Raw genomic sequence first — 44155 nt, 5'->3', positions numbered from 1 at the left:
TTATGCCGACTGCAGGCACAAGCTCCCCTTACAAACGTTGATATAAAGGCATTTATAATTTTAATTGACCGTTATTTGACCGTTATTAGCTATTTTGTCCTCAAAAATGATAGTTAAATAACCAAAAACTAATATATGCATAATATTATCAAAAGCACAAAATAATATTAATTAATATATACCAATATATGTATTTTTCCCCCCATAATCATTCAAGGGGGATTCATCTCACATAAATTTCTCAATTAAATAAATAATCAACGGTACAATAATTCCCGCTGCCACTAAAGAAATTAATGCATAGTTAATATGTGTAAGATTATCAATTCGATGTTCATTTTCAATAGACTTAGCCAAAGCTTTATCTGTTTTAGCATTCAAATCAGCCTGATCATTTAGCTGTTGTTTAATGGAAGAAATATCTTCTTTAATGCCAATGAGCATTTTAGTCATATTGATTTCATCAGGAACTTCCACCATTATTTATCACCAGCCTTTACTGCAAAAATAAATTTAACTTTATCTTTGTTTGCTGTATAGTAACCGGTTGGTGTAGAAAGGCGATAAATTTCACCATATTTTATTGGGGTAGCATAGAATCGACTTCCTTTAATCAGACGAGTATGCCGTTTAGACTTGAATTCAGCATCGTTAAATTGGTGAATTACGCTTTGCGTTGCTTCGTATAGGCCTGGAGTTTGATAATATTCCGGTTTAGCAGGCTTAATAACTACCCCACTTCCGGACAGTGAACCATCAAAATCTAAGCTGGCGTCAACCTTTAATCCATCATAGTTATCGGTATATTGCCAGGCATTCGCATTATCAATTCCCGGTTGACTAACACCATACGCCGCTACCCAAATATGCTTATCAATAAGTTTCGCTCGATCAATTCGCTTTTCAGCAAACCATGAACCGGATCCATAAGTAATAACGTTGGTAAATCCGTTGGCTTTTAACTCCTTTAAAAAGGCATTTACTTCAGCTGTGGTCTTCCAAGGAAGGTCTTGTGCTTCCACATCTAGGGCCAAGACTGTGGATTTATCCAACCCAAAGCTTTTTACCCAAGCTAAGAAATACTTAGCTTCTGATGAACCATGACCATGAAAGAAATGATAAACACTAACACTACCAAATACTTTGAATCCGTTAGCCACTTGTTCTCTAGCTTTAGGGTTAATGTATCCAGTGCCTTCCGTCAATTTAACCACCGTGGTATCAATTCCGTGACTTTTTAAAAATTTCATGTAGGTCTCAGAACTGCCTTGGTAAACAGATAAATCAGCAACCTTTTTTGTCATTTTCGTCACTTCCTACTTTTGTTCAGATGATTGGGGTTCGTTAAATACTTCCGGATCGTCATCGACTGGAACGTCGGGTGTAACGTCATTTGTAGGCGCCGGAGTAACAGGTGCTTTGTGATTATCTCCCTTTAGAGTGTGTTTATAATACTGGTAAGCTTGTTCTGCTAATCCTTCAATTGTTTCTGCTTTAAAATTAAAGCCGGACTCTTTTAAGCCAGAATCAACAAATTGATTGACCACCTTTTTGCGATCTGAGTTACTTAAAGCAGGCATACTTGCCACCACAGGAACGAAAGCATTCGCTAATTTCAAGCCTAATTCCATCCCTTGCTTGATATGAGTATTCTTTTCAGTTTTAATTTTAGCTTCAATCAACGGTTTAACCAATTTGTAAGTTGCTGGAATTACAGCAATTAAAAAAGCAACCAGTCCGGTTGCTTTAAGAGAATTAAAAATATCGACAATTTGTGTGTACATAAAATTACCTCCATAAAATTTGTGTAAAAGAAAACGCCCCGCTTTAAAGGGCGTCCTCAATTCTTATCATATTGAAGAACATGAAATTCCTTCTTGGAGGAATGGAATTCCACAAACGCATTGTATCACGATTATTTAGTCGTAACAACTAATTATTGAAAACAAACACGCCCATCTTATGACGGGCGTGTATACATCACATACATTGAGGGGAATGTATGAGCATGGGGCATTCATAAATGCTCAGGTGAATATTCGAATGCGTAGGCACCAAAGGGGTTAATGCCTACGAAAATGATTATACCACTGTTCCAAAAAAGTGACGGACTTTAATTTAATTAAACTTGCATTCCGCCAAGAGATCACATGTGGGTTTACTAAACTGAGTAATCGTTATGATGAGCTTGTTACTTGGGCAACGCTACCAGTGTCATAATTCTTACCAGTAATATCAGTAAACTGATCTTTTGTTAATTCATTCCAACCAACGAACAGTTTCAATTTATCATAAGATAACCAACCGTTATCATATTCAATTTTAAGCATTCCGTGCCAATCAATATTAAACATTGTATTACCTCCTTTTATTAAGCTGGTGAATTAGTTGTATTTGCTGCTGGTACAGTAGTTGCTTTTTCAGAAGCATTTAATTGGGTTTGAATATTTTGTAGTTCTCCGAGGATTTGTCCTTGAACCACTGAAATATTACTTACCAAAGCTCCCAATTGTGAATCAGTTTGCGTACCTGTTGATTGCAAAGATTGTAACTGAGTTTGTAAGGTTGTTACATCTGTACTTACTTGGTTCAATGAAACACTCGGTAAGTTACCTGGATTAAGCAATTTTTGATTTGTTGCATCATATCGGAATTTATCTGGATATTGAGCGAACTGATTAATCCACGAATCTAAAACGAACACCTTTGTATAACCATCGGTCTCGACTTTCTTATAGTCAGTGACAAAACCATTTGAATCAAACGTAATATAAATAAACATTATTTATTATCTCCTTTTTATCGTTGTTCAATAACTATATTTTTTGTATATTACTTGAAAAATTAAAATTCCCAAACTATCAGACGCTAAATCCAATAAATAAAAAGTCTGATTTTAATAATTCGTTTAACATAAGTTTTTATCTTTCTTTATTTTATAAGCGATCCAATGGATAAACAATATTTACAGAAAGTGGTGTCGCGGTATTTTGAATACTTATTAATAGGCTACCCTCATTTCCCACCATCTGATTTCCCCAATCATTAAAAGCCCAAAAACCAGATGACGTTTGATAAATTAATTCCGGACTGCTACCAAGAGTTTTAAAAGTCTTTTTAAAATCTGGATAAGCGGTGTAAAGATTAAAAATAACAGTTTCTGGTACCGTAGCCCCATAAAAAGTACCGTAGTAATACAGTATGTCATTATAAATACGCCATCCGGTTGCTTCGTTACAGCCATGTGGACCCATCGTGTCCGTTGATTGATAATTAGTCACAACCCAAGGTGTTGTTAGTTTGTCGCCACCACCTGTGCCAACATCTTTACCATTAACTTGTAAGCCAGCTGTAAAGTTTGCTAACTTTGTAGTATTTGCCATGTTTGCTGTTGCAGTGTTCACTGCACTGCTTACATCATTAGTGGTTGCCACATCAATTCCAGACTTTTGAAGTTTTCCTGTAAAATTGGCATCCTTAGTCGTATCTGCAAGTGTTGATGAAACTGCCGGAACACTATCTTTAGTGATATACGGATGACCAGTTGTCTTGTCAATGGGTGCTGTATCAAACGTCTTTGTCCCAGCAATTTCTTCATCACCAGATAGGTGGGCAACTTTGCTATCGTCAGCAGGTGTGTAACCAATTTTATCTTGCTTATCTTCTGGAGCTGGTAAGTGTGTGACTGGGATTGAACCAACAACTATCATTAAATCCGTTATTTGATATGTTGCATGTGATTTGTCAATTGATGAACATATAGTTTGACCACTAACAATATCTTTGCCGGGAATGATAGCAGTTCCTTGAAAATGATGAATACCATCTGTTGTAATAGATTGATTTCCTGAAAAGGTATTCCAAGGTGAATTCCAGCTTAACCAATGTGAACCTCCATCAGCATTTGTAACTACTAAATCATATGAATAATAAATTTGTGTACCCGAAGGTAAGGACGAAAATCCACTGTATAGCGAAAAATATTGAATGACTTCTCCCATTCCACCTTTTGCAGTATAAGCTACAACATTATCTGTTTGCAGCGCAATGTTTCTTAAATTTGTTACATCACTTAACTTATTATATGGTTGTACTTGAACTCCATTAAGCTGTTCAGTACCATTTTTGTTATCAGTAACTTTAGTGTTTAAAGCATTGTTCATATCAGCCACTTTTACATAATCAGCTAAATCAGGCGTAATACTCCCCATATTTTGCCATGAACCATCTATCCAAATATATAAGTCCGTTCCAACTAAGTAACCATCACCCTGGTTGTTACCCGTTGTGGGTAAATTTTCCTCTTTATCAGCTTTCCCCCTAACAACCAAACCATTTCCTTGTTTTCCTTGTGGTCCCACTGGTCCCATTGGCCCCTGACTACCGGTGTCACCTCGGCTGGAAACAAAATTAGTTTCTTTAGTTGTTCCGTCATCGTAGGTAAAAATAATTTTAGTCCACAGATAAGGAAGTTGATCAGTTGTTGCCAAAATAGTATCTGACCAGCCCCCTGTGGGAACTGTAACTGGTGAATCACTTAACTGATACTGATTGTTGGCAGACTTAATACCATTGCCAGGGTTACCTTGGTCACCCTTCTGCACATTGTGGACTGCATTCTCCATTTGGCTACTTAGATCATCAAATTGTTGCTGAAAATCATTCAAAGTGATTGTCGGAATTACTTCACCAGTATCACTCATCAGATTCTCTTCAATTGAAAATCCTAACGTTCCATCGCTTGGAAAGATAGCCTGTGTACCATCATTCATAGTAACCCAAACTTCAATATCATAATCATCTGGAACCAATGTGTTCATGATATCCTGATTAATTGGAAAACTTAGTGTTCCACCAAGCGGACTAGTTACAGTGGTTAAATCAATAGCTTCTTGCATGATATATCCATCGTCATTAGCTATTTTTACCAGAATTGACTTAGCATTAGTTAAATCAAAGGCCACCCCGTCGGCCGTGAGTGCCAGATTAAAAGCAGTGGTTGTATCTAAATATTTAACCACATCATTATCATCCGTGAATGCGAGCTCCTTACTCATTAGTTTTCACCTTCTTTCTAAGCTGATTATTTTCAATTTTTAATAACGCAATTTGTTGATTTTTTGCTGCCATATCTTGACTGTACTCATTAACTAATTGGTTAATTAAATCTTGTGCGTTAATATCATTCATCAGATCACCTTACATCTTCAATTTCTTTTTAATCCCATTAATTTCATCAAGTAAATTAGTTCCATGTGAAATGACGTCACCAGCATGAATATCAATTGTCGATCCAGCTTCATTATGAAAATAGATATCAGTTCCTGAAACTGATGAAATATAACCTTGGGGACCACATTTAATTCCTTCTGCTAAATACGTCCAAGCATCTGCACTACCAATATGAGTATTATTACCGCCATATGCTTGAAAAGTCTGTCCTTCAATAACTGAAGCTCCAACATTAATTGAATCAACATCCAAGCCACCACGGATTTGAGTATATCCATTACTATTTCCAGATACAAATTGAAGATATTTACCATTACTAATGGCACAAAAACCGTTTGTGTCTAATGTGATCCTTCCATTATTACCATCTTCCTCAATTGATGCCCCTGTAATTGTTGAAGTTGCATCAATTTTCGCAGCTTTAATGATTGATGAGTCAACTTCCACAGAGTTCAAATATCCGGCTTCAATGGTTCCTAAATCAGCAGATAACGCTGAAAGCTGACCAACTGACAAGGCTGTTTGGGACATCTTAGTCTTAACCCAATCAGATCCATCATAGGTGTACATTTCACTAGTTATATGGTTACTGTCTTGGACGTACCAAATATCACCTTCATCATGACTTTTCCCATCATCAAAAGGCTCTTGCGATGAAACGGTAATTTTTCCATCGAGCGAAGTTTTTACTTTATCTGCTTCATCAGCCGCAGAATTAGCAGCATTTTTTGCATCGTCAGAGGCCTGTTGGGCAAGTTTAGCATTTTCATCAATATTTAACGTCCCCGTTGCAATAATCAATTGTTATCACCATCCTCAATTTTGGTTCCTTCGCCAGTTGACTCATCACCATCTTCATCACTATCCGAACTTGCATCCGAATCATCCGCATTATCATTTCCAGCAATTACTGGTTGTTCAGCTTCATCATTTTCACCCTCGTCTTGTTCAGGATATTCAACAACTAAGTCTTTAGAATCATCACGGATTCCAAGTGGAGCTGTATATAGGGCACTATGAGCAATAGAGACAGTATGTGCAGCATCCCTATATTCAGAAACGTTAAAGCCAACAATTAACCTAGAATTATTAACATCTTCATATATGCCCTCCGGCTCCAAATGACCGCCATTTTCCAACGGCACTGTTAACTTGATATCCTGCATTGGTTCCACCACATAATCAAATACCATTGACTGTGTAATTAAGTTAATACACATAACATGTTTGTCATCAGCATTGTTAGCACCACCCGCCGTAAAAAAAGCAAATGGATAACTAATCCCATTCGCTTGGAGAGTATTATAAGTGCCATTATTAATGGTTCCAGCTGGTAATGGTTTCCAGCCAAAGTCTTGCAGATTAAATTCAATGATAGGAGTAAAGTTTCCAGCTTGTAAATCGCTAATTTGACAAACATATACTTTCCCACTTGTCGTACTTCCTAGCCACAGATTGTTCTTCAAATCAACGTTAACTCGAAAATATTGTTTTACTTGGCACCACTTGGTTATATTACTAGCACTTGTATTGGCTTGATATGCCATTGTTACCAAATAATATTTCCCATCAATTGGATCTTTTATTTCTGTATAAATTGTGTTGGAACCTTCATCATAGCCAAACGATCCGCAATGGCCACCTCCAGTTACAAACATCATGCTTTGTAATGTTCCATCAGCGTTCCATTTAATAAATTCACAATCTGAATGGTTTTTGTCTTTAGAATAGTGATAACTAGACAACACCGAACCATCACTCAATAAATATGAAAATTGTAAGGCCCCAATATGCTGATCGCCATTAAAATCTTTGTTGGTGGCATCTTTCGTTTCCCAAAGCTTATTCCAGGAACCATCAGCTGAATTGCTGGTATCAATCCACATCTCTGCCTCATCTTTCACATAAGTATCATCAATGGTGACTAATAGTGTCCCGACAAATGGTGGTTCGATAGTAACCTGATAACCATCTTTTGCATGGTCAGCTTCCCAGCCAATATCACGGGTGCCATCCATATTAATTTTTTGCCAATTAAACGCTTGTGGTGCCAGATAAGAGGTTACATTCTCACCTTCAATAAATAGTCTTGCAATCACCCGTTTGGAAGTATCCGTGTTATACCAAGTTGAACCTAACGGCGTAATCAAACTGACTGTGGCTGCATTGGCATTCTCTCGGGCTTCTTCAAATAGTTTCTTAACGTGGTCATTCCAACGCTGTTCCATATTGCGAATAAACGCCGGCGTAATTACTTTAACTGTACTGAACTCACCTAATACAACTTTATTTTGACTTGGGTCACTTTCTGAGGTAGTTTGCTGAATGACTCTTGCCTCCGTGGTTAAAATCGGGTTCATAGATAAATCAATCACCTTAATAGTATCGCCCAAGTTAGCTTGAAAATCTTGAGTAACCTCCACAGCATAGTTAATTCGTGGGTGATTATACAATCTTAATTCCCGTAATCCCCAATCAAGCAATGCTTTAGGTTCAGTAATAGTGTCACTAGTAATTGTTCCTTCCAGCCAGGTGTTCTGATCAGTGTTATAAAGAGAATTTGCTGAAACGTCAGTAATATAATTCTTGCCGTTATTAACCGAGGCAATTGAAGCATTATTTGCGCCTACAATGTAAAGCTTAGTTACTAAATTAGTATCAACTGTTTCTCGTTGGACAGATAACATGTTTTGCCCATAGGTAATTGACTTGCCTTCATCTTCTCCCAATTGATCAGCTAATTCTAAAATCAGGTCAGTCACAATACCGTTGGCATCAATATGGCAATAAGCATCAGCTTCCGCATCGTAAGTTGATAGAACCGTCTGCAAGGCAGATTGACTAGAAGCCGTCCCGTCAAAGTTAATATCAGCAAACAATCCCGAAGAACAATTATTTTGTAAATCCCAACCGGTATCAGCCATGATCCACTGCATAGCTTGATCTAATTTACAATTTTTAATGTCTTTTTGTGGTGGAATGGTCTTATTTAATTTATAGATTGCTAGGTTAATAGCATCCACCGTTACTAAGTGAGCCCCACTAGTGGCATCAATAGTTTCATCAACCTGATAAATTCGATAAATACGCCAATGATTATGCACATCATCATACACTGCGACACTATTACCAACCGTTAAGTATTGAGCCGCAGGGGCACTTTGCAACATGGTTAGTCCTGTTAATGTATCATTCCAACTTTTAGAGTTAGCATTCGGATCCGTACTATTAAAAGTGCTAACGCCAGTAATACCATCATCCGAGTTACTGTTATCATCGGCAATTTGGCGTTCAACTACTTCACCCCAAAACGGGTTGGCGTCTGAATTAGTCGATAACGTGGCAACTCGCTTTAAATTTTTATCCAGGATAATATACAAATCTCTAACCTCCTTATTTATGTATAAAAAAGTAGTCGCTTTCGTGACTACTTAATTGCTGGTCGATATTCAATTGTTACATCAGCATTTTTGGGATCCGGGAAAAAGTGTAGAGTTTGTGGAACCCCACCGGTTAATTTAGGGAAGGTCGATAACCATGAAACGTATTTATCGGCCGGTTTTCCATCAATAGTAACTTTATTGTTGGCCGTATCAATAATAATTTCTTGACCAGCCTTGGCAATAATATGTGGCGTATCATCTGGATCAGTAGAGCCATCACTGCGCCATTCTTCATAATTGGTTAAAGCTTCATAATCTGACTTATACGCCACCACTGGATTAACTAAGTCCTCTTTAATATCATGCTTACCAAAGAAAACGCCTAAGTTGGCTAAAGCAAAACCAAACTTACCGGATTTATCCAACTTTTCCTTATGCATGTGAGTTTTACTTGTATTGTTAACACTATATGGCTCACCGGTTTTAGGATCCCACTGGTTAATTTCTGCTACCCAGTTGTCGTAAACATTCCCCGAACTATCCGATTTTTTCTGTCGTTCAAGAATAAATTCACCATAAAAATTCGAGTAGGCATCCTTATTCATATACGAGGTTTCAGTTACATATTCTTTTTCCTTTTTCTTCTTTGTTGTAGCTTTGGGAGCTGATGTTTTTTTGCCCCCTTTACTACTACTCTTCTTGCCACCCTTTTTAGATTTCACAACTCGTTTCTTTTTAGTCTTAGTCTTCTTACGAGTTTTTCGTTTCTTCCGCGCAAAGAATTGTAGATTCATTTATATCACTTCTTCTTTTTAGTCGTCTTCTTAACGGTGACCGTTTTGGTGTAGGCAACTTTAACATGCTTGGTAGCCTCATTTTGTTTCTGCTGACCATTACCTTCATCAAACAGCAATGTTAAATAACTACCAGAGTTACTACTATCAAAATTATTGCCTAATTGAATAAACGCCCGTGGATAACGGCCCATCGAATAATCTTCAATGCCCATTCTTCCACAAACATTACCGTTATTGTCCAACAAATAAGCTTCGATTTTTCCCATCGCCCGCTCATTTTTCATTCGTTTAACATGATGTAAGCGTACCGAAACTTTCCAATAGGGAGTAATTTTCGGTAGACCATTATGCATAACCGCTGGTCCGTAAAAATTCTTGTGTTTCCCACGAGATCCCCATTCGTAATGATCATCTTTATCTTTAGCCACCATAATTGAAGTACCAGTGGCTGCCGATTTTCCATCTAACTCACCCTTATAAATTGGAAAAGCTTGTGTATTTTCACTACATTGAATCCACGTTGCTAATGAGTTGCAGGGATCGTCAACCTGTTGAGTTTGAGATTGTCCCATGACTGTGACGTTGCCATCACTATCCGTAGTCGTATCACCGTCATCAACATTATATCCAACCGCTACATAATCATCATTTGTTTCATAACCCACATAATAAAGATCGGTTTTCGGAATAATATGAATAATTGGATCAACTTCCGTATTTCCTTCGGGAATAATTTGCTGATCATTGTCTGTAATTTTTATTTCCTTCTGTGGTAGAAATCCACGTGGATCTGCCAGCATGAAGACTAACGTAGTTTGAAAGTCCTGAACACCTTCATTAATAAATGTCGGTGTTGGAATACTCGTAAAGTGTCCATAATAAGTTACATCTGGATCGTCATTAAACCTCAACGGATATTCAGTATCAGCATCACTGCTGGTATTAACTAAAACGTTAGTTAATGTTTTAATTCGTTCGTTATATTCATCGCGGGTGGTACAGAAACAGGTAATTGGAATGTCGAATTCTTTTTCACCGTAGTCTGTTCCCAAGTACACACCACCATAACGTTTAGGGACGTCTTGAAATGACTCAGTAATATTGGGGGCTAACGGTTTCGATACATGATTTAGAAATATGCCTAAATCGTCTTCCGAATTAAAACCACCATTTCCATCTTCATCAAACGCAAAATCAAATGTGTTTACATCATAATTATCGTTATTAGCCAAAGGTTACACCTCTTCCCCAATTATTCTTAGCCGTTGTTCGTTTGTTATGCTTATTGACTGCCTGAACAACTTGCTTGTCAGTCACTACTGCCGGAATCGGATTGTTTTGGCCATCGACCAATTGACTCATAAGTTTAATCATTGTATCAAACTTTGCTTCAAGTCTTTTGACAGCCTGACCATCCGAATTGCTTGATTGGTTGGTGTGCTGATCTGTTTGCTTAAAATGAGCCATAGTATCAGCTAGCAATTCATAGGCTCGTCCTCGTTTATTAATATCCCATGGAATGATGGTTTCCGGTTTATTACGTTCGGCTACTTTAATTAACTGTTCTTGATCAACTAAGCCACCATTCGCATATCCTAAATAATTAGCAACTTTCTTCGCACCGTTAACGTGTTGCCCCGTATAGCCACCACGTTCCCAATCTTCAGAAAACTGACTAGCTAACGAAGTGATCGAACCGTGACCCTCGAGGATTCGTTTAAATACAGAAGAATCAGAACTGTCATCGCTTAACGCAAACTTTAATTGGGTAGCTGCATTGCGCCAGTTTTCACCATGACGTTGAGCATATGATTTCAAATGATTCAGTCTACCACCTAACCACTGCCCAAGCCCAGAAGCTCCACCAGATGAATTTCTTGCGTTAGGATTTAATCCTGACTCAAATTCCCAATTACCAAGAATTGCAGCAATTCCTGCTTTAGTTGCGCGTGGATCCAGCTTTTTCAATGCTTTAGCTAAGGTTTTAGCTCTAGCTGCCACATCACCACTTAATCCAAAGCTGCTTAAACTACCAAACAATTTTTGCCATAATGGTTTTAAATTTTTCGATACCCAACTCCAAACCCCGGAATGCTTTAATTGAGATTTTACTAGTGTTTGTAACCCAGAACTTTGTTTATGAGATTTAGTTGACTTTTTAACTTTGTCAATCAACCCAGGCACTCTTCGAATCCCAACAAAATCACCGAAGCCCTTGATGGTAGAATATTTAATCCCGTCCTTTGGATTTTCGGCACTGAACATATGTCCAGAACCACTGTTATCGACCACGATACCAACGTGTTGACTTCCTCCACGACCGAAGAACGCTAAATCACCAGTCTTCGCATTCTTCCAAGATACAGGCTTAGAAAAGTTGTATTCAGGGACAGTAGTCGAGCCACCAGGAACTGTAATTCCCATGTGTTTCAAAGTCTCATAAACTAAGCCAGAACAATCATAATAATTCGGTCCTAAGCGGACATTAGAGCCTTCAGAATATCGGTGATGGGCACTATTTGCCAATTTCTTAGCTTCATTCAAAAATGCTGAATCAGTTTGACCGCCGCCTTCGGAAACCATGCCATGTAGCATATTCCAGGCAGTATCCCACCAAACCGAACCCTGTTGCTTGTCGCGTTTGCCAAACATATTGGCAAAGTTCTTCCCAACTGTTCCCTTTATATCGCCAAAATTAGGTTGAAAAACTTGTTTGAAAGTTGCATCAGAATGATTAGCAATGTGTGATAGTGCCGACAACTTCTGTTTTAAAGAACCCCAAATGCCTTTAAAGAGTTTCCCGATACCACCAAATAAACCAGTACCTGACGCAAAGTGCTGCATGCCATTTAAAGCCATTAACATCTTAGACTCTGTAGCATTTAAAACGCCGGAACCAGCTTCTAGGAACCGGTGAGTATCTTTACCTTCAACTGGTTCTAATTGCCCATCTGCGTGGACAATGATTTCTTTATTATGTGTTTCTGGTGAATCGTGACCATCATTAAGCTTAGCCAAAACCGGTTGGGTTAATAAACCATTTTTCAATAATCCGGTACCTGTTGCCCAGGCTACCGTTGGAATCTGATCCAAAGTTTGTGAACCACCGTATTGTTTAAAGACTTTGTTCTGGGCTGAAATGGCATTCTTATTCATCCCATTTACCAGTTTGCCAATCCAATTACCAACTGACTTCCAGATGCCATGCCAGGAGAGACTGTAATTGTCTTTGGTTTTGGAATTATTTTTCTTAATACTCTCATATTGAGAAACAGCCTGAGCTGTTACCTTCTGATTTTGATTATGCGCATAATCGTAAACCTTATCAGACTGCTGTTTTGCTTTAGTGATTGAATCGTTTTTTTGTTTATTGGCATGATTAATCACACCAATTCTTTGTTTACGAGCCTCCTCAATAATTTTTTGGCGTTGTGCCTTGGCAGCCGAACTATTTCCCTTGTACTCTTCATCTGCTGCTTTAACTGTATTTTTATATTTCTTCCAAGCAGCGTTATAGACACTATGATATTCATCGTTGGCTTTTTTACTGACAGATTTTTGCTCTTCATCGGCATTAGCCACCAATTTAATCATTTTTTCTTTGGAATACTTTTTACTCTTTTCAGTGAGCGTTTTATAATCTTTAGCAATCTTATTAGTAGACAATTTAATCTGGCCAGCTAAGGTAGTATGCAGTTCGGCTTCCTTAGCAGTTACTTTCGTAGCAAATTTAAGATGTTGTTTCTCAAGTGCTTCTTTCTTTTCCTTCTGCAACTTTTCAACTTGAACGGATCCCTTACCATATTTATTCTCAGCTTTTAGAATCTTTTTATTCCATGATTCCGTTAGTCGTTGCCGTGATTGTGCATAATATTTGGCAATTGCTTGCTGATCTTTCTGACTCATCAGAGTTAATCGATTGGCTTTAGAACCTTCACCCTTAATGACTTGCAGACGTTTTTCATACTCTTTTTTAGTAATGTCCCCGTTTTTATAAAGTAATTGTAAGTTCTTCTTGTCCTGAGCTTCACGGTTTTTATAATAGCTTGTCGCTTCATCAGAAAGTTTCTTGAAAGAAGACTTGGTAGATAATTTAGGTGTATGGATTTTTTGTGCTGAAAGTCCTTTTTGAATAGCTTTACCAAACTTACGACCAACACCTTCACCAACCAAGCCACCCAATCCAGCGCCAACAGCTGTGCCAATTCCAGGTAAAATAGCTGTCCCGATTGCTGCACCAGCTGCTGTACCACCTAGTGAACCAGTAGCAGCGCCGATGTGTGAACCGGCACTCTTCTTTTTCATGCCAATTAAATCAGTTGCTGAATTTAAAACGTCTAAGACACCTACAGAGCCTGCAACAACCTTTCCTAATTTGCTAACACCTTTAAACTTTTCAGCTAATTTAGCGAATCGGCCTATCTTTCCGGTATCTTCGGTGACTTTACTTGTATCATCTATGTCGTGAACCGCTATTTTACCGTCTTTTTCAGCATCTTCGGCAACCTTACCTTCACCACCAGCGTTATCAGCAATATCATCAATTGTACTGGTACCATTTCCGGCATCCACATTAGCTTCTTTAGCCTTAGTGTTACGTTCAATAGCTAAAGTTTGATCATCATATGCTGATGTCAATCGGTTCACCTTTAGCTTTTGACCACTAAAAACAGAAGTAAGGTCGCTAAATATTTTAAAGTATTTATAAACTTTGCCAACTGCCCAAATTGCAGTTAATGCTTCACCAAAGCGCTTGACACCTTCATAATGTTTAATAGCAAAAATGCCAATATTGGCGATTCCTCCTGCCACATGTGCAGTTAAAGTAGCCGTTTTACCAATATCTTTCTGAAAGCCTTTTTCACCAAAGAGCTTGGTCATTTGATTAGCTGCTTTTGTCATATATGGCAACAACTTAGACCCAAACATAATTGATAATTGATCCCAGGCTTGCTTAAATCGTTTCTGAGACATTTGGGCAGTTTGAGCATTTTTGTTAGCTAATCTTTGAACGTAAGTCCCAGCTTTGCTTGCTTTAGAAACATTGTTGGTTAAATCAGCCAATTGGCCATTATATTTAGCTAAGATTTGAGCTGCTTGCATGCCAGTTTGACCAAAAACATTTTTAAAGATGCGCGCTGTATCAGCTCCACCAAGTTTTTTAGTATGTTCCTCAATAATTTTAAAAATTGCAGGCAACGTTTTGAAATTACCATTGGCAGTTTGGAATATTTTAGTTGATTTAATTCCAATTTCATTTAAAGCGCCCATAGCTGAATTTGTTGGAGCTGCTAAACTAGTAATAATTTTTCGCAGACCTGTCCCAGCTTTATCAGCTTCCAAGCCATGGTTACTCAATTCACCTAAAGCAGCGGAAGTTTGCTCAATACTAAAGTCCGCATTATGAGCTGAATCGCCTACATATTCCATGCCTTTGCCTAAACTGTGGAAGTCAGTAGCAGTCATGTCAGCAGAATAAGCTAATGCATTAACTACACGTTTAGTGTTGTGCATCATTTTTGCCGTATTATTGGTTTTCATGCCAAATGCTTCAATCGCCTGGCTTGATACTTTAACCACATCTTTAAAGTCATCACTAGAAGCCACACTGGCTTGTAGTTCAGTTTTCATAACCGCTAATGATTCAGCACCTGTATGACCACGCTTGATTAAATCCTGGTATTGATCAGCAATTTCTTTTTGACTAACTCCATATTTAAGAGCGTACTTAGCCCCGTCTTTTTGCATTTCTGTCACGGTTTTAATAGCAGTTTTAGCCTTGTCGCCACCCGTAACCAGTAAGTTTTGGTTTACTTTATAAACATTTTGAAGTTCAGTTGCTTTTTTAGCGCCAGAAAAAGCTGCTGCTCCCAATGTCCCCATCGCTACGCTGGCACCTAGTAAACTACCTTTAATTGATCCAAATGAATTTTTAAATTTATTCTTAGCAATGTTAGCTTTATCGCCCAATCGCACCATTGCATCACTCATGTGACCGACTTGTAAATCGTACTTGACCACATCAGAACGCACATTGGCCAGTGAAGTGGCTGTTTTGTTGACTCGTACTTGTTGGGTGTTAAAAGCTTCGTTAGCAATGTCCAAGCTACCTTTTAATTGATTAAGTTTTTCCTTTTCTTGAACATATTCATCCGCATTCTTGTGGGTATCATTGGCGAGGCGGTTAACAACATTTTGTTGTTTTTCATAGGCCAACTGGGCTTGTTTATAAGCCTGTGAGTTTTTACTGAGTTCACTATTTTGTAATCTGTACTGATCAGATAAGCTATTCAATCCTTCCTTAAGGCCTTTAAGCTTTACTTGACCAGCCTGGTTAATCTTTCCTTGAGCCTTTAGCGCATCCACATAAGAATTAGTTACCTGATTAAGGTTATGATAGTTGCGCTGTAATCCAGATAGTCCTGAATTAAGGTATTCAAATTGCTTTTCCGCCTTAGACTGTTGATCATTTAAACCAGCAATCTTCTCTTGTGCTTTAGCAATCTGATTAGCATATTTGGCATACTTTTCTGAACCTTGGTTGGTTGTTTGATCAAGGCCTGACTGTCGACGTTTTAGCTCATCAATTTTTAAGTTATAACCTTTGATTTCTTCTGATATTCCTTGATACCTAGTTTTTAAAGCATCTAGCTTATCTCCAGAAGATTTTAAGGCCACCTCCTGAGAACGCCATGCATTGGTATTAGCTTTAATGTAATTAGTTAAAGTTTTTAATGACCGTGCGGGTTGCACTGCATCCAAGCGAATTGAAGTACTCATTACATCATTAATTGTGGCCATTAGTCAGTCCCCTTTCGTTTATTTAATAACTCGACAACCGGATCTGTTACTTGTTTCTTCTTATCTTTAGCATTTAAGACTGCCATAAATTCAAAGTAATCTTGTCGGTTTAACTCATCTGGTAAGATTCCTTGCTTCATCATTTGTTGTTTAAAAAAAAGCATATCTTGTTGGGATATGCTTAGGTCATTAATTAATTTGGCTAATCTTAATTGCTTTCTTTTGGGTCTGCTGATTCCTCAGTTTGTTGTTTAGTAACAGTCTCCCAATCTTCATCGCTCATACCTTGAAACCGGAATAATACATAGGCCATGAAATTTTGAAAATCCGTAAAATCCAAAGTGGATTTAATCTTTTCAACTTCTTTGTCGGATAGCTTAAAAATATCAATCATAAATTGCACTAATCCTTGAACCATTTTCTTTTGCGTTTCTAAAACTACTAGTGGATCATCATTAGTAAAGTCAATTGAATCTGATTTCAACAATTGAATTTGTAAATTTTGTGCTTTCTCAACGACTCCTACAGTAGTCTTAACCTCAGCTGACTTTTTACGTAAACCTAATCGAGTAATATTAATTTTCATGATCAAAACTCCTTTATTTTATTTAGTTATGTATACGGGGAACAATCCCCGCCTTAATTTATTTTCCTGGCATTTTAACGCCGGTAGTAGCTGAATAACCACCAAAGACTTCGGCCAACATTTTAGCTTTATCAAATCCAGTATCTTGAGACATCCAAATCTTGTACGGTTCTCCGTTGAAGATTGTATTGTCAGCTGGTGTTAATGCTTGGTAAGTTAACGCCGTATTGGCATCAGTTTCAGCATTATTATCCGTTGCATGAGAACTACCAGTTTCAATTAGTTGACCATTAGCAAAGCCTTCGTACATATCAATATTCGTGTATGAACGAAAATGTAACAACATTGCTACATGGGGCTTTGGCAATCGACGTGTCCAACCACCATTAGCCGCATCATGAATATATCCTTTGAGTTTTTGCAACTCGTCAAAATCAATATCCAAGAATTCCAATGCGACCTCTGGTTGTGCCTGACCATTTGAAACTCGTTTTGCTTCATCATTAGCATAGGCGACAGTACCCGCGGCTTCCAAGCCAGAAACTGTGGCCGTCGTAGCGCCTTTAGCATCGCCATCCACTAAATAGATACCATTAGTTCCTACTCCTGCATCGCTAGTCAGTAATTTACCATTAGCATCAACCAAACCAAAGGTGACATCTTTAATACCATGTGTTGACATTTAAAGTCCTTCTTTCTTTACTATAATTGTTTTAGTAACTGAAAAAGTTGCCGTAACTTGATCGGTGTCTGGATCCACAGTGTTAGGCTCATGTGAGCTAACCAGCCAATCCTGATTATCCAAATTATTCATTAGGGCAACTTCTTCATTAAAAATATTTTCTTGTGTATCTTTTTTCCAAAATATTTGAACTTGAATATTAGCTTGCATATTACTAAATTGATCGTTCCGATATCCGCCCAACGGTTCAGTAATGGAAGTAATCAAGACAATGGTCTGCTTTCCAGAAGTATCAGCTCCGGGAGGAATGTTCATGGAATAAAGCTGGTCAATCCAACCATAGTGTAAAGATTGAATTAACTGATAAACAGTCATAACTGGTAATTCCATTAGTGACCCAGCTCCTTCCACTTAATATATTCAGATTTTAATATATCAGAACGAGTTTCCTCACGGGTCTTTTCCACAAAGTGATCACCGACAATGTAAACAGTGCCATCATTTAGCCAGCGAGCAATCACTGCTTTTTTCTTGACCCAGCCAACTGTCGCTGTCCCATCCACATCACCATCAACGTTTGTCATACTAACTAGCACACTATCAGCTAAATGTGGATCCTTTTCTGAGGCAATTCGATTAGTGTAATGTAGCTGCTTAGTTTTATTAGCCAATTTCTTTTGTAAAACATCGGCACCGGCTTTAGTGATTATAGTTCTTTCCGCCCGGTTGGGTACCAATCGTTTTATTTTCGCTAAATAATCGTCTAATTGTTCGGCCATACTAACCATGTTTTTTACCAACCCTCTCATTAATCTGTAGAGTCAAAATGTCATAAGTCACAATTTTATTGCTATCATCTAAACTCAAATTAACGATTTGATATAGTTGGTCTTGATATTGAACTAGCAGACCTTTGTCAATTAACGGATTGTGTCGAATAACAATTTGAATAGTATCTTCAAAATCTGTTCCCAAAAGCGAAACGTTCTGTGTGTTAGTTCGCGTATAAGGCATGCACCATAACACGAACTGTGGTTTAAATTGCGTTCCTGATGCACCAGTATTAGGATTAATTGTTGGTAAAGCCGTTCCAAACTGGGCTTGCCGATTAAACTGCTCCGGACTAAATTTATTAAGTGCCATCCGGATCACTTCCTGAAACCATTCCTTGGAGTTGATCTAGCATCATCAACAAACCAGCTGACATCCCTTTAGATAATTCCCGATCATAATATAATTGAGTTGCCAGTGTTTTTATTGCTAAGTCGTAAATTGATGAGGCCTGATATTGGGTTTCAGTTGAACTGACTGAATGATTGACAATCTCGGTTGCTTCATTAATCAAATTGGTAACAGTCGTTAATTCAGTCGGACTTTGGTCAATATGCAACTCATCCATTAATTCTTTCGGATTAACCGTCACATGACACCCCTCCTAACAGCCGCCCATCACTGTATTGTTTATTTCATTGGCGACTTATTTCAATTACTTGCCAGTTGAACTAGTCTTTGCAGCAGGAGTTAAATCTGCCAACCCAGTAAATGGTGCATAAATGACCGATTGGGTATCCCACAATTCGACATCGAAGCGGTCAATTGCCCGAATCTTAGTCAAGTCATTTTCGAAAGAACCGGCGCCAATGTTGGTGGCCAACAAAGACATCTGCTGAAGGTCGAATAGACGAACAGCTTCCGTCAAAGCACCAATGTAAAGTGGGAAACTGCTTTCATCATTGGGCAGAAAGGCATCGGCAATAACTGTAATTGTCTTACCAGCCAACATTTTTTGTGATGGATTAAGCGGGTTAGGCTGAATGACGTATTGTCCGTTATTATCCTTGACTTTATCCAGAACAGCAAAGCCTGATTGGTTAGTAACAAATGCAGATTCATTCCAAATCAGTGGATCCAATTCCTTGTTGTAAATATCCTTAATGGCGTCAAAACTATTAACTGTGGTTTTTTGTGCGCTTGGTAACTTAGCCAACGCTTTTAAAATTTCACTGTTTCGAGTAATAACATCTTTCTTAGCAATCCAGTTTTCCAAATATGCTAAGAGGTTGGCATCACTATCATTCATCAAAGTATTTGTAATGCTAGAAATACCAGCATAGCGATGAATTTTATAAGTTAATGGCTTAAAGGCTGCCGGATCATCGTTATTACCAATTTGCGCTGTTTCATCATCCAAATTAGCAAATGGAGTTACCGACTGACGTGGTTCAATAACTCGTGAACCAGATGGTGCGCTAACTCCTTCCACAGTTACTAATGGCTCCAACGACGTAAAAGTTTGCTTTAAAGTATTGATGGTTGTTTGGACATCGTCTGGAATCGTCAAACCAACACCGTTTCCATTGACATCAAGTCCACTAGACATCAAATTCAAAAACTTTGGATCACCCTTTAAGGCTCCCTTGACAATATTAATAAACTTAGGCTTGTCTTTTGGCGTAACATCTTTTTGACCACCTGCAGCTGGTTTATCAGGCTTTACTAATTTAGCAGTTGCCAGGGCATCATCATATGCACCTTTAGCAAAATCTCGGGTCTTCTTTGCTTTATCAATTGAATCAGCAATTTTAGTTAGATTCTCATCTGAATATTTTTCAGGAGAATCGTTCAGTTCAACTGCCATTTGATTACGCTTTTCTTGAAGGTCCGTTACTTTTTGACCAGCTTCAAGCCAAGCATCGTGCAGCTTATTTAAATCCATAATTTAATTTCCTTCTTTCTTAAATAAAATAGCCAACTTATGTGATCGCAATTGGTCACTAGTTTGGCTATTAGTTTCTTTAGGCTTTTCTTTTACTTTGGTTAGCAATGATTTAATTTTACTAATTGCCTGATTACTCAACATAACCGGCGAGAGCATATTAGTAACTTTGGCTGGTTGATCATCAAACATCATTTCGTCTGCAAATCCCTGTTCAACGGCATCTTTGGCGTTGATATATGTTTCTTGTTTCATCATTTGCATAACTGCTTGTGGTTCCAGTCCTGTTCGTTGCACATAAACATTTGCAATTGATTGATCAGTCGAGTTCAAGCCTTGTAAATCGCTGGATAAATCATCTGCATTCCCTTGAGATACAGTGGAAGCCCGATGAATCATTAATTGAGCCGTTGGCGAAATTTTAATCGTATCACCAGCCATTGCAATGACACTGGCCGCACTCGCTGCTAGTCCGACAATATCAACTTCCACATTACCGGTATAATTCTTAAGTGCGGTATATATCTCAGAACCCGCAAACACATCGCCACCAGGTGAATTAATTTCGGCAACAATATTTTGACCATTTGCAGTGCTTAACGCATCTTTAACTGCGGAAGGAGTAACTGTTGAATAGCCAAAGAATTCATATACTTCAGCATCATCATCACTAGATACAACACCTTTAATTGGTACTGTTGTCATTATCATCACCTCCTTCCACTGCTGAAACTTTTAGATTAGGAAAAACGCCCGTTTGTTTCAGAATTGTTTGTGCTTGTTGTGGCGTTAATGCTGGTGACTGACCAGTACTTAATTTAGTAATATTACTAATTAATTGCTGATGATCAACATCAATAGCCGAATTAATATCCATTTTTATATCAATTCCCAATTTCAACGACAACTCCGATTCAATTGGCCGAATATATAGGCTCAAACTATTTTGATACAAAGAACGAATCATCTCAATTGATGATTGTTCGTCACCTTGACCATTTAAATAACTATCTGGAACACAAAAAGCCTTGGCAATCTGGGTCTGACTAAACGTGGCATTATTTAATAATTTAGCTATATCCGGATTAATCTGTAAGGAATCAAGCTGAGCAGATTGATCCAAAACAATTGGTCGACCAGCATTCGAACCAGAATTCTGATTCTCAAACGATTTTCTAATATTTTCTTTAGCTTCCGGTTCCAATTTGGCCGCCGGAACCGTAATCGTATAACTAGGCGCAATTGCATTCTTTAAACTGCTCAGTGACAATTGATTACTATAGTTCTGGATGTTAATTTCTTTAGCTAAACTGTTTAGCGGACTGCTACCCACTAGTTCAGTGGCAACTTGCCCAGAAACAAACAAGCGAAAATGTAAAATATCGGCAGCTAAATATGTCACCTGCCCTCGGTCATCACCGTAATTAACTGTGTAATAAAGAACATTTTGTTGATTATCTAAAGTAATGCTGACCTGGTAAAACGGGATTAAGGTCAACCCTGCTGGACTTCCATTGCCATTTCGCTGAATTAGAACAAAGGCGTTGCCAGTTAACATCATTTGAGCACTAACTGCTTGCCAAAAATTATAAGCACTCAATAATGTGCTGGGCTGATTTAGCATGTTGCTATATTGGTCTGTTTTAAATTCACAGCTGGCCACATCACCTGCAATTCGATTAATCACCGCATAAATATCACTATTTTGCAGTGCTCCGTCTGCATCCACAGTGTTAGTGGATAACAATGTACCATTTAACATAAATGGTGAATACCCGGTGGTACTAATTGTTTGTGTTTGTTTTGACATAAAATTTTTAAAGGGGTTCAGCATTCAACGCCTCCTTTCACGAAATGACATAGGCTAAAACGATTAAAGCAATCCCGGCCACTACCCAACCTACAATAAAATTAATAAGGCTTGCGGCAACCACAAATGCAATTAACCCAAATAAAAATAATATAAAAGACAGGTTAGTGATTAAACCTGTCCATAGTTGTTTCAGATTCAACTAATCTGCCTCCCTAATAATTTATTCACTACATATATCACCCAACAAGTGTTGAAAATATTAAAAGCTAAAATGATCACTGGTAAAGAATTCGTTGACCTCCTCATTACTCATTCCATTAAATGGATTCTTTTTATCTTCTTTAAGGCCATGATTAGGATTTTCAAAATAAAAAAGGGCTTGAGACATGGCATCGATAGTGGCATCGGCACAATCAATTTTCGAAGTCAACGCCGTTCGATCAATTTTAATACCATATGGATTAGCCACTGTTACAGCGTTAGCCAAGCAGGTCTGCAAAATCGGATCAGCCAGCATCTCAATATTTCCCGCAATAAACTGATTTCTCAAAAATACTGTGGGCGAGCTCAAACTAACCGTCCCTTGCTTTAAAGTAATAAAAGGCACTTCTGGCATATTATTATCCAACCAATCAGTAATCGCACTAGCCTGATAAGGATCATAAATGAAGGCCTTGACTTTCAAATGATGATCGTTAACAAAATCCAGGAACCAGCGCCCAACAAAATCTTCATCAATTAAGCCATAAGAATTTTGCGAAATATCACAAAAGCCTAACTTTTCTGCGTTTGAGTAATTAATTCCATCTTGTTTTTCTTTCACAATAATGGAATTATCTGCTCGGGCTAACGGAACAAATGAATGCTGCAAGATGAAATATTTCTTTTGTTCGCCATTCAAATGTGGGAAAACAAAACTATAAGCCGTATCATCTGAAGCATGTGATAAATCAAAACCCACATAGCAATCTTGATTATCAATTTCGAAATCAGAAACAACTGACTTTTGTATATCCTCTAATTTCAAATATTTATCTTTAGCAGTCTGCAACCACATATTGAGGTTACGGTTAATGAAATCATTTAATGTGCCGTCTTCTAGCTTAGAATCACGTTCACTAATTAACCCTTTCAGTAGGGTATCATGCTTAGCCGGTAAATCTAGTAATGGATTACTTTTCACCCATGTTTCGGGGTTCTCAACTTCATCTTGATCATCCTGCTGCCAAATTAATGCCAACGTTGAATCTTCCGTTCGGTTAGAATCTTTTTCCATCACCTTAGTGAGTCGTCTAACATCACTATACATCGGGACTTTAGGGTTACTGTATGCCGTACTGATAAAAAATGTTTGCCGGTTACTAGTTTGAACTTGTCCAGAAGTTACTTTAGAAATCACATCTGAATTAAAGTTTTCATCCCCGTATTCATCCACAGTGGCAAAAAGGAAATGAAAGGCATCTAATTGTGCACTACCAGCTGTCATTCGTAATATCTGGTTTTGAGTTTTCGTGGATTTCAAAACATCATCATTAATCGCAATATTCTGATCCTTGATTAATTTACGAAATCCAGGCATTTCTTGTAAGCTGTTAAAAGTCTGTTTAATGTAACGCCAAGACTTCTTAGACTGCTTATCAACTGGTGCCAAGTAACACAAATCAGCGTTAAACTGGTCACTAGCCTCGACCAAGTAAGCGTAAAGTATCAAGATATTCAATAAATATGACTTACCATTAGTCCGAGCCACTGAAACCATACATCGCTCAAATCGCTTTTGCTTGTCTTCCTTTGTTCGCCATCCCTGAGAAAGGCACAAGATTGCTTGTTGCCAAATCATCAGTGGTATTGGCTTGTTTTGAGAAACATCAGGGCACATGCGTGCGAAGTTACAGATATTTCGGCATTTATCCAAATCATAGTAATACGGAAAATTACCTTCCGTGGATCGCTTTAAATCATTCAAATGTCTAAACGCTGCTAGTTTAATTGTTTTGCAGGCTAACTGTTGACCAGTTAATACCCGGTAGCAATAAACAGTGGCCGGATCACGGTATTTGCTTTTGATTTCATCAAAGTAGCCTTTCCCATCAAGCTGCTGAAATATTTTATCCAAGTTAGTATTTCTTTGAGTAAAATCAAATTCCTGTACCACTAAAACTCACTTCCCCCATTTAACATCTCTTTAATATTGGGTTCCTCATCGTTGTCATCTGAGAGTTGCAGTAATGAGGCTCGTGCAGATGGTGTTAAGCCTAATTCGTGTGCTAAGCTGTTTAATTTTGCCGTAGCAGAATCAATAATTTGTGATGCCGGATTACGTTTCCAGCCTGCGTTGTCTTCATATGTTTCTCCAGTTCGTTGATTGACCACAGTCTTAGAAACCTTGGTGACAACACCATCTGTTTTAATTGAGTCATAGCCTTTCCGCAATAATTGATAGTTAATACAAAACGCTTCAATTGTTCCCTTGTCGGCCTGTTTAACATATCCTGATGCTTGCAAAATTGGTACAAGTTTCGTCCACATTGCTCGCGCATAACTTGACAGATATTTTGGACAACTCTTTTGAATCAAATCCATTCCAGAAGTTTCCGTTATTAGTTTTTGAGTTCTAACTCGCTGATCCTTGCGAGCATGCTTGTCTGTAGTTAGTTTCATTTGTTTTGGCATTTTTTAGTTCACCTCCAAGCAATAAAAAAGAGCCCCCAATAGGGACTCTTTCAATCTGATTCATTTAGACTAATGAATCACAAAAAAATCATTAAACACACTGTTCGAACGTATACACCCTACAATCGTGAAAAAACGTCTAATTATATTAACTTTTAGGAGGAAAATATATATAGTCATTATAGTAGGGTTATTCATATAAGCAATTTGTGAAATTGCGTGCACCCAGTTATAGTAAGCCCATAAAAAAGTTTTGAATTTACAACTTTTAACGTGCGCTACTCCTGGGCGTGCGCTCCCCTAGGCTTTCACCACCCCGGGGGTGTTTAAACATTCACCTAAATTGAATATTTTTTGTAAGGTTCAAACAGTAAGCTTTAAACAATTTTTTCTTTATATCTATATCACCTAAAGGAGGTTGAAAAAATTGTTTTTAATAAGTAAAACTCATCAGAAATATTTATTCCGATTACCTACATGATACCACCTGAAAAACACTTTGTCGTTTCACAAAGACATCTTTTTTTAATTTTGTTGATGAAGATCCCCACCATCCAAGAAACGGTACCCACCCCTGAAATTATTACCATCCAAGCTGGCAGGAGTTTCCTACATCAGGGATGTTTATTTCGTGCGTTCAGATAATACTTTAATCCACCAACGTTTGCTGCAGTGTTTGAGTTGGTTTTGATTGAGTGATTGTTCAATCTTGGTTTTCGTATTATGCGTAGTCGGTGACAAGCACCATAAGTTATCCACGTCTAACCATTTATCAACTGGTAAGACACGTCTAGGCACAATGTGGTCAACAATAATCTTATCGTTTGAGACTGGCAAGCCAGTGACTGCATCTAAATAATAATCTCGTGCAGCAACAAATTGCCGAATCTTTTTCCATTCCTTTGAGTGATAAAACTGATTCGCTGTTTGATCACGATAGTACATATTGTACTCTCGGTTTCGTGCAGAACTGACTGCATGGTTGGGCTTCTGGTGCTGTGTAACGTGCTCACTGCAATACCTTTGCCCCATTGGTATCAATGCTTGACAGCCAACCTCATGACAGATATGTAGCTTCATATAAGCTCACCTGTCCTTCTTTCGGTACGAACTGTTTACTTAATTCCTGCTGTAAATCAATGATTGAATCAATTAATTTGTATTCATCCAGTTTCAATTGATGATCATTAATTAAACCAAACGATTTCCAAACAATGCCTTGGTATTTCATTCCATATACTTTAGTTGCGTAATCGAATATATCATTGAACAAGTCGCTATTGCTGATAAATAAGGTGTGAACTTCGCTGTTTAATGTCATTGGATCAGCGTATTTATTAAGGCAATATTCAAAATCACCTAATACCTTTAGCTTATCTAACGTATCCTGATGATCGAAACCACTTAACTGCTCCGTAAACATTTGTGCATTTGATTTAACGTAAGCTATACGATCATACAATGCATGTTCAAACTTTTTATCAGTCATTGAAAAAATATCCATTGTAGCTATTTTTCCATATTTAAGCAGGCTTTTTACAAACAGTTTGGTTTTATCCGTCGGGAATAATGAAATAACCTTATTCACCAATGAATTCTCAACCGACACTGAACTTTTACAATTTATAGGCGCCAATTGTCCAAGTTCATCAGATTTATCAAAATTCTCTACCAATAACGTCTTGTGACCATAATAATCTTCAACCACATCTTTAGCAGCGTAGGTAATTGCCCATTGCTTATTCTTAAAATCTGGATTGCTATGATCGCTGAATGCCTTAATCAAGGTATTAGCATTGTTAGAATTCCAAAAATGAATTCGTCTTAATACTTGCTCAATTAATAGACTAAAAGCATCGTCTTTTGAACAATGAATTGAATAATGAATCCGGTTAATGCCATTTTCAAAGTTTCGGCTCTTAGCAATCGCTTTTACTAAGTTTTCATTTCCCATTTTTTCACCGCCTTTAAACTTGGTTTACTTACAGCTAGACATTGACGATAAGGAGAAACTAATTATTAACGGATTTCTTTGCGTTTATTTCAGAAATTGTCCATCCACAGATGGTTTGATGATGCTGAACAGATTTTTCAACCATCCAGGTTTTGATTGGCAAACCGGTTTCTGCTTTCAAAACTGCTTGAATACTGCGAAATTCTTTCAGTTTATGAACTTTCCCTTGCTTTGTTATCACATACGTCATATAAAATTCCTCTAATCAAATAATATTACATATACTTATTGTGCACATTTAACAGCTAATTGGCAAGCTTTCATAAAATTTCATTCCTCCAACAAAAACTAATCGACAATTGGACGGTCACTCATTTGTATGCTTCCAATTTAATTGTGACCAACTCATCTCTGTAAAGTGTTAAATTGGCCGTCACTGGCACCGCGTAAATAATCTTTCCATGCCTTGCAGCACGTAATTGTGATGCTCAATCTGTTCGTGTGTCATGCTGTGCCTCCGCTCAATAGTTCTGGAATTTTTTCAAATGGGACAATAGTTTGGATAACCGTATTCGCAAATTCAAATATCGAACCATCACTAGTACGGTAGATTCTTTCCACTTTTTCTAAATTGATCAAAACTAAGCCACCATCAATATCCGTAACTCTAATCCACTTAATTTCGCTGCTATAATTAAACATTGTCTGCCTCCATTTTGACTTTAACTGCGTCCTTCCAATTTTTAACGGTCTCGTCGAGGCCTTTTTTGGTTAGGTTAAACTCGCCATTTTCAGCAACCAACGTAAAATAATCTTCTTGGATGTAAACTGGGTATTCCTCGCCTACCTTAAAAACACGACGCTCAGCTACAAAAGTATACTTCGGAACGAAATAACAATAGATCTTCATTTGTCTACCTCCACCAATTCCGGATTTTCGTGTATATTTCCGATGACTTCGATGGTCTCAAATTCACCATTAAAGATTGACGATAGTGCATTTGCATCATACTCCCTGGCATGATTTTTAAGGTCAAATGCTGGATAGTCATCCTTATCACCCCAAATGACAGCGTCTACGTAATCTACGTCTTCATAAGCATCAGACACACAAACGATGTCGCCCTCGTAAATATCTACATCATTTTCATCTTTCAGTCCAGTGGACTGCTCAACAATATACTCATCTGGTGACATCTCAGCAAGTGCTAAAATATGGCTTGCTCTTCCATGTACCATTTCTTGCATTGGCCCTTTAGGCCCAAACGGCATATGCCAAGCTCTGAACTTAATTTCTCTGCTCATTACCGTCACTCCTCCACACTTTGAATGCTTGAATTATTTAATAAATCCTTCAGAAATTCAGCTTCATCCCGTGTAAATTGTTGTGTGATTTTGCCTCGACAAACGCGCGGGTTACGAACTCCACAGATGAAATACCCACCACGATCATCTACTCGTCGAGATACGTATTGTTGCCCATCACTACCAACCATGCCATTCATTTTCAAGCGATACATAGGTACAGACAATTTCACCGTTTCATGATTTAAAATCGCATCTATAACACTGGCTAAATCATCACGGTTAGAAATAGTTTCATCATCGGCATATTTATCAATGAATTTGGCGAATTTAGCTATTCGCTTCCAATCAGAAATACTTTCTGCCATTGCATTTTGGTACATTTTAAACAGTTCCTTATCAAGTATCTTTACTGTCATTTTATTTACCTCCAATAATCTTTAATGCGTCATCTACAGAACGGCAAACACCATATAACACTGGATATTGCTTAATAAATTTTGCAAACCGCTTCTGATCGTCACGTAACTTGCCTCGTTCGTTTTTAACTTCAATCAAAATCATTTTTCCACTATGATGTTCAAAACCGGTAATGTCCGGCCAACCTCTCGGAAATAACATAATTCGTCTGCCATCATCAGTTTTAATCTTTCCAGCATTACTGCGACAAACAGTACAATCATGTCGCGATAATGCTAAAAGAATTTCTGTTTGAATTTCATGTTCTGATTTAATCTTTATACGCCTCCAAATAATTATGACGGATGGGAGGATAAATGGGAGGATGATTCAGTCGCTGTATCCATTGCGGCTGTATGAACAAAGCCTGTTTTTGGGTGTATGGGAGGATCTTTTCACCAAACCTTTATATATATCTTTTTTTACTCTTTTATCTTATATACTTTTATTAATTTATCCTCCCATAGTATAAAAAGAGTATATAAATGTAGTTGTATCAAGGGTTTGAGCTTGAAAATGATCCTCCCATTATCCTCCCAAAAGAGCTTTTATCCTCCCATTTTTATTTAATCCAGCCCAGTCTTGGATCGCCTTTAATTTTCAATCCAATATAAAATATGGATCCACTTTTCTTGGTTTCAAATTTCTGTTTCATTTCACGACTAAACTTCTGTTTACTCATAGAATATTCAGAATTGTCTTTTGCCCAGGATTGATATTTTTTAAAAAGTTCTCCTGCAGGTGATCGGTAATTATCACCCACTTCACAGCAATCATCCACGAATAGACTAATAACATCCATTTCATCACGATATTGCCGACTGGCACGAGTAACGCTTATTGGTGGATTCAAGCCTTCACGTTGCCATAATAAAGAACCTTCAACGATCCAATTAAGGATTCCCACGGATTCACGTTTCAATTTATCTTTTAAGTTTTTATCAACCTGTTCATCAGGAATTTTTACTGAAAATGGAATTAACATCAATCGTCGCCAAATTCCGTCATCAGTACCACGAATGATTGGTTTATGGTTAGTGGCTAACCACAGCTTAAACTGTGGTTTAAACTCAAATTCCTTACCATATAAGTACCGTGCGGTTACTTTATCGCCACCGGTTAATTGTTTAACTAATCCCTCGTCCAATCTCACACCCTCATTAGGTTCGCTTGAGGTAACTAATCGGGCACTTTCCAACCGGGCAATATCTGAGTTGGCTCCCGATTTGTTTTGTCGTACCATAATTGAATCGGCCTGCATTGATTTGGCATAAGTTCCCAGAATATCAGAAATCGTATCGATGAAAATTGATTTACCATTACGACCATTGCCATACAGAATGAACATCACTTGTTCCTTAATACTTCCTGTGGCAGAGTATCCAACCGCTTTTTGAATGTAATGGATTAATTCCTGATCACCCGCAAAAATTTGATTTAGAAACTCATCCCATTCTGGACAATCAATTTTGTCGGTGTATTCCACACTTGTCTGATGACTGAACATTTTCTTAATATCGTGGTCTTTTAAGATACCCGAAGTTAAATCAATATAACCATTAACCGTGTTCAATAAAGTTTTGTCTTGATCAAACTGCCCATGCAATACTGGAACCCGATGTTGCACTTCACTTATCATGGCTTGCTTGGCAGCATGACTACGCGACTTCTTCAAAAACTTTTCCCAAGCTACTTTGGCCTTTTCAGGATCTACGCCGGCAGCAACATGCAACTTCTCATTCTTCATATTATCCACAGTCATATCAACAAGTTGAGCTGCTTTTCCCTGATCGTCCATTTCCCAATAACTGTCATTATAGAAATACCAGGACTTATCAACATAGGAATATTTAACTAAATTTCCAAAAACATCAATAAATCGATCAGCATTCCCAGTGTCATCCCAACTTCTAGGTGGTAATTTCTTTTTAGGCTTAGATTGTAGGAATTTAAGATTATATTTGTGCAAGGGATGTTGCTGTGGATTAAAGGTTTCCCGAGTTTCATTAATGGATTTGTTAAGAAGTGAAACTCCATAAGTGGTTTTACCATGTTTTTCATCATATTTCGGTCGCATAAGGCTAGACTTTCGAAATATTTCATCCATTTTATTGAAATCACGGCCCGTCCAAAAAGCTAAATCATTCGAAAAGGCTAGATCAGCTTCTGAATGGGAAGTATAGAAGCCCTCCCAACCACCGTGCATAAACATCTTGAAACGTTTACCAGTCCGCGAAAGTTCCGCGCGTTTAATAATTTCATCAACACTTAAATCATTAGGTCGAATCGGTGCTTGATTGGGAAGCTTTATCACATTGCTTTCACCAAAGTAGTGTTTATAAATAAGTTTCATCACTTCGGAATTAGGTGTATTTATCCGATCACTGTATGGACCGACTGTTCGACCTGTCAAGGCAAAGAAACGACCAGATTCATACATCTCAACGTTGCCTTTGCGCCGACGATCACCAGGAATTTTGCCTTTAAAAATAGCATGAATCCCGGTACCGGATAAACTAATCTCCACATAGGATTTAGTCATCGTCAACACATCTTGAACTTCATTTTGTTGATAATCCTGTGCGGCGTATCTTTCCAGCTCGTCTCCAATATGATCAATATCCAACCCAACATAACCATTAGCAAAGTAAAACGCGAGACCGTCCATTTTATACGTTTGGAGTGCTTCTAATGCTGTTTGATAATCAGTCCAGGTACTTGGGTCATTCGTGCGTCCAGCTCCACCATCGAGCGCATTGTGGGGTATTTTGGTGTACTTATTTCGCTCAGGTTGCCAGATTTTTTGAAACAGGCCCCATTGTTTTAAGGCCCGTAATTCATTTGGAATGTTTTCATATGCCACTGTTTACCCTCCTAGAATGGTAAATCATCGACTGAGATATCAATTGAATCTCCAGAATTGGCAAATGGATCATCGGCCGGTGCTGATGCTGGTTGATTACCAGCAAATGGGTTTTTACCGTCCTTTTGGTCTTTCCATACATGCTGCACTTGTGGATAATCACTCTTGCTAAAATTCCAAGGGGCAATTTGATTGATTTCTTTCTTTTCACCGTTGTAATTATCAACAGTTTTTTTGACGTACACTTTTGCTGGTTTATTAGCGAGTTCTTGAGTTAAGTCCTGAATAGACTTAATATCGTGGCCTTCAGGAATTTGAACAGCCTCAAAAATGTTCTGAAAATTATCCCAATCGTACTGATGAGTATCTCTTCTTTTCCAATTGTCCATAAAAACATGGCGATTATGATACTTGGCATTGGTATTTTTTAGTTCATCAACCCCGTCAAGATCATTTCGAACGACTAAATCCAATTGTAGTGATTCTGCCCCGTTTTCAGTTGCTCTTTCCTGAGCTGACTTAATGATCATTTCGTAATTACCCTTTGGTAATGCTGAGAAGTCTAGATGTTTGTTGTTTGAATAGTCTGTTTTAATAAATGCCATTTTTAAAATTCCTCCATTAGTTAACCATTTTTAGTCGTTTAGCTTGTACATAGGCCCAACCAGCTTTATATCCACGGGCTTTAGCGATTTCTAGTAACTCTTTGTAACTTTGTGCATCTTCCGGCTTTTTTCTTGCCGTCTGGATTTTTGAATAATCAGTAGTCAGTTTAAATTCCCCAACTTTTTCAATACTGGCCGTTTCGTCAATTTCCATTCCGTCAGCGTCATATTTAATCTCATTACCACACTGTGGGCAAACACGGCATTGTGTCGGTACCACGGCAAAACAATTTGGACAAGTTTTGACCGGAATTGATTTTGTGCTATTTTGCCGTTTTTTCTTAGGTCGTCCTTCAAGACTCCATTGTCGTGGAGTGTCAGGCAAACCAAAGCGGGTGTAATTAGCCACATGATCAATAATTGTTGCCACTTTATTGGGCTTATATCGCATACAACGCATGGATTGCTGAATGTCCAATACTAATGATTCGGTTGGCCGTAGCATAATGACTACGGAGCAATCCGGAACATCAAAGCCCTCAGAGATTAAATCTACATTACATAGAACCTTAATGCTGCCACTTTTAAAGTCACGCATAATCTGATCACGTTTGGTTTTCGGTGTCTTAGCATCCGCATGAACGGCTTTAATTCCAGCGGCACAAAACGCAGCTGCAGTTGCTTGACTGTGTTCAATGTCATGGGCGTATACAATTGCCTGTTGACCAGGAACCTTTTCACGATATGTTTTGACCACATCCCCAAAAATTGTTTTCCCAATGGCATCATCGATCGAGTTATTGGTGTAATCACCAGTGCTTGATTTCTTTAGTTTACTGTCATCCACTAACTTAATAGAATAGTATTTGTATGGGGCAAGGTGATGATGTTGTATTAGCCAAGTAACATTTTGTCCTTCAACCATGGCCGAATAAATATCATCAAACCCCTTACCATTCATTCGCCATGGACTACCAGTGAATCCCAGTCTTGGTATATCCTTGTAATAGTCAAATATTTTCAAATAAGACTTTGCCCGACTATGCTGTGATTCATCACAAATGATTAAGTTCGGCTTAGGTAGTTTCCCCAGTCGGTTAACAATCTTGCCCACAGTCATAATTGTGCAGTGCATCAAATCAACGTCTTGTTTCTGAAAAGATTGGGTTATTTGGTTCACGAGTTCCTGTCTGTGGACGAAAAACATTACCTGCCCACCCTTAGCAACCGTTAACCTGGCAATTTCAGCAATAATAACCGACTTACCACTTCCTGGTGGTGAAACGATCAAAACACCTTGATTACCTTCAGCAAGTTTTTGACGAGCTTCATCTACCAATCGTTGTTGATAATCAAATAATTTAAATGGCAATACTATTCACCGCCAAACCTAAATAAGTCCTTAGCAGCACACATGGTTCGATTGTCCAAACGATTTTTGGCATAAATCGAGTCATTTCCTTGCAGCATAACGCCACGACCGTTAGTCTTCGGATTAATAATCAACCGACCAACCACATCACATAATCCCAGCATTCCATCCATCACACTTTGACGAATTTCGGGTGCATATTGATTAAATTGCTGACCATTTTCAGTGGTAATCTGGCGTTGCGTCTCCCAAGCTGTAGTTAATACATTAACTGGCAACGCGTAGATAGCAGTCATTACTCTCGAAAAATAATTAGTCCATTGTGAATAATCCTGCAATTCATTTGAGATGCCGTTATGACTACCCTTCCCCTTTTCCACAAACCAATCTTTTTCAAAGCTTGACACATTATCAATAACTAAATTGTCGTAACCAACAATCAATTCTGATGCCTGTTCAAGATACTGCTTCATGTCTTCTTCGGGGTGAGTTCGATCCATTTCATCGACTGTAACGTTGCTAATGCCAGCTAATACTTTAGCGGAGTTATCCAAATCAAAAATTCTAGTTTTACCAGGTAAATATTTAACACAAGTTGTTTTCCCAGTTCCGGGTTTAGCATATAGAATGACTCGCCAGTTCCGGGTTCGCTGTAAATCTTTAGCTTCAATCGTCTTCATGATTAAGCACCCACTCTTTGATAACGAATTTGGTTACTATCCATGAAAGCCCTCAACAGTTTCATTTGTGGAATTGTTGCCGTTATTTTTAAAGACACTGAATGGGAAACAACTTCGCCAGTATTGGTATCAATCGTTTTACCTTTCTGCTGAACTTGATGTGTTTGTGCTTCTGCTGCTTGTGCTTCCAGAGTCTGCTGTTTTTGTTTATTTAGTTTGACCTGATTATCAATTGCTTGAAGCAAATAATTAACATCTTGGCCTTGCTTCAACTGGTCGATCCAACCAGCTGGATCAATGTGATAAGCTTGAGCATATTTGGTAATAGTACTGATACCGGTTTTTAAATCATCGTGTTGCTTTTTAATGTAACCCATCACATCAGCAATTCCTTCGGTTACTTTCTTCTTGGTGGTGGTTTTATTTAACCAAGTAGGATCAATTTCAACCTCGCCTGGTTCCACATGGTAATTAGGTGCCATTTCAGCAATCAAAGCATTAACATGCTTCAAACGAAGCTGACGCTGCTGCTCTTCCAATTCTTTTAGCCCAGCGTCAATTGGGTTAATCGAACTATCCAGGGTCATTTCCAAGTCTTTAATTTGAGCTGCAAACCGTTGATATGGTTCAGCATATTTTTTTCTAATTTCCTTACGTTTATCATCAAGAGCTTGCTTCAATTTCCGAAGCTCTGCCCGGCTAGACTTTGATTCTTTTTCTGTGGAAGCTGTTACTGCCATTCCTTGATATTTATTGGCATATGCTTCTACAGCTGTTTTTAATTGATCAAAATTATTAATTGTAATCACAGGTAGCTGATAGTCAATCGTGTATTCTGGTAGGGATAATTCATTTGCCATTTATATTTACCTCCATCTTTTAATGTAAATAGTGTCGTTGATCAATTGAATTCTTCATTGACGCTATTTCTTTTCTTTTAGATTTTGTGATTCTACCGCAGATCAATCTAATTGGTTCGGGATAAATTGGGATTCGTTCTTTCCGCTTCTTCATAAAATCCTTGTCGGTCCCAGTTACGACGTAAGTCGGATACTTTATGCTGAGCTTTCGCATAACGTCGGCACGAGAGACACCAGTTTCTAATATTTGGGAATCCATTACACCAACTGCTTTCCAAAATTTAGTCATTATTCCACCTCGTGATGTAAAATATATTCAGATAGTCGTTGCTTTTCTTTATCTAGGACAAAGAAATATGCCAACAAGCTATGATCGTTTTCCACGGGTGTGCGTCCAATAATCATATTCAAACGTTTGATACGGTTCTGTATTGTTAATGTTTTCATTCTGATGATCCTCCAGGTGTTATAATATTAGTAGTTATAGTTGTTAGATGGTCCACCCATTTGCGGTAGTGGGCTATTTAGTGCATATAATTAAGGTGGTGAATTCTTATGGATTTTTACAATTGGTTAATGCGCTTTAAAGACGTTAGCTTACCAGTTGGTGATGTAGCAAGAGAAATAAGATCTGATAGATCGTTTCCTAAGGGAAATTTAGATTGGAAACATTTAAAAGAATATCTTAAGTCAATTGGTTTTTCAGATTCCAAATTAGAAATTGTTAAAAACGTCTTCAACTATTATTTAGCGGAGAAAAGTCGCTAATTAATAAAATCCAGTAATCATTTGGAAGCTTCATATTTTCTTGACCATATTTGCCTCGTATTTCAGTATTGGCATAAAGGCCACCATGGAACAGTTGGGCTTCCTTTCTTTTTCTTAATTCACCTATTAATTCAGATGTCGAATACTTTTGCAATTTATTCATCGATATGATTCCTTTCTATTTTTCAGTGACGCCCAGTTGGTATAAAGTATTCAATGACCAGGGCTGCTAAGAACACTAAAACTAGTACTTCCAATGATTCCATTAATCAAATCACTCCTTTTTAATATTTGTAGAATTTTGAATTCAACCCATTAAGGAGGCTAAGTCGTATGATTCATCAAATTGTTGCTATTCGATTACGAACTTATTCCAAGGGAAAGCAAGCATCACCAGAAAATATTGATTTAATAAAACAGGCCAGTGGGAAAATTGAACTTATTCAAGCCACAGCAGCCAATATTATTCGTGGTGATCACTACTTTTACATTCTCGGTAATGGTACCTATGAAATCACTTATGATTACGATCATGACAATGCTTTATATATTAAAACTAAGAATTCCTTAAGCCGTCACGATCGATTATTAGATTTGCCAAGAATTTAATGTTTTTACCAATTGAATTCACTCCAATGATCCTCCAGGAACTGCTGCATTTTGGTAGCTTTAAACAACCAGGGACTACCTTTACTGCCACGATGGACTAAATATCTATCATCCATTAAGGCTTGCATTTCCCGTGAATATTTTGGATTTTCCAAGAAATTTTCTTTTAACCATTGTGGTGATTTGTTCCCACACCATTTACGAAGATCGTTTAAATTCCAAGTCCGTCCAAATGTTGATTCCCGTTTTAACTTTTGGTAATCTTCCTTATTTATCAATTCAAAATTATCAGGAATTTGAATTGATACTTTAGCACTAATGACTTGAGACATTTTGTCACTTCCTTTAGTTGTATACTTGAGTTATTCCAATTAATCGAGGTGATAACTATTACTCCTGAATTAACAAAAGCCGAACGTAAACTATTAAAGGATCTTTTGAAAGAGTCAAAGAAGTTCCCTGATGGCTGTATTCCTATCAATCGTCAAGAAGAATCGGAACAAAAATATTACTTACACCATTTCTGGAAGGAGAAGCTAATCTGGGATGCTACCATGCCAGACACCCCTGAAAAGCAAAACGGAATGCCTACCTACAATGCCATTAAGCTCTCACCTGATGGCTTGCACTACTTTGAAAAATATCATGAATATAAACGTGAGCAGTTCTTAAGTGGAATCGTTTGGCCTATCATTGTTGCTACAATAACTTCTTTAATAGCAAACATGCCAAACTGGTTACCATGGCTGATAAAACTGCTGAAATGATTCTTGTGAACCGTGGATGCTTTTCAATGAAAAAAGCTAATCCATAGATTCGTATGATTTTTAAATCGCTGAATATTTTTTTCATAATCAACACCTCATTCAAGTAACAATTCGCCGTTTCCTCTTATTTGATTAGTCTCAATTTACTGCGTTACTATCATGAATGGCTGAACGCATAGTACTTATAATATCTTTAGAATTAATTTCAGCTTTACTGTTGACCCCTGTGTTACTTGCGATAACACGGAGGTCTTTTTCGATTGCCCACAAAACGTGGATTAATTGCTTTAATGTTTTAATCATTTTTCTCACTTCCTTTTGATAAGATCTGACGTGGATTAATTAATCGTCGTTTTTGTTGTCTTCAATTTCTACATTCTTCACTCCATAAGCGATAAACTTATTAACTACCGCTGTGATAGTTAATCCAGTTTCGTGCCTAATGTCCATTAGCTGGTTATACAAATCAGTGTTAATGCTAATCAATCGTGATACTCGTGGTTCTGGTGCTTTCTTTTCTAAAACTAAACGTGGCTTTGCCATTTTTTATTACTTCCTTCTATTATTTACTGACGTATAATTTAATTAATTCGAAAATTGTGACAAGCGATGAATTTGATGAAAAATACGCTGAATTTTTAAACAAGTTTGACGACATGTTTGATGATGAAGAGAACATTGAGCGGATACGTGAAGATGCCAAAAATGGCAATCCCAACGATGACTGGACGAACAAAATGTTTAAATTTATTCAGCAGTATGAGAATGAACGAACTAACAATTTGGTTCGTATAGCTCTGAAAGAATTTTTGATAAAAGATTAAATGCTCTTTTACGCGATTCTTTTGTCATTGGCACGATTTTTTCCTTATTGCACTCCTTGCTACCACAAATGGCTCGGGGTGTTTTTTCTGCGTCTTGGTTCACTTTATTCACCTCCTTTCATCATTCCCGCATTAGTTTCAATAGCTGTTAATATTCTAATAAAAAGACGATTGCTGTGATCGTCACAATACCGACCACGATCAATTGCCAAAAATTAATACAACACCATATAGTGAACAAGATTGCCGTTTCTATGGAATCTTCAATTTTTTCAAGACAATCTTTAAAATTTGACATTTTTATTAACTCCTTCTTCGGTGTTCGTGACGATTCCAAAAATCCGAGCTGAACCAGTATTAATTAATTTTTTGAGCTATGAAAAGATATTATAGTTTGTAAGCTAAATACGTTAATATCAGTGATCCGATTAGTGAAATAATTGAAATAACTAAAGCAATTATTTGTAACATTGGTTTCCTCCTTTCAACTATTCATTGACGATCACTTGGCTTCTTTCTAGGACATATGACCAAGTAAGTAACCAATTGTCATAAATAGAACTCCTATCGCCATATTTAAAATAGGCTGAATATTACTATCAAAGTACTGATGCAGTTTGCCTTTTTCCATTTAACTCATCTCTTCTCTACATGAGATTTACCTATTTTCAAATAATTGATATATAATTCAAGTAACATTGTTTTTGCCCATTTTTGCAGTAATGTAAATTTTGTATTGGGTGAATTCAAGGAAAGCCTAAACTGTCCTATCAGCAAGGTAACCCTGAGCCTAGCACAGCGCGCCTTAAAGAACTGTGAAGGTGCAACGCATAGATGGTGACTGACATCAATAATCCATCCACGAGCGCCCAACATCCTACTTAGGATGAAAAGATATGCTGAGCTAGTTAAAAATAACTAGAAATCAAAGATAAAAAACTTTGATGATAACATCTCTGGATTCATTCGGAATTCCTGAATCACTTAAGAAGGCAATGGATGGTACACAAGGACTTCGTAATTTAGCACCTAAGTCTAAGTTGGCTGATCTCTACAAGAACCAAGGTGATGCTATGAAAGATATTCAAAGTTATGAAAAGAATCTTCGTGGCGCATGGAAGAACCGAAAGGGTAAATAAACAATGCTAGTCATTCTTCGGAATGGCTTTTTCATTCCAATCCACATCTGTTATTTCGTCCATTTAACTCACCTCCTTTCTATGCTGGCTGTGTGGACGTATCTGGACTAAATAAAAGGTTGATCGTTACTTGGAAAGTCTCTTTCTAAACTCGTTCTCTTTTGGGAACGGTTATTGTAAAAAAAATTCCTAATTCATCATTAGAGAATCCGAGCACGCTCGCAATCTTTGCAAGTTCATCAGCTCCCAGACTAACTTTACCGGTTTCCCGCTTGGAATATGTTGCTCTGCTTTTCCAACCTAGCATTTTGGCCATGTCCTCTTGCGAATATCCTTTCGCAATTCTTTCAGCTTTGACTCTTCTTAAATCTACTGACATAATTTTTCATCTCCTTACGTTCTCATTTGGGAACACTTAAAGAATATCGTATTCGTTCCCAATTGTCAACATGATAATTAAAAAAATAGTCAAAAAGTTTTTTTAATATCTTGATTGTTTCCGATTGGGAACGGTGCTATAATGTGATGGTAAGCAAGGAGGGGCTCTATTGAAAACAAATGACGAAATAGTCGACACACTTATTGAATTAAAAAATGAGCAGAATTTAACACTTAGTGAACTGGCCAGACGTGTAAACATGGCCAAGTCAGCATTATCAAGGTATTTTAATAAAACTAGAGAATTTCCACTAAATAATGTGGATGCTTTTGCTAAAGCGTTACACACTACCCCAGAATATATTCTTGGATTCAAAGAGAATGAGATTGGTTCATTAACTGATAGTGACAGAAGAATTCTAAGGATTAATAAAAGGTTAAACTCTGATCGCCAAGAGAAAGTTTACAATTATGCCAGTGATCAATTAGACGAACAGAATAATGAAAAAATATCTTCAATGTTTGATCACAAGCCGATGATTGAAATTCCTGCTGGGCGTTCAACTGCTGCCGGGTCTCCTATTAACGGTGAGGATCAAGATACCCAATTAATCCACAAGCTTATTGCTGGTGAGAAGGTCCCCGCTGGTGCTGATGAATTAGTTACTGTGGATGGTGATTCAATGGAACCGCTCTTAAAAAAAGGTAGTCAAGTTTTTATCCACTACCAGCCAGAAGTTGAGGATGGTGAAATTGCGATCGTCCACATTCGTGATGTTGGTGTTACTTGTAAAAAGTTTTATGTAAATGAGGATAATACCGTTACCTTAAAATCAATTAACAAGGCATACGATGACATGGTGTTTGATTGTGATGAAGTTAATGTAATCGGTAAAGTGATTTTATGAGCTCCCAAACGTGGGGGCTTCATTTAAAGTTTTAAAAGAACATATGTTTCGACTAACCAGGTGGTTTGCTTAGGTTCGAGTCCTAAATAGTCAATTAACTAATTTTAAGGAGGATTTTAACATGGATACTGAAGAATTAAGAGATTACTTAAAAGAGAATAGCAATATCGAGAATTTGTTTACTAGCAAATGCCTGCAATATTTGACCGAAAAAAATAACCAACGTTCTCTGGATAAACGTTGGCCACAGGAAAGAATCGATCGTGAAGCAGCTAATATGTATTACAAATTTTTGGTAAATATCCACGATAAGATCAGCAGTAATTTTAAGGGACTTGCCAAACATGATCCGAATAAATGGCGACACTTTATTTCAGTTAATGAGACACTAGATCAGTTGGAAGAATCTGTTGTTGAGCTAGATTTTGAATAGAAAGGCTAATACACAAGCTTTGCAGCAAACAATAATTATACACAGTAAACTTTTTCAGATTCCGGCTAAGAGTGCTGTTCGCTTTTCGGGTTCATACAAAAAGAGCCCTAATCACAAAGTGATTAGAACTCGAATTTAGTTTCACCAACAACAGTTGACGAAGAGCCTAATAAAAAGGACCGTTTGTAAACGGCCCTTTTTATTATATCCTCACAAATCAACAACATCTAACGCATTAAGCAAATGGAGTCGTAGTATTTGATGGATTTGAAGTTGGGAACGTAACATTCGTGTTAGGCTTTGTTGAGTTAAATGTATAGACAGCTCGAGCAGGTGTTTGACCAAATGTTCCGGCAGCACCATTGCTAAAGTTGAATACAAACTGATCAAATGTTACAGCACTACCATCAGCTGAAACTACTGGGAAGACGCCTGACTTCAAAGTTTGTAATGAAGCATGCTTGTTAACGTAGTTTGCAACATCAGTAGATGTAAATCCTGCATCTTGATTACCAGAGAACAAGTCACTAATATTCAAGTTAGCTGGTGTAATAAAGGTAGAATCCGCAGCTTTAGTAACGGCCGCATTATAAGCTTTAGCAAAATCGGCAGCACTTAATTTTGAAGCGGTTTGTTTTGCCTTGTAGTCAGTTAAGAATTGAGTGGTGTTAAATGATGAGTCAGAATTTACATAATCACTCAACTTGAATGGTTGACCACCAACCGTTATGTCACCAGCAAATGCCTGACGGTTATTTGCAGTTGAACTAGGTGTTGAACTAAGTGGGCTTAAAGGTGTAAGTGTTAAAATACCTGAAGCACTAGCATCTTGTGAATATGCTTTGAGTTGTTGATAAACCGTTGCACCTTTTGTCAAGGTTACGTTAGTAGTATCACCAAGTTTAGCCTGTGCTAATACAGAAGCATTAGCAGCAACTGAAGCATCAAATGAATATCCAGTTCCACTTAATGCATTATCAATAGCATTCTTAAGTGGTGTCTTATCAGCAGCGTTTAATTGCCATTGATATGATGTAATATTACCCTTGGTGTCTTTAACAGCTGACAATGATCCAAGAGTGTCACCTTTCTTGGTAGTACCTAGTTTAGTGTAGTCAACTGATTTGATAGTCTTACCAGAAGCATCAACGAAGTTGACACGAACAGCATTGTCAGCAACAGGTGTAGTAGTAGGTGTAGTAGCTTGAGCAGTTAAGGCGCTGTACTTAATCCAGCCATTGATCTTTTGACCGTTGGTAGCATTAGTGTCAGCAATCTTTACCCAAAGGTCGCCTTCACGGGTACGGGTCGTTTGGTCCGTAACTTTGAAGGTATCGTTAGCGTAAGGAGTAGCATCAGTAACGGTACGGCCCTTCTTGTATTCAGTCCATGCAGGATATGAATAAGTAGTCGCAGTACCATCGTTAGCAGTACCAGCCTTAGTAATCTTGTAAGTAGCATTCTTTTGAGCGTCAGTCAATGCAGTGGTTTGGCCCTGAGTATTGATTGAAGCTGAAGATGCTGAAGATGAAGTGTTTGCAGCTGCTGCAGGGGCAGTAGTAGTGCTGAATGAAGCAATACCACCAGCAAATGCAGTAACTGACTTGCCGCCGTAGATCCAGCCACGGTAAGTCTTATCAAATGAAACAACCTTGTAGTAAACTGAGCCACGGTTAGTAGTAGCTACACGATAAGCACGGAAGTTCTTTTGACCTTGCTTAGAGTTCTTAAGACTAGCTAATGTAGTCTTAGTTGCAACGGTCTTAGCACCCTTCAAAGTACCAGCCTTTGTATAAAGAGCGTTAGTACCGTTAACAGCAACGTTACGAGTAGTAGCATCAGTTGTCAAAGCTTTGTTTGATGTAACTTTGGCATATGATTTTGCACTAGCATTTGTGCTAGATACACCGGCAACAGCTACAAATGATAATGCAGCTACACCAGCAAAAAGAGTCTTTTTCAATGACTTTTTCATGTGTAATTTCCTCCCAAAAAAAATTGTTTTTTCAAGCTACCTAGGCATGCAAAAACATGCCTCAACTAACTTGCTGTAAATAGTATAACATAATCACGGTTGAATGCAAAAGAAAACAGGAGTTGTAAAGGCTTTAACATTTTTTTGTAATCTATATGCCATGATAATTAATAAATGATCGCTCTATTAAGTAGATTCCCCACTATGTGTTAGTATATTACCCAAAGGAGAATAATAATGCCATCAATACGTAAGCATGGTCATGGATACCAAGTAAGATACTACTATTATGATGCCAATGGTCAGGAACACGAGAAAACAAAGAGCGGCTTTAGAACTAAATCAGCTGCAAAACTATTTGCGAGTCAATTAGAAATCGATATCCACAATGGTTTGGATCTCGTTCCTAAAGATCCTAAGTTTGCTGACTATTTTGACTATTTTTATCACACGTACAAAGAACCCAAAATTGAGAATCAGACTAAGAATCGCTATAAAATAACTAGTCGAGTATTACATAATTATTTCGGTGATGTTACTTTAAAAAGCATTGACCGTCCACAATATCAAGCATTTATTAATTTCTATGGTCATTCTCATGCAAAAGATACTGTTTATAAAGTTAATTCACTAATTAGAGCAACCGTTCAAAATGCCATTCTTGACGATCTGATTCATAAAGATTTCACCCAGCGAGTCAGTCTTATTTATGATAAGTCACGTGATAAGCATGTGGAATACCTCAACGTGGCTGAGATTAAGCGTCTCATCGCTTATTTGGAGAATCACTTAAACTATCACTTTACCTCCACTTTTATGATCCTGACGGCCGTTTTAACTGGTGCTCGCTTGGGAGAAATTCAAGCATTAACTTGGAATGACGTTAATTTTAATTTTAAAACGATTAGCATTACTAAAGCTTGGAATTCATCCGAAGGCGGTGGATTCAAAGATACCAAGACGGCTGGTTCAAATCGAATCATTGCAGTTAATGACGAATTGCTGAAATCATTAAAGATCTTGAAGGAGCACAATAATGGAGAACTAATTTTTGTTAATCAATATAAATCCATTCCATCATCCTCTGCCGTTAATAAAAAGTTGCGTTCTATACTAAAAGACTTAGGGATTCAAAAACAGGGCTTCCACTTTCATTCTTTACGACACTCACATGTAGCTTACCTACTATCTCGAGGAATTGACATTTACATCATTTCTAAGCGTTTAGGCCATGCTGACGTATCCACAACAACAAAGATTTATTCCTATTTAATGGATGAATATAAAGCAAAAAACGATCAACAGATTCGTGAAGAGTTAGATAACCTTTCCTCTCATGATGAAACTATACCAATCAAGCGGAACCTTTAATAAGGTTCCGCTTTTATTTTGTTATTTTACTCTGTATCAGGTTAAACTTCTTCTGCCCGTTTGACCGTTATTTGACCGTTATTATTTATATTTTAATACTTTCTAGTACGTTTTTATAAATTAAAAAAATTAGGAATGCCTATTTAACAGCATTCCTAATTTTAATATTTCTTCTAATTTGTATAATTATGCCGACTGCAGG

The 44155-nt window shown here is 37.6% G+C and carries 54 protein-coding genes; 8 read left to right on the top strand and 46 right to left on the bottom strand.

Annotated elements, in window-relative coordinates; all coding sequences use genetic code 11:
- Positions 1 to 228 precede the first annotated feature (228 nt).
- The 40 genes from FD05_RS00400 to FD05_RS11725 form a co-directional block, all read right to left on the bottom strand.
- Complete coding sequence (locus FD05_RS00400) at positions 229 to 480, bottom strand: hypothetical protein (RefSeq protein WP_020282065.1); 252 nt, start codon at positions 478 to 480, stop codon at positions 229 to 231.
- Positions 480 to 1304 (bottom strand): GH25 family lysozyme, encoded by an 825-nt coding sequence (locus FD05_RS00395; RefSeq protein ID WP_020282066.1) that lies wholly within the window; start codon positions 1302 to 1304, stop codon positions 480 to 482. The genes FD05_RS00400 and FD05_RS00395 overlap by 1 nt, the downstream gene beginning before the upstream one ends.
- 12 nt (positions 1305 to 1316) lie before the next feature.
- A complete protein-coding gene (locus FD05_RS00390) occupies positions 1317 to 1784 on the bottom strand; it encodes a hypothetical protein (protein ID WP_020282067.1) in 468 nt (155 codons plus the stop codon).
- A 393-nt stretch (positions 1785 to 2177) separates the two neighbouring features.
- Positions 2178 to 2354, bottom strand: a complete 177-nt coding sequence (locus FD05_RS00385) for an XkdX family protein (RefSeq protein ID WP_014940198.1) — start codon at positions 2352 to 2354, stop codon at positions 2178 to 2180.
- Positions 2355 to 2371: 17 nt separating this feature from the next.
- Complete coding sequence (locus FD05_RS00380) at positions 2372 to 2782, bottom strand: hypothetical protein (RefSeq protein WP_014940199.1); 411 nt, start codon at positions 2780 to 2782, stop codon at positions 2372 to 2374.
- Between the two features lie 154 nt (positions 2783 to 2936).
- Complete coding sequence (locus tag FD05_RS11820; protein WP_020282068.1) at positions 2937 to 5057, bottom strand: hypothetical protein; 2121 nt, start codon at positions 5055 to 5057, stop codon at positions 2937 to 2939.
- Positions 5050 to 5190 carry a hypothetical protein gene (locus FD05_RS11740; protein WP_008214398.1) on the bottom strand — a complete coding sequence of 47 codons (141 nt, stop codon included), beginning with the start codon at positions 5188 to 5190 and terminating at the stop codon, positions 5050 to 5052. The genes FD05_RS11820 and FD05_RS11740 overlap by 8 nt, the downstream gene beginning before the upstream one ends.
- Positions 5191 to 5199: 9 nt before the next feature.
- Positions 5200 to 6033, bottom strand: a complete 834-nt coding sequence (locus FD05_RS00370) for a hypothetical protein (protein WP_020282069.1) — start codon at positions 6031 to 6033, stop codon at positions 5200 to 5202.
- Entirely contained in the window at positions 6030 to 8612 is a 2583-nt protein-coding gene (locus FD05_RS00365; RefSeq protein ID WP_056938578.1) for a phage tail spike protein, read from the bottom strand. The genes FD05_RS00370 and FD05_RS00365 overlap by 4 nt, the downstream gene beginning before the upstream one ends.
- A gap of 47 nt (positions 8613 to 8659) precedes the next feature.
- Positions 8660 to 9409 carry a phage distal tail protein gene (locus tag FD05_RS00360; RefSeq protein WP_020282071.1) on the bottom strand — a complete coding sequence of 250 codons (750 nt, stop codon included), beginning with the start codon at positions 9407 to 9409 and terminating at the stop codon, positions 8660 to 8662.
- Between the two features lie 5 nt (positions 9410 to 9414).
- Positions 9415 to 10644 (bottom strand): distal tail protein Dit, encoded by a 1230-nt coding sequence (locus FD05_RS00355; RefSeq protein ID WP_039933375.1) that lies wholly within the window; start codon positions 10642 to 10644, stop codon positions 9415 to 9417.
- Positions 10637 to 16213 carry a phage tail tape measure protein gene (locus tag FD05_RS00350; RefSeq protein WP_020282073.1) on the bottom strand — a complete coding sequence of 1859 codons (5577 nt, stop codon included), beginning with the start codon at positions 16211 to 16213 and terminating at the stop codon, positions 10637 to 10639. Before FD05_RS00350 ends, FD05_RS00355 begins: the two co-directional genes overlap by 8 nt.
- Complete coding sequence (locus tag FD05_RS11735; protein WP_003636432.1) at positions 16213 to 16377, bottom strand: hypothetical protein; 165 nt, start codon at positions 16375 to 16377, stop codon at positions 16213 to 16215. The genes FD05_RS00350 and FD05_RS11735 overlap by 1 nt, the downstream gene beginning before the upstream one ends.
- A gap of 44 nt (positions 16378 to 16421) precedes the next feature.
- A complete protein-coding gene (locus FD05_RS00345) occupies positions 16422 to 16799 on the bottom strand; it encodes a phage tail assembly chaperone (protein WP_020282074.1) in 378 nt (125 codons plus the stop codon).
- A gap of 58 nt (positions 16800 to 16857) precedes the next feature.
- Positions 16858 to 17481 (bottom strand): phage tail protein, encoded by a 624-nt coding sequence (locus tag FD05_RS00340; protein WP_020282075.1) that lies wholly within the window; start codon positions 17479 to 17481, stop codon positions 16858 to 16860.
- On the bottom strand, positions 17482 to 17871 hold the full coding sequence (locus tag FD05_RS00335) for a DUF806 family protein (protein WP_020282076.1): 390 nt from the start codon (positions 17869 to 17871) through the stop codon (positions 17482 to 17484).
- A complete protein-coding gene (locus FD05_RS00330) occupies positions 17871 to 18269 on the bottom strand; it encodes an HK97-gp10 family putative phage morphogenesis protein (protein ID WP_039933379.1) in 399 nt (132 codons plus the stop codon). Before FD05_RS00330 ends, FD05_RS00335 begins: the two co-directional genes overlap by 1 nt.
- Positions 18262 to 18624 (bottom strand): phage head closure protein, encoded by a 363-nt coding sequence (locus FD05_RS00325; RefSeq protein ID WP_003636420.1) that lies wholly within the window; start codon positions 18622 to 18624, stop codon positions 18262 to 18264. Before FD05_RS00325 ends, FD05_RS00330 begins: the two co-directional genes overlap by 8 nt.
- Positions 18614 to 18904 (bottom strand): head-tail connector protein, encoded by a 291-nt coding sequence (locus FD05_RS00320; protein ID WP_020282079.1) that lies wholly within the window; start codon positions 18902 to 18904, stop codon positions 18614 to 18616. The genes FD05_RS00325 and FD05_RS00320 overlap by 11 nt, the downstream gene beginning before the upstream one ends.
- A 63-nt stretch (positions 18905 to 18967) precedes the next feature.
- Entirely contained in the window at positions 18968 to 20197 is a 1230-nt protein-coding gene (locus FD05_RS00315) for a phage major capsid protein (RefSeq protein ID WP_020282080.1), read from the bottom strand.
- Between the two features lie 3 nt (positions 20198 to 20200).
- Positions 20201 to 20902, bottom strand: a complete 702-nt coding sequence (locus FD05_RS00310) for a head maturation protease, ClpP-related (protein WP_020282081.1) — start codon at positions 20900 to 20902, stop codon at positions 20201 to 20203.
- Entirely contained in the window at positions 20883 to 22031 is a 1149-nt protein-coding gene (locus FD05_RS00305; RefSeq protein ID WP_039933380.1) for a phage portal protein, read from the bottom strand. Before FD05_RS00305 ends, FD05_RS00310 begins: the two co-directional genes overlap by 20 nt.
- A gap of 13 nt (positions 22032 to 22044) precedes the next feature.
- Positions 22045 to 22209, bottom strand: a complete 165-nt coding sequence (locus tag FD05_RS11730) for a hypothetical protein (protein WP_008214368.1) — start codon at positions 22207 to 22209, stop codon at positions 22045 to 22047.
- A gap of 60 nt (positions 22210 to 22269) precedes the next feature.
- Positions 22270 to 24165 carry a terminase large subunit gene (locus tag FD05_RS00300; RefSeq protein WP_008214365.1) on the bottom strand — a complete coding sequence of 632 codons (1896 nt, stop codon included), beginning with the start codon at positions 24163 to 24165 and terminating at the stop codon, positions 22270 to 22272.
- A complete protein-coding gene (locus tag FD05_RS00295) occupies positions 24165 to 24683 on the bottom strand; it encodes a phage terminase small subunit P27 family (protein ID WP_003636406.1) in 519 nt (172 codons plus the stop codon). Before FD05_RS00295 ends, FD05_RS00300 begins: the two co-directional genes overlap by 1 nt.
- 624 nt (positions 24684 to 25307) lie before the next feature.
- Positions 25308 to 25763, bottom strand: coding sequence for an HNH endonuclease (locus FD05_RS00290; RefSeq protein ID WP_039933384.1), 456 nt, complete (start codon positions 25761 to 25763; stop codon positions 25308 to 25310).
- Entirely contained in the window at positions 25741 to 26637 is an 897-nt protein-coding gene (locus FD05_RS00285) for a hypothetical protein (RefSeq protein ID WP_020282085.1), read from the bottom strand. Before FD05_RS00285 ends, FD05_RS00290 begins: the two co-directional genes overlap by 23 nt.
- 58 nt (positions 26638 to 26695) lie before the next feature.
- Entirely contained in the window at positions 26696 to 26887 is a 192-nt protein-coding gene (locus FD05_RS00280) for a hypothetical protein (RefSeq protein ID WP_013728318.1), read from the bottom strand.
- A gap of 254 nt (positions 26888 to 27141) precedes the next feature.
- Positions 27142 to 27339, bottom strand: coding sequence for a hypothetical protein (locus FD05_RS00275; protein ID WP_020282086.1), 198 nt, complete (start codon positions 27337 to 27339; stop codon positions 27142 to 27144).
- Positions 27332 to 27547 carry a hypothetical protein gene (locus FD05_RS00270; protein WP_020282087.1) on the bottom strand — a complete coding sequence of 72 codons (216 nt, stop codon included), beginning with the start codon at positions 27545 to 27547 and terminating at the stop codon, positions 27332 to 27334. Before FD05_RS00270 ends, FD05_RS00275 begins: the two co-directional genes overlap by 8 nt.
- Entirely contained in the window at positions 27544 to 27942 is a 399-nt protein-coding gene (locus tag FD05_RS00265) for a YopX family protein (RefSeq protein WP_039933386.1), read from the bottom strand. Before FD05_RS00265 ends, FD05_RS00270 begins: the two co-directional genes overlap by 4 nt.
- 5 nt (positions 27943 to 27947) lie before the next feature.
- Entirely contained in the window at positions 27948 to 28361 is a 414-nt protein-coding gene (locus FD05_RS00260; protein ID WP_039933388.1) for a hypothetical protein, read from the bottom strand.
- Between the two features lies 1 nt (position 28362).
- Positions 28363 to 28677: a VRR-NUC domain-containing protein gene (locus tag FD05_RS00255; RefSeq protein ID WP_039933389.1), complete on the bottom strand. Its 315-nt coding sequence runs from the start codon at positions 28675 to 28677 to the stop codon at positions 28363 to 28365.
- Between the two features lie 286 nt (positions 28678 to 28963).
- A complete protein-coding gene (locus FD05_RS00250) occupies positions 28964 to 31264 on the bottom strand; it encodes a phage/plasmid primase, P4 family (protein WP_020282091.1) in 2301 nt (766 codons plus the stop codon).
- An 11-nt stretch (positions 31265 to 31275) separates the two neighbouring features.
- Complete coding sequence (locus FD05_RS00245) at positions 31276 to 31869, bottom strand: DUF669 domain-containing protein (protein WP_020282092.1); 594 nt, start codon at positions 31867 to 31869, stop codon at positions 31276 to 31278.
- Between the two features lie 16 nt (positions 31870 to 31885).
- The gene (locus tag FD05_RS00240; protein WP_020282093.1) at positions 31886 to 33241 is read right to left on the bottom strand and encodes a DEAD/DEAH box helicase; all 1356 of its coding nucleotides are present in this window, start codon (positions 33239 to 33241) and stop codon (positions 31886 to 31888) included.
- Between the two features lie 2 nt (positions 33242 to 33243).
- Positions 33244 to 33921 (bottom strand): AAA family ATPase, encoded by a 678-nt coding sequence (locus tag FD05_RS00235; RefSeq protein WP_020282094.1) that lies wholly within the window; start codon positions 33919 to 33921, stop codon positions 33244 to 33246.
- Positions 33922 to 33923: 2 nt separating this feature from the next.
- Entirely contained in the window at positions 33924 to 34781 is an 858-nt protein-coding gene (locus tag FD05_RS00230) for a DUF1351 domain-containing protein (RefSeq protein ID WP_020282095.1), read from the bottom strand.
- Between the two features lie 19 nt (positions 34782 to 34800).
- Positions 34801 to 35070, bottom strand: a complete 270-nt coding sequence (locus FD05_RS00225) for a hypothetical protein (protein WP_039933391.1) — start codon at positions 35068 to 35070, stop codon at positions 34801 to 34803.
- Positions 35070 to 35228 carry a hypothetical protein gene (locus FD05_RS11725; RefSeq protein ID WP_008213905.1) on the bottom strand — a complete coding sequence of 53 codons (159 nt, stop codon included), beginning with the start codon at positions 35226 to 35228 and terminating at the stop codon, positions 35070 to 35072. The genes FD05_RS00225 and FD05_RS11725 overlap by 1 nt, the downstream gene beginning before the upstream one ends.
- 108 nt (positions 35229 to 35336) lie before the next feature.
- On the opposite strand from FD05_RS11725, the gene FD05_RS00220 reads away from it, so the two are divergent.
- Positions 35337 to 35549 carry a YozE family protein gene (locus tag FD05_RS00220; RefSeq protein WP_008213902.1) on the top strand — a complete coding sequence of 71 codons (213 nt, stop codon included), beginning with the start codon at positions 35337 to 35339 and terminating at the stop codon, positions 35547 to 35549.
- On the opposite strand, the gene FD05_RS11420 is transcribed toward FD05_RS00220, so the two are convergent.
- Positions 35518 to 35712, bottom strand: coding sequence for a hypothetical protein (locus FD05_RS11420; RefSeq protein WP_013728331.1), 195 nt, complete (start codon positions 35710 to 35712; stop codon positions 35518 to 35520). The two genes, FD05_RS00220 and FD05_RS11420, sit on opposite strands and share 32 nt — an antisense overlap.
- A 170-nt stretch (positions 35713 to 35882) precedes the next feature.
- Here FD05_RS11420 and FD05_RS00215 point away from each other — a divergent pair, with 170 nt between their 5' ends.
- The gene (locus FD05_RS00215) at positions 35883 to 36158 is read left to right on the top strand and encodes a hypothetical protein (protein ID WP_014940218.1); all 276 of its coding nucleotides are present in this window, start codon (positions 35883 to 35885) and stop codon (positions 36156 to 36158) included.
- A 5-nt stretch (positions 36159 to 36163) separates the two neighbouring features.
- On the opposite strand, the gene FD05_RS00210 is transcribed toward FD05_RS00215, so the two are convergent.
- A complete protein-coding gene (locus FD05_RS00210; protein WP_008213898.1) occupies positions 36164 to 36490 on the bottom strand; it encodes a DUF771 domain-containing protein in 327 nt (108 codons plus the stop codon).
- Positions 36491 to 36595: 105 nt separating this feature from the next.
- Between FD05_RS00210 and FD05_RS00205 the strand changes: the two genes are divergently transcribed.
- Positions 36596 to 36925, top strand: a complete 330-nt coding sequence (locus FD05_RS00205; RefSeq protein ID WP_136846364.1) for a hypothetical protein — start codon at positions 36596 to 36598, stop codon at positions 36923 to 36925.
- Positions 36926 to 37063: 138 nt separating this feature from the next.
- Here the strand turns inward: FD05_RS00205 and FD05_RS11720 are convergent, their stop codons facing one another.
- Both FD05_RS11720 and FD05_RS00200 read right to left on the bottom strand, forming a co-directional pair.
- On the bottom strand, positions 37064 to 37228 hold the full coding sequence (locus FD05_RS11720) for a hypothetical protein (RefSeq protein ID WP_020282097.1): 165 nt from the start codon (positions 37226 to 37228) through the stop codon (positions 37064 to 37066).
- A gap of 39 nt (positions 37229 to 37267) precedes the next feature.
- A complete protein-coding gene (locus FD05_RS00200) occupies positions 37268 to 37468 on the bottom strand; it encodes a hypothetical protein (RefSeq protein WP_020282098.1) in 201 nt (66 codons plus the stop codon).
- Between FD05_RS00200 and FD05_RS00195 the strand changes: the two genes are divergently transcribed.
- Together FD05_RS00195 and FD05_RS00190 are read left to right on the top strand one after the other, a co-directional pair.
- A complete protein-coding gene (locus FD05_RS00195) occupies positions 37462 to 37749 on the top strand; it encodes a hypothetical protein (RefSeq protein ID WP_235714319.1) in 288 nt (95 codons plus the stop codon). The genes FD05_RS00200 and FD05_RS00195 overlap by 7 nt on opposite strands.
- Before the next feature lie 944 nt (positions 37750 to 38693).
- Positions 38694 to 38888, top strand: a complete 195-nt coding sequence (locus FD05_RS00190; protein ID WP_008857071.1) for a hypothetical protein — start codon at positions 38694 to 38696, stop codon at positions 38886 to 38888.
- A 145-nt stretch (positions 38889 to 39033) separates the two neighbouring features.
- Here FD05_RS00190 and FD05_RS00185 read toward each other — a convergent pair whose 3' ends face one another.
- Positions 39034 to 39267 carry a helix-turn-helix domain-containing protein gene (locus tag FD05_RS00185; protein WP_039933399.1) on the bottom strand — a complete coding sequence of 78 codons (234 nt, stop codon included), beginning with the start codon at positions 39265 to 39267 and terminating at the stop codon, positions 39034 to 39036.
- 169 nt (positions 39268 to 39436) lie between these two features.
- Here FD05_RS00185 and FD05_RS00180 point away from each other — a divergent pair, with 169 nt between their 5' ends.
- Both FD05_RS00180 and FD05_RS00175 read left to right on the top strand, forming a co-directional pair.
- Entirely contained in the window at positions 39437 to 40174 is a 738-nt protein-coding gene (locus FD05_RS00180; protein ID WP_039933401.1) for a LexA family transcriptional regulator, read from the top strand.
- Positions 40175 to 40295: 121 nt separating this feature from the next.
- On the top strand, positions 40296 to 40607 hold the full coding sequence (locus FD05_RS00175) for a hypothetical protein (protein ID WP_020282103.1): 312 nt from the start codon (positions 40296 to 40298) through the stop codon (positions 40605 to 40607).
- Between the two features lie 235 nt (positions 40608 to 40842).
- Here the strand turns inward: FD05_RS00175 and FD05_RS00170 are convergent, their stop codons facing one another.
- On the bottom strand, positions 40843 to 42582 hold the full coding sequence (locus FD05_RS00170) for a hypothetical protein (protein ID WP_020282104.1): 1740 nt from the start codon (positions 42580 to 42582) through the stop codon (positions 40843 to 40845).
- A 237-nt stretch (positions 42583 to 42819) separates the two neighbouring features.
- Between FD05_RS00170 and FD05_RS00165 the strand changes: the two genes are divergently transcribed.
- A complete protein-coding gene (locus FD05_RS00165; protein WP_020282105.1) occupies positions 42820 to 43953 on the top strand; it encodes a site-specific integrase in 1134 nt (377 codons plus the stop codon).
- Positions 43954 to 44155 lie beyond the last annotated feature (202 nt).

Origin of the sequence: Lentilactobacillus otakiensis DSM 19908 = JCM 15040, from assembly GCF_001434145.1 — a bacterium.
GTDB classification, from domain to species: domain Bacteria; phylum Bacillota; class Bacilli; order Lactobacillales; family Lactobacillaceae; genus Lentilactobacillus; species Lentilactobacillus otakiensis.
This window is presented reverse-complemented; position numbering and strand designations above follow the sequence as displayed.

What these genes read in the sequence shown, in the direction of transcription:
- FD05_RS00245 (WP_020282092.1), bottom strand. Translation starts at nt 31,869, where the DNA reads ATGGCATTTATTAAAACAGACTATTCAAACAACAAACATCTAGACTTC.
- FD05_RS00170 (WP_020282104.1), bottom strand. Translation starts at nt 42,582, where the DNA reads ATGAAAAAGTCATTGAAAAAGACTCTTTTTGCTGGTGTAGCTGCATTA.
- FD05_RS00265 (WP_039933386.1), bottom strand. Translation starts at nt 27,942, where the DNA reads ATGAGCAGAGAAATTAAGTTCAGAGCTTGGCATATGCCGTTTGGGCCT.
- FD05_RS00360 (WP_020282071.1), bottom strand. Translation starts at nt 9,409, where the DNA reads ATGAATCTACAATTCTTTGCGCGGAAGAAACGAAAAACTCGTAAGAAG.
- FD05_RS00190 (WP_008857071.1), top strand. Translation starts at nt 38,694, where the DNA reads ATGATAACATCTCTGGATTCATTCGGAATTCCTGAATCACTTAAGAAG.
- FD05_RS00285 (WP_020282085.1), bottom strand. Translation starts at nt 26,637, where the DNA reads ATGGGAAATGAAAACTTAGTAAAAGCGATTGCTAAGAGCCGAAACTTT.
- FD05_RS00315 (WP_020282080.1), bottom strand. Translation starts at nt 20,197, where the DNA reads ATGGATTTAAATAAGCTGCACGATGCTTGGCTTGAAGCTGGTCAAAAA.
- FD05_RS00280 (WP_013728318.1), bottom strand. Translation starts at nt 26,887, where the DNA reads ATGACGTATGTGATAACAAAGCAAGGGAAAGTTCATAAACTGAAAGAA.
- FD05_RS00305 (WP_039933380.1), bottom strand. Translation starts at nt 22,031, where the DNA reads ATGCTGAACCCCTTTAAAAATTTTATGTCAAAACAAACACAAACAATT.
- FD05_RS11735 (WP_003636432.1), bottom strand. Translation starts at nt 16,377, where the DNA reads ATGCTTTTTTTTAAACAACAAATGATGAAGCAAGGAATCTTACCAGAT.
- FD05_RS11725 (WP_008213905.1), bottom strand. Translation starts at nt 35,228, where the DNA reads ATGAAAACATTAACAATACAGAACCGTATCAAACGTTTGAATATGATT.
- FD05_RS00295 (WP_003636406.1), bottom strand. Translation starts at nt 24,683, where the DNA reads ATGCCAAAACAAATGAAACTAACTACAGACAAGCATGCTCGCAAGGAT.
- FD05_RS00230 (WP_020282095.1), bottom strand. Translation starts at nt 34,781, where the DNA reads ATGGCAAATGAATTATCCCTACCAGAATACACGATTGACTATCAGCTA.
- FD05_RS00335 (WP_020282076.1), bottom strand. Translation starts at nt 17,871, where the DNA reads ATGGAATTACCAGTTATGACTGTTTATCAGTTAATTCAATCTTTACAC.
- FD05_RS00325 (WP_003636420.1), bottom strand. Translation starts at nt 18,624, where the DNA reads ATGGCACTTAATAAATTTAGTCCGGAGCAGTTTAATCGGCAAGCCCAG.
- FD05_RS00400 (WP_020282065.1), bottom strand. Translation starts at nt 480, where the DNA reads ATGGTGGAAGTTCCTGATGAAATCAATATGACTAAAATGCTCATTGGC.
- FD05_RS00345 (WP_020282074.1), bottom strand. Translation starts at nt 16,799, where the DNA reads ATGAAAATTAATATTACTCGATTAGGTTTACGTAAAAAGTCAGCTGAG.
- FD05_RS00350 (WP_020282073.1), bottom strand. Translation starts at nt 16,213, where the DNA reads ATGGCCACAATTAATGATGTAATGAGTACTTCAATTCGCTTGGATGCA.
- FD05_RS00260 (WP_039933388.1), bottom strand. Translation starts at nt 28,361, where the DNA reads ATGACAGTAAAGATACTTGATAAGGAACTGTTTAAAATGTACCAAAAT.
- FD05_RS11740 (WP_008214398.1), bottom strand. Translation starts at nt 5,190, where the DNA reads ATGAATGATATTAACGCACAAGATTTAATTAACCAATTAGTTAATGAG.
- FD05_RS00175 (WP_020282103.1), top strand. Translation starts at nt 40,296, where the DNA reads ATGGATACTGAAGAATTAAGAGATTACTTAAAAGAGAATAGCAATATC.
- FD05_RS00390 (WP_020282067.1), bottom strand. Translation starts at nt 1,784, where the DNA reads ATGTACACACAAATTGTCGATATTTTTAATTCTCTTAAAGCAACCGGA.
- FD05_RS00380 (WP_014940199.1), bottom strand. Translation starts at nt 2,782, where the DNA reads ATGTTTATTTATATTACGTTTGATTCAAATGGTTTTGTCACTGACTAT.
- FD05_RS00385 (WP_014940198.1), bottom strand. Translation starts at nt 2,354, where the DNA reads ATGTTTAATATTGATTGGCACGGAATGCTTAAAATTGAATATGATAAC.
- FD05_RS00215 (WP_014940218.1), top strand. Translation starts at nt 35,883, where the DNA reads ATGATTCATCAAATTGTTGCTATTCGATTACGAACTTATTCCAAGGGA.
- FD05_RS00200 (WP_020282098.1), bottom strand. Translation starts at nt 37,468, where the DNA reads ATGGCAAAGCCACGTTTAGTTTTAGAAAAGAAAGCACCAGAACCACGA.
- FD05_RS00225 (WP_039933391.1), bottom strand. Translation starts at nt 35,070, where the DNA reads ATGACTAAATTTTGGAAAGCAGTTGGTGTAATGGATTCCCAAATATTA.
- FD05_RS00185 (WP_039933399.1), bottom strand. Translation starts at nt 39,267, where the DNA reads ATGTCAGTAGATTTAAGAAGAGTCAAAGCTGAAAGAATTGCGAAAGGA.
- FD05_RS00395 (WP_020282066.1), bottom strand. Translation starts at nt 1,304, where the DNA reads ATGACAAAAAAGGTTGCTGATTTATCTGTTTACCAAGGCAGTTCTGAG.
- FD05_RS00220 (WP_008213902.1), top strand. Translation starts at nt 35,337, where the DNA reads ATGGATTTTTACAATTGGTTAATGCGCTTTAAAGACGTTAGCTTACCA.
- FD05_RS11820 (WP_020282068.1), bottom strand. Translation starts at nt 5,057, where the DNA reads ATGAGTAAGGAGCTCGCATTCACGGATGATAATGATGTGGTTAAATAT.
- FD05_RS00165 (WP_020282105.1), top strand. Translation starts at nt 42,820, where the DNA reads ATGCCATCAATACGTAAGCATGGTCATGGATACCAAGTAAGATACTAC.
- FD05_RS11420 (WP_013728331.1), bottom strand. Translation starts at nt 35,712, where the DNA reads ATGAATAAATTGCAAAAGTATTCGACATCTGAATTAATAGGTGAATTA.
- FD05_RS00330 (WP_039933379.1), bottom strand. Translation starts at nt 18,269, where the DNA reads ATGGTTAGTATGGCCGAACAATTAGACGATTATTTAGCGAAAATAAAA.
- FD05_RS00270 (WP_020282087.1), bottom strand. Translation starts at nt 27,547, where the DNA reads ATGAAGATCTATTGTTATTTCGTTCCGAAGTATACTTTTGTAGCTGAG.
- FD05_RS00340 (WP_020282075.1), bottom strand. Translation starts at nt 17,481, where the DNA reads ATGTCAACACATGGTATTAAAGATGTCACCTTTGGTTTGGTTGATGCT.
- FD05_RS00210 (WP_008213898.1), bottom strand. Translation starts at nt 36,490, where the DNA reads ATGTCTCAAGTCATTAGTGCTAAAGTATCAATTCAAATTCCTGATAAT.
- FD05_RS11720 (WP_020282097.1), bottom strand. Translation starts at nt 37,228, where the DNA reads ATGATTAAAACATTAAAGCAATTAATCCACGTTTTGTGGGCAATCGAA.
- FD05_RS00290 (WP_039933384.1), bottom strand. Translation starts at nt 25,763, where the DNA reads ATGAAGCTACATATCTGTCATGAGGTTGGCTGTCAAGCATTGATACCA.
- FD05_RS00310 (WP_020282081.1), bottom strand. Translation starts at nt 20,902, where the DNA reads ATGACAACAGTACCAATTAAAGGTGTTGTATCTAGTGATGATGATGCT.
- FD05_RS00275 (WP_020282086.1), bottom strand. Translation starts at nt 27,339, where the DNA reads ATGTTTAATTATAGCAGCGAAATTAAGTGGATTAGAGTTACGGATATT.
- FD05_RS00235 (WP_020282094.1), bottom strand. Translation starts at nt 33,921, where the DNA reads ATGAAGACGATTGAAGCTAAAGATTTACAGCGAACCCGGAACTGGCGA.